This is a genomic window from Pseudomonas sp. DR48, assembly GCF_019823085.1.
Lineage (GTDB): Bacteria > Pseudomonadota > Gammaproteobacteria > Pseudomonadales > Pseudomonadaceae > Aquipseudomonas.
This window is the reverse complement of sequence record NZ_CP081946.1, coordinates 4,156,752-4,214,422: the sequence shown is the minus strand read 5'-3', so window position 1 is coordinate 4,214,422 and position 57,671 is coordinate 4,156,752. Positions and strand designations below refer to the sequence as shown.

47 protein-coding genes, 8 tRNA genes and 2 pseudogenes (1 of these 57 only partly in view) are annotated in these 57,671 nt (G+C 59.8%); 12 read left to right on the top strand and 45 right to left on the bottom strand.

From position 1 onward, the window contains the following. The first annotated feature begins 217 nt into the window (after positions 1 to 217). Complete coding sequence (gene csrA, locus K5K95_RS19085) at positions 218 to 412, top strand: carbon storage regulator CsrA (protein ID WP_007938114.1); 195 nt, start codon at positions 218 to 220, stop codon at positions 410 to 412. Between the two features lie 192 nt (positions 413 to 604). On the opposite strand, the gene K5K95_RS19080 is transcribed toward csrA, so the two are convergent. Both K5K95_RS19080 and K5K95_RS19075 read right to left on the bottom strand, forming a co-directional pair. Next, positions 605 to 1,060, bottom strand: a complete 456-nt coding sequence (locus K5K95_RS19080; RefSeq protein WP_222585575.1) for a DUF2214 family protein — start codon at positions 1,058 to 1,060, stop codon at positions 605 to 607. Between the two features lie 384 nt (positions 1,061 to 1,444). Continuing rightward, the gene (locus K5K95_RS19075) at positions 1,445 to 1,639 is read right to left on the bottom strand and encodes a hypothetical protein (RefSeq protein WP_222585574.1); all 195 of its coding nucleotides are present in this window, start codon (positions 1,637 to 1,639) and stop codon (positions 1,445 to 1,447) included. A 483-nt stretch (positions 1,640 to 2,122) separates the two neighbouring features. On the opposite strand from K5K95_RS19075, the pseudogene K5K95_RS19070 reads away from it, so the two are divergent. From K5K95_RS19070 to K5K95_RS19055, 4 genes and pseudogenes are all read left to right on the top strand, one after another. Next, positions 2,123 to 2,596: pseudogene (locus K5K95_RS19070) on the top strand (helix-turn-helix transcriptional regulator); the annotation flags it as partial. Between the two features lie 40 nt (positions 2,597 to 2,636). Beyond that, positions 2,637 to 2,843, top strand: a complete 207-nt coding sequence (locus K5K95_RS19065; protein ID WP_222585573.1) for a hypothetical protein — start codon at positions 2,637 to 2,639, stop codon at positions 2,841 to 2,843. A gap of 49 nt (positions 2,844 to 2,892) precedes the next feature. Beyond that, a complete protein-coding gene (locus K5K95_RS19060) occupies positions 2,893 to 3,153 on the top strand; it encodes a hypothetical protein (protein ID WP_222585572.1) in 261 nt (86 codons plus the stop codon). Between the two features lie 361 nt (positions 3,154 to 3,514). Beyond that, positions 3,515 to 4,189, top strand: coding sequence for a polysaccharide lyase family 7 protein (locus tag K5K95_RS19055; RefSeq protein WP_222590370.1), 675 nt, complete (start codon positions 3,515 to 3,517; stop codon positions 4,187 to 4,189). 669 nt (positions 4,190 to 4,858) lie between these two features. Here the strand turns inward: K5K95_RS19055 and K5K95_RS19050 are convergent. Next, positions 4,859 to 4,935 (bottom strand) — tRNA-Val (locus K5K95_RS19050). 183 nt (positions 4,936 to 5,118) lie between these two features. Here K5K95_RS19050 and K5K95_RS19045 point away from each other — a divergent pair. Then, on the top strand, positions 5,119 to 6,402 hold the full coding sequence (locus tag K5K95_RS19045; RefSeq protein WP_222585571.1) for an NAD(P)/FAD-dependent oxidoreductase: 1,284 nt from the start codon (positions 5,119 to 5,121) through the stop codon (positions 6,400 to 6,402). A 116-nt stretch (positions 6,403 to 6,518) separates the two neighbouring features. Here the strand turns inward: K5K95_RS19045 and K5K95_RS19040 are convergent, their stop codons facing one another. The 24 genes from K5K95_RS19040 to truA all read right to left on the bottom strand — a co-directional run bounded on the left by K5K95_RS19040 (position 6,519) and on the right by truA (position 30,900). Beyond that, positions 6,519 to 7,490, bottom strand: coding sequence for an XdhC family protein (locus K5K95_RS19040; RefSeq protein ID WP_222585570.1), 972 nt, complete (start codon positions 7,488 to 7,490; stop codon positions 6,519 to 6,521). Position 7,491: 1 nt separating this feature from the next. Next, the gene (locus K5K95_RS19035) at positions 7,492 to 8,727 is read right to left on the bottom strand and encodes a c-type cytochrome (RefSeq protein ID WP_222585569.1); all 1,236 of its coding nucleotides are present in this window, start codon (positions 8,725 to 8,727) and stop codon (positions 7,492 to 7,494) included. A gap of 2 nt (positions 8,728 to 8,729) precedes the next feature. Beyond that, a complete protein-coding gene (locus tag K5K95_RS19030; RefSeq protein WP_222585568.1) occupies positions 8,730 to 9,269 on the bottom strand; it encodes a (2Fe-2S)-binding protein in 540 nt (179 codons plus the stop codon). After that, the gene (locus K5K95_RS19025; protein WP_222585567.1) at positions 9,262 to 12,093 is read right to left on the bottom strand and encodes a xanthine dehydrogenase family protein molybdopterin-binding subunit; all 2,832 of its coding nucleotides are present in this window, start codon (positions 12,091 to 12,093) and stop codon (positions 9,262 to 9,264) included. The genes K5K95_RS19030 and K5K95_RS19025 overlap by 8 nt, the downstream gene beginning before the upstream one ends. Positions 12,094 to 12,412: 319 nt before the next feature. Further along, positions 12,413 to 13,198, bottom strand: coding sequence for an IucA/IucC family C-terminal-domain containing protein (locus K5K95_RS19020; protein ID WP_222585566.1), 786 nt, complete (start codon positions 13,196 to 13,198; stop codon positions 12,413 to 12,415). Further along, positions 13,195 to 13,986, bottom strand: coding sequence for an ABC transporter ATP-binding protein (locus tag K5K95_RS19015; protein ID WP_054615494.1), 792 nt, complete (start codon positions 13,984 to 13,986; stop codon positions 13,195 to 13,197). Before K5K95_RS19015 ends, K5K95_RS19020 begins: the two co-directional genes overlap by 4 nt. A 12-nt stretch (positions 13,987 to 13,998) precedes the next feature. Further along, the gene (locus tag K5K95_RS19010) at positions 13,999 to 15,030 is read right to left on the bottom strand and encodes a FecCD family ABC transporter permease (RefSeq protein ID WP_222585565.1); all 1,032 of its coding nucleotides are present in this window, start codon (positions 15,028 to 15,030) and stop codon (positions 13,999 to 14,001) included. After that, the gene (locus tag K5K95_RS19005) at positions 15,023 to 16,012 is read right to left on the bottom strand and encodes a FecCD family ABC transporter permease (RefSeq protein WP_222585564.1); all 990 of its coding nucleotides are present in this window, start codon (positions 16,010 to 16,012) and stop codon (positions 15,023 to 15,025) included. Before K5K95_RS19005 ends, K5K95_RS19010 begins: the two co-directional genes overlap by 8 nt. Beyond that, entirely contained in the window at positions 16,009 to 16,932 is a 924-nt protein-coding gene (locus tag K5K95_RS19000; protein WP_222585563.1) for an ABC transporter substrate-binding protein, read from the bottom strand. The genes K5K95_RS19005 and K5K95_RS19000 overlap by 4 nt, the downstream gene beginning before the upstream one ends. A gap of 260 nt (positions 16,933 to 17,192) precedes the next feature. Continuing rightward, positions 17,193 to 19,616 (bottom strand): TonB-dependent receptor, encoded by a 2,424-nt coding sequence (locus K5K95_RS18995; RefSeq protein WP_222585562.1) that lies wholly within the window; start codon positions 19,614 to 19,616, stop codon positions 17,193 to 17,195. Positions 19,617 to 19,683: 67 nt separating this feature from the next. Further along, on the bottom strand, positions 19,684 to 20,634 hold the full coding sequence (locus K5K95_RS18990) for a FecR domain-containing protein (RefSeq protein ID WP_222585561.1): 951 nt from the start codon (positions 20,632 to 20,634) through the stop codon (positions 19,684 to 19,686). Further along, entirely contained in the window at positions 20,631 to 21,140 is a 510-nt protein-coding gene (locus K5K95_RS18985) for a sigma-70 family RNA polymerase sigma factor (RefSeq protein WP_222585560.1), read from the bottom strand. Before K5K95_RS18985 ends, K5K95_RS18990 begins: the two co-directional genes overlap by 4 nt. A 382-nt stretch (positions 21,141 to 21,522) precedes the next feature. Further along, a tRNA-Asp gene (locus K5K95_RS18980) sits at positions 21,523 to 21,599 on the bottom strand. 91 nt (positions 21,600 to 21,690) lie between these two features. Continuing rightward, positions 21,691 to 21,767: transfer RNA gene (locus K5K95_RS18975), tRNA-Asp, on the bottom strand. A gap of 56 nt (positions 21,768 to 21,823) precedes the next feature. Further along, positions 21,824 to 21,899: transfer RNA gene (locus K5K95_RS18970), tRNA-Val, on the bottom strand. 183 nt (positions 21,900 to 22,082) lie between these two features. Then, positions 22,083 to 22,847, bottom strand: coding sequence for an SDR family oxidoreductase (locus K5K95_RS18965; protein ID WP_222590369.1), 765 nt, complete (start codon positions 22,845 to 22,847; stop codon positions 22,083 to 22,085). 5 nt (positions 22,848 to 22,852) lie between these two features. After that, positions 22,853 to 24,064 carry an O-succinylhomoserine sulfhydrylase gene (locus K5K95_RS18960; RefSeq protein ID WP_090182294.1) on the bottom strand — a complete coding sequence of 404 codons (1,212 nt, stop codon included), beginning with the start codon at positions 24,062 to 24,064 and terminating at the stop codon, positions 22,853 to 22,855. A 64-nt stretch (positions 24,065 to 24,128) separates the two neighbouring features. Continuing rightward, the gene (purF, locus tag K5K95_RS18955) at positions 24,129 to 25,634 is read right to left on the bottom strand and encodes an amidophosphoribosyltransferase (protein WP_010456022.1); all 1,506 of its coding nucleotides are present in this window, start codon (positions 25,632 to 25,634) and stop codon (positions 24,129 to 24,131) included. Between the two features lie 41 nt (positions 25,635 to 25,675). After that, complete coding sequence (locus K5K95_RS18950) at positions 25,676 to 26,236, bottom strand: CvpA family protein (protein ID WP_222585559.1); 561 nt, start codon at positions 26,234 to 26,236, stop codon at positions 25,676 to 25,678. A gap of 98 nt (positions 26,237 to 26,334) precedes the next feature. Beyond that, on the bottom strand, positions 26,335 to 27,000 hold the full coding sequence (locus tag K5K95_RS18945; protein ID WP_222585558.1) for an SPOR domain-containing protein: 666 nt from the start codon (positions 26,998 to 27,000) through the stop codon (positions 26,335 to 26,337). Next, positions 26,984 to 28,291 carry a bifunctional tetrahydrofolate synthase/dihydrofolate synthase gene (gene folC / locus K5K95_RS18940; RefSeq protein WP_222585557.1) on the bottom strand — a complete coding sequence of 436 codons (1,308 nt, stop codon included), beginning with the start codon at positions 28,289 to 28,291 and terminating at the stop codon, positions 26,984 to 26,986. Before folC ends, K5K95_RS18945 begins: the two co-directional genes overlap by 17 nt. After that, on the bottom strand, positions 28,288 to 29,208 hold the full coding sequence (gene accD / locus K5K95_RS18935) for an acetyl-CoA carboxylase, carboxyltransferase subunit beta (protein ID WP_056744405.1): 921 nt from the start codon (positions 29,206 to 29,208) through the stop codon (positions 28,288 to 28,290). The genes folC and accD overlap by 4 nt, the downstream gene beginning before the upstream one ends. A 177-nt stretch (positions 29,209 to 29,385) precedes the next feature. Further along, positions 29,386 to 30,012 (bottom strand): phosphoribosylanthranilate isomerase, encoded by a 627-nt coding sequence (locus K5K95_RS18930; protein WP_222585556.1) that lies wholly within the window; start codon positions 30,010 to 30,012, stop codon positions 29,386 to 29,388. A 63-nt stretch (positions 30,013 to 30,075) separates the two neighbouring features. Beyond that, positions 30,076 to 30,900 (bottom strand): tRNA pseudouridine(38-40) synthase TruA, encoded by an 825-nt coding sequence (gene truA, locus K5K95_RS18925; protein ID WP_208672265.1) that lies wholly within the window; start codon positions 30,898 to 30,900, stop codon positions 30,076 to 30,078. Positions 30,901 to 31,087: 187 nt separating this feature from the next. Between truA and K5K95_RS18920 the strand changes: the two are divergent. Beyond that, positions 31,088 to 31,746 (top strand): annotated as a pseudogene (locus tag K5K95_RS18920) (M24 family metallopeptidase). 72 nt (positions 31,747 to 31,818) lie between these two features. Here K5K95_RS18920 and K5K95_RS18915 read toward each other — a convergent pair. The 7 genes from K5K95_RS18915 to leuC all read right to left on the bottom strand — a co-directional run bounded on the left by K5K95_RS18915 (position 31,819) and on the right by leuC (position 41,279). Further along, on the bottom strand, positions 31,819 to 34,488 hold the full coding sequence (locus K5K95_RS18915; protein WP_222585555.1) for a FimV/HubP family polar landmark protein: 2,670 nt from the start codon (positions 34,486 to 34,488) through the stop codon (positions 31,819 to 31,821). A 208-nt stretch (positions 34,489 to 34,696) separates the two neighbouring features. Then, a complete protein-coding gene (locus K5K95_RS18910; RefSeq protein WP_222585554.1) occupies positions 34,697 to 35,707 on the bottom strand; it encodes an aspartate-semialdehyde dehydrogenase in 1,011 nt (336 codons plus the stop codon). A gap of 249 nt (positions 35,708 to 35,956) precedes the next feature. Then, positions 35,957 to 37,069: an aspartate-semialdehyde dehydrogenase gene (gene asd / locus K5K95_RS18905; protein ID WP_045057948.1), complete on the bottom strand. Its 1,113-nt coding sequence runs from the start codon at positions 37,067 to 37,069 to the stop codon at positions 35,957 to 35,959. Positions 37,070 to 37,138: 69 nt separating this feature from the next. After that, positions 37,139 to 38,221 carry a 3-isopropylmalate dehydrogenase gene (gene leuB, locus K5K95_RS18900; RefSeq protein WP_222585553.1) on the bottom strand — a complete coding sequence of 361 codons (1,083 nt, stop codon included), beginning with the start codon at positions 38,219 to 38,221 and terminating at the stop codon, positions 37,139 to 37,141. Between the two features lie 66 nt (positions 38,222 to 38,287). Further along, the gene (locus K5K95_RS18895; RefSeq protein ID WP_222585552.1) at positions 38,288 to 39,055 is read right to left on the bottom strand and encodes a class I SAM-dependent methyltransferase; all 768 of its coding nucleotides are present in this window, start codon (positions 39,053 to 39,055) and stop codon (positions 38,288 to 38,290) included. A gap of 149 nt (positions 39,056 to 39,204) precedes the next feature. After that, complete coding sequence (leuD, locus tag K5K95_RS18890; protein WP_222585551.1) at positions 39,205 to 39,849, bottom strand: 3-isopropylmalate dehydratase small subunit; 645 nt, start codon at positions 39,847 to 39,849, stop codon at positions 39,205 to 39,207. An 11-nt stretch (positions 39,850 to 39,860) separates the two neighbouring features. Next, positions 39,861 to 41,279, bottom strand: coding sequence for a 3-isopropylmalate dehydratase large subunit (leuC, locus tag K5K95_RS18885; protein ID WP_222585550.1), 1,419 nt, complete (start codon positions 41,277 to 41,279; stop codon positions 39,861 to 39,863). A 148-nt stretch (positions 41,280 to 41,427) separates the two neighbouring features. On the opposite strand from leuC, the gene K5K95_RS18880 reads away from it, so the two are divergent. Both K5K95_RS18880 and K5K95_RS18875 read left to right on the top strand, forming a co-directional pair. Then, positions 41,428 to 42,318 (top strand): LysR family transcriptional regulator, encoded by an 891-nt coding sequence (locus K5K95_RS18880; protein WP_222585549.1) that lies wholly within the window; start codon positions 41,428 to 41,430, stop codon positions 42,316 to 42,318. Positions 42,319 to 42,387: 69 nt separating this feature from the next. After that, positions 42,388 to 45,666, top strand: a complete 3,279-nt coding sequence (locus K5K95_RS18875; RefSeq protein WP_222585548.1) for a PAS domain S-box protein — start codon at positions 42,388 to 42,390, stop codon at positions 45,664 to 45,666. A gap of 45 nt (positions 45,667 to 45,711) precedes the next feature. Here K5K95_RS18875 and K5K95_RS18870 read toward each other — a convergent pair whose 3' ends face one another. The 10 genes from K5K95_RS18870 to gltX form a co-directional block, all read right to left on the bottom strand. Further along, a complete protein-coding gene (locus tag K5K95_RS18870) occupies positions 45,712 to 46,158 on the bottom strand; it encodes an Hsp20 family protein (protein ID WP_222585547.1) in 447 nt (148 codons plus the stop codon). Between the two features lie 131 nt (positions 46,159 to 46,289). Then, on the bottom strand, positions 46,290 to 47,249 hold the full coding sequence (locus K5K95_RS18865) for a tRNA dihydrouridine synthase (protein WP_090182267.1): 960 nt from the start codon (positions 47,247 to 47,249) through the stop codon (positions 46,290 to 46,292). A gap of 166 nt (positions 47,250 to 47,415) precedes the next feature. Next, complete coding sequence (locus tag K5K95_RS18860; RefSeq protein WP_222585546.1) at positions 47,416 to 47,865, bottom strand: acyl-CoA thioesterase; 450 nt, start codon at positions 47,863 to 47,865, stop codon at positions 47,416 to 47,418. A 48-nt stretch (positions 47,866 to 47,913) separates the two neighbouring features. Beyond that, on the bottom strand, positions 47,914 to 48,747 hold the full coding sequence (locus K5K95_RS18855; RefSeq protein ID WP_222585545.1) for an alpha/beta fold hydrolase: 834 nt from the start codon (positions 48,745 to 48,747) through the stop codon (positions 47,914 to 47,916). Between the two features lie 30 nt (positions 48,748 to 48,777). After that, positions 48,778 to 49,317 carry a TetR/AcrR family transcriptional regulator gene (locus K5K95_RS18850; RefSeq protein WP_208672138.1) on the bottom strand — a complete coding sequence of 180 codons (540 nt, stop codon included), beginning with the start codon at positions 49,315 to 49,317 and terminating at the stop codon, positions 48,778 to 48,780. 184 nt (positions 49,318 to 49,501) lie between these two features. Next, positions 49,502 to 49,577: transfer RNA gene (locus tag K5K95_RS18845), tRNA-Glu, on the bottom strand. A gap of 80 nt (positions 49,578 to 49,657) precedes the next feature. Beyond that, positions 49,658 to 49,733, bottom strand: a tRNA-Ala gene (locus K5K95_RS18840). 53 nt (positions 49,734 to 49,786) lie between these two features. Next, positions 49,787 to 49,862: transfer RNA gene (locus tag K5K95_RS18835), tRNA-Glu, on the bottom strand. Positions 49,863 to 49,941: 79 nt separating this feature from the next. Beyond that, positions 49,942 to 50,017: transfer RNA gene (locus tag K5K95_RS18830), tRNA-Ala, on the bottom strand. A 190-nt stretch (positions 50,018 to 50,207) separates the two neighbouring features. Continuing rightward, on the bottom strand, positions 50,208 to 51,689 hold the full coding sequence (gltX, locus tag K5K95_RS18825) for a glutamate--tRNA ligase (protein WP_222585544.1): 1,482 nt from the start codon (positions 51,687 to 51,689) through the stop codon (positions 50,208 to 50,210). A 220-nt stretch (positions 51,690 to 51,909) separates the two neighbouring features. Between gltX and K5K95_RS18820 the strand changes: the two genes are divergently transcribed. Beyond that, positions 51,910 to 52,959, top strand: coding sequence for an HlyD family secretion protein (locus tag K5K95_RS18820; protein WP_222585543.1), 1,050 nt, complete (start codon positions 51,910 to 51,912; stop codon positions 52,957 to 52,959). Between the two features lie 49 nt (positions 52,960 to 53,008). After that, complete coding sequence (locus tag K5K95_RS18815) at positions 53,009 to 54,499, top strand: MDR family MFS transporter (RefSeq protein WP_222590368.1); 1,491 nt, start codon at positions 53,009 to 53,011, stop codon at positions 54,497 to 54,499. 134 nt (positions 54,500 to 54,633) lie between these two features. Here K5K95_RS18815 and uvrB read toward each other — a convergent pair whose 3' ends face one another. Beyond that, a complete protein-coding gene (gene uvrB / locus K5K95_RS18810) occupies positions 54,634 to 56,649 on the bottom strand; it encodes an excinuclease ABC subunit UvrB (protein ID WP_222585542.1) in 2,016 nt (671 codons plus the stop codon). A 337-nt stretch (positions 56,650 to 56,986) separates the two neighbouring features. On the opposite strand from uvrB, the gene K5K95_RS18805 reads away from it, so the two are divergent. After that, positions 56,987 to 57,671, top strand: partial view of an amino acid aminotransferase gene (locus tag K5K95_RS18805; RefSeq protein WP_222585541.1) — the 5' portion only. Its footprint extends 512 nt past the window's final position; only the first 685 of its 1,197 coding nucleotides appear in the window; the start codon lies at positions 56,987 to 56,989; the stop codon falls past the right edge of the window.

Below are 57,671 nucleotides of genomic sequence, written 5' to 3'. Positions count from 1 at the left end.
TTAACATTCATGAATACTTCCCGAGTGCCGCAAAATGGGCTCAAAACAACGAGAATGATGGTGACGGCCTCTGTATAGTTACGCCTTGGGAATTAATGCAGCATCTGCGCGTCAGAAAGAGGCACCCAAACCGTGAGACTTAGCACTAATCTATACATAACACCGACCTCTGCACTGTTCGAATCAGGTGCCCTACAAAGCAATCAAGGAGAAGACCATGCTGATACTCACCCGCAAAGTCGGTGAAAGCATAAACATCGGTGACGACATCACCATCACCATTCTGGGCGTGAGCGGCCAGCAAGTCCGTATCGGCATCAACGCGCCGAAAGACGTCGCAGTGCATCGCGAAGAAATCTACCAACGCATTCAGGCTGGCCTGACCGCTCCAGACAAGCCACAAACTCCCTGAATCCTGTTGCAGTCAGTAGCCAGCCGTTCACCCCCGAACCACGGCTGGCTAAAGATTCAAGCGTCGCCTCGCTATCCGCCCCTCGTTTGCTCCGCTTCGGTGGAGAACCTGCAGCCGATACTACCGGCAGGACAGTGCCCTGACTGTCAGACGTTTCGGATTAAACCCGAGGAAGAACGTGATCGGACGTGGTCAACCCAGCGTCACGCCGCGTGCCATGCCCGTAGCAGCCACCACCATCAGCAACACCAGCAGCGCTTCAACATGACTGATCCGGGCGAATAATTTCGCACGGCCGGTATCGATCGTCGCGCCCCCACTCAGGGCAATTCTCCATTTGATAAGCGCGATCATCGGCGCGATTTCCAGCAGCAAGATAACGACGAAAAATGTCATCTTGAGATGGAACAGAGGCTGATGGAGATAGTAATCAGTGCCTTTTTCGTACCCGCCGAAGGCGCGCATCCCACCACTGATCAGTAGAACGACGGCAGAGAGGCCCCACAGGTTGTCGGCCATCAAAACACTGCGCGCCTCCCCTACCCCAGCTGCCAGGCGGGTGAATGCAGTCCCCCGCGTGAGCACCGCCCAGAACCCGATGGCAAAAGCCAGCAAGTGAATTGCCGCAAGCGACCAATGAACCAGCATCGAGACCTCCATCAGACAGCATGAGTTTGGCCTGTCAGTAGTAGCCCAGAAACCCGCGGCTCGCCTGATTCTCATGACTGATGATTCGAAGGAGTGAGTTCGATGACAGCGTTTGCCAAATTTCAGGCAAAAAAAAGCCCAAGCAGCTGATGGAAGCTTGGGACTCAAAAATGCATAAACCGTGGTGGTGAACGCAGGGCGATAATACCCGAGCATTTCACTTGTAACAATATATTTTGATCACTATTCAGTTAAAAAAAATCGTAACCTATTAAATATCCACACAATTTTTATGGTTCTAGGGTAATCCCTATTGGTGAGAGCAGCGCGTCTGTCGTTCGCATCCTAAGATGCGCAGAGCCCAGCGCATTGGCTGGGCCCTTATCATCTTCGGTGTTCCATCATCTTGTCGGCGAGCGCTTTTGCCCTTTCAATCAACAGGTTTTGCCTGTCGTCATGAGTTACCGCCCCGACAACCGGTGCCGTCAGATTGCTTTCCGCAATCAACGCAGCGCAGAAGTATTGATCCCAAACCATTCGGTTTTCAGAGGCCTGCTTGTTCATCTGATTGGCGATCATATGCGGCTCCTTTTGATGAGGTAGCACCGCTATCTTACGCCTTCTTCTACCAGGCTGAAGCAGCTGTCCGCGCATGCAGACGTCTTTACGTATTTACCTTGTGGTTCATTTGTATTCGAACCCAGCCTAAATCGTTACCATGCAAAGGTAATTTCCCAAAAGGGAAATAAAGGTTTTAATTGGGAGATGGAAATCAGAGACATACGCAGAGCACGAGTGCGCCAGATCATCGATCGCGATTTCGGCGGGAAAGATGCTGATTTTGCCGCCAAGGTGGGCAAGCAGCCGTCCTATATCTCAAGGCTGTTCACCGATAAGGCAGAGCACCTCAGAAATATCGGGGAGAAGATGGCGCGCGACTTCGAAATCAAGTGCGGGCTTGAGCCTGGATCGCTGGATCGGCCATTGAGTGAAGACGACCTCAAGTCGGCCGCAATTTCAAGCGCAGCGACGCCGCGCATTCCGCCCAGAGTCGCTATGTCAGACATCGAGATATGGGACGACGAAACCCCGCTCGATAATGACGAAGTTTACGTACCCTTCCTTCAGGAAGTGGAACTGGCAGCAGGCTCCGGCCGATTCGCGATCGAAGAAAGCAACACTTCACGCCTTCGCTTCTTCAAGAAAGACCTTCGCCACAACAACGTGCAGTTCAGTAATGCGAAATGCGTGGTTGTCAGGGGAAACAGCATGCTTCCCGTGTTGCGTGAAGGCGCGACCGTGGGTATCGACGTCGGCAAGAACTCGCTCGGCGCCATCATTGACGGCGACATGTATGCGATCAGCCATAATGGCCAGCTTCGCGTGAAGCAGGTCTACCGCCTGCCCATTGGCATCCGTCTGCGCAGCTTCAACCGCGACGAACATCCGGACGAGGATTATTCCTTTGCCCAGATCCAGGAGCAGCAAATTGCGATTCTTGGGCACGTGTTCTGGTGGGCGATGTACTCGCGCTAACCGTTGAAAGCCAGAATAATGCCCTGCAGAGGGTTACTGAATGCCGAAGACAAAGCAGGAAAGCAAAGCAGTGACTGCTGCTGAAATTGAGCGCTCCATCCAGGCCCTGAACAAAATGGCGGAACGCCTTTGGGGAGATGGCCGGGAAGCTGAGGCGAAAGCCCTTCTCGATGCGCTGGATGCGCTTAACCGGGCGCTGGATCGAATCAGGATCGGGGAGAGTCGAAGGGTTGTGACTCTTCATTGAAGACTGCCACGGACCCAGTAAAGACCTAATGCTCGCGGACGGACAATAAATGACAGACCTGATACAAGGGCTCGACGGCCCCAGGACAGCTCAGCAAGAGCTGTTTTACGATCTTGAAGATGCTACCGCCGTCATCGGCTGGGCAGTGGTTGAGCTGACCAACATGGCCAACAGCAACAAATCGCGCGATGAATCCATGGCACTAATGAGAATCTGCGCGCTTTTGGAAGCTCAGAAAGAAAAGATTCGTCTGCACGCGGATGATGTTAAGGCCGGGAGGACTGTGCGGGTAGAACGAGCGCACAAGTGAAGCGCCCTGCCACGTTTACAGATGAAAAGCCCACTCCCCCGTCGACCCCGCATAGCCATTAATGCCTGACCAACGAAGCCCGCCAACCGCGGGCTTTTTTTCGTCTTGAGAAAAACCAATGGCATCAGTTATTTACCAACAACCGTATTTTATTTACCTTTTTATTTACCATTATGCATTGACGCAACATCTTAAAATGGTAAGTTTACCTCAAGCCGACGCAACTCTGGCCCACGCCAGAAGCAGCTCACTGGAAAGCATCACTTCTGCCCATTCGATGAGTGAGCAGTGGGATGTAGGCCTGCATCAAACGAGAGGCTCAACTGAGCAAGGCAATATCAACGGAATGAGGCATAAAACCATGACTGTAGACATCACCAACTTCACCATTGCAACCCCGCTTCCGATCTCCGATACCAACCCGATAGCGCTTGAGATCATTGGCTGGCGTGCACTGATCGAATGCCCGGACGTCGTCTCGATGCAGCCCGATGGCTCGCTGCAGATGACCGCGCCGACGCTCGGCGCATCCAGCAAGAGCACGAAGCGCACCCGTTGCGAATGGAAGGAACCCGGTTACTGGCTGTTCTCCAGCGCTACGGACCACTGGAACCGTCAGGAGATGCGAGTGACCAAGGTCAACTCGCTGCAGAAGGTTGTGATCGCCCAGATTCACGTGAAGGATTCAGAACGACCGCCCGTAAAGGTGTTTTGGAACAAAGGCAAAATCGTCATGGGGTTCCGCTCGAGCTACCTGCAAGACGATCCGGTCAACTCGACAGTGTTGGAGAACGTGCCACTCGGCGCACTTTTCAATATCAGCATTCACGCCAATTCGAGCGGCGCCGTTTCAGTCTCGGCGAACTGTAACGGCGTCCAATCAACTTCCGCAATCATGCGATTGGACAGTACCTGGGACACGAAAACGCTCGCCTTCCACGGCGGCGTATACAACCAGATTGATTACTCCGAAAGCACCGACCCGGAAGACGGCTCGATCTGCGTCATTAGTGACCTGTCCATCACTCATGCCTGACGTCGCCATTGTGCGCGATTGTAATTAACCAACACCACGCGCCTGACATGGAATCAGAGCCGCAGCAAACCCAGGCCGTCGCCACTGGCGGACCTGGGAATTTCACCGATTTAACTTTTGTAGCGAGGCGCAGCGGGAAGCTGACCGAAGGGAACCCCGGAGGAGAAATCAGCGCTGACTAGTCGTCTCTATCATCACGATCGCGACGGTGGTTGCGATCATATCCCTGATCATTATCGCGACGCTCATATCTGCGCTCACGTCCTCGATCATCGTCCTCGTCTCGGTCATACCCACGGTCGTATCCACGACCATGATCATAGCCCCGATCACGACCGTACCTTTCGCCATCATCCCAGTGAGGACCGCAGCCGCTTAATAGAAGAGAGCCAGAGACGGCCAGGAACAATATTACTGCACGCTTCATTTGAACGTCCTAAATGCAAAGGTCGGCGATAGGACCGTGAGTCTGGTCAATGATTCAGTGGTGGGGGACGCGAAACAAAAAGCAGTCCGACGCAGAGTCGCACGTGCGCGCAAATCAGGAGGTGAGCGCCGAATTGGCGTTCCGAGGTGGGGTTTTGCAAAAGCTTTGCAAATCGCAGACAACAAAAAAGGGCCCACCTTTCGGTGAGCCCTTCTAGACCGCCCAGCAGAGCGGATTTTGTTTGGTAGGCGCGATTGGACTCGAACCAACGACCCCCACCATGTCAAGGTGGTGCTCTAACCAACTGAGCTACGTGCCTGCTGTGAGGCGGCATTCTACGGAATTCCGGAGGGGTGTCAACACCTTTTTTCGAGCTAACCCTATGAATATGCAAAATATTTAATTTCGCGGCGGTAAAGAAGATTTTCCGGTGGCTGGCGGTCGATTTTTAACTCGGGTAGGATCGATGCACTCGTAAAATATATTAAACAGAGGCACCAGGATGGCGAACACCCCCTACCCAGAGTCCTATTACGCCGCATCGGCCAATGCGGCTCCGCCGCGTCCGGCCTTGCAGGGCGATGTAGAGACTGATGTCTGTGTGATCGGTGCCGGTTACACCGGCCTGTCCTCTGCCCTGTTTCTGCTGGAGAACGGTTTTAAAGTGACCGTGCTGGAAGCCGCCAAGGTGGGTTTTGGCGCTTCGGGTCGCAACGGTGGGCAGATCGTTAACAGCTACAGCCGTGACATTGATGTGATCGAACGCAGTGTCGGGCCCAAGCAGGCTCAGTTGCTGGGTCAGATGGCGTTCGAAGGCGGGCGGATCATTCGTGAGCGGGTCGCCAAATATAATATCCAGTGCGACCTGAAAGACGGCGGTGTGTTCGCCGCCATCACCGCCAAGCAGATGGGCCATCTGGAGTCGCAGAAACGTCTGTGGGAACGTTTTGGTCATACGCAGCTTGAGTTGCTGGATCAAAAGCGTATTCGTGAAGTCGTGGCCTGCGATCAATACGTCGGCGGCATGCTCGACATGAGCGGCGGGCACATTCATCCGCTTAACCTGGCCCTGGGCGAAGCGGCGGCGGTCGAGTCGCTGGGTGGCACTATTTATGAGCAGTCGCCAGCGATTCGCATCGAGCGTGGCGCGAACCCGGTGGTGCATACGCCGGAGGGCAAGGTCAGGGCCAAGTTCATCATCGTGGCCGGTAACGCTTACCTCGGCAATCTGGTGCCCGAACTCGCGGCCAAGTCGATGCCGTGCGGAACGCAGGTGATCACCACCGAGCCGCTGGGTGACGCATTGGCCAAAAGCCTGCTGCCTCAGGATTACTGCGTCGAAGACTGCAACTATCTGCTCGATTACTACCGCCTGACCGGCGACAAACGTCTGGTCTTCGGCGGCGGTGTCGTCTATGGCGCACGGGATCCGGCGAACATCGAAGCAATTATTCGGCCGAAGATGCTCAAGGCGTTTCCGCAGCTCAAGGATGTGAAGATTGATTACGCCTGGACCGGAAACTTCCTGCTGACCCTGTCGCGTCTTCCTCAGGTCGGACGCCTGGGTGACAACATCTACTATTCCCAGGGCTGCAGCGGCCACGGCGTGACGTACACGCACCTGGCGGGCAAGGTGCTGGCCGAGGCATTGCGCGGTCAGGCTGAGCGTTTTGATGCGTTTGCGGATCTGCCGCACTATCCGTTCCCGGGCGGGCAATTGCTGCGCACACCATTTGCCGCATTGGGCGCGTGGTATTACGGCCTGCGGGACAAATTCGGCTACTGACAGACACCAAAACCCTGTGGGAGCGGGCTTGCTCGCGAAGGCGGTATGTCAGTCAAATTTGATGTCGACTGACACGCCGCCTTCGCGAGCAAGCCCGCTCCCACAGGGGGATGGCGTTAGAGTCGATCCCGCGCGATGCCGCTGCGGATTCGCAGGATATCGGCGAGTACGGCCAAGGCAATTTCGGCCGGAGTCTTGCTGCCAAGGTTCAAGCCGATAGGCGCATGAATCCGAGACAACTCCGCCTCCCCCAAACCACCAATCCTGCGCAGCCGCTCGAAACGCTTTTGCGAGGTTTGCATCGAGCCCATCACGCCGATGTAAAACGCCTCGGTACGCACGGCTTCCATCATCGCCAAATCGTCGATGCGTGGATCGTGCGTCAACGCCACCACCGCGGTGTCGCTGTGGCAGCCGCCGTCCGCAATGAACACAGACGGCAACTGACGGCGAATCTCGACGTTTTCCAGCACCACGCCTTCCAGCACTTCATCGCGCGGATCACAGAGAATCACCTCGAAGCCCAGGCCCACCGCAAACTGCGCACACGCCTGAGCGACGCTGGAATACCCCGCCAACAGCAACCGTTGCGCCGCGCCAATCCGCACACGAACCCGATCGATCTCGCGCTCGATGCGCACGCCCTGCTCGCGGTCATCCAACAGACTGCGCGCCCCACTGGCCAGATCGACTTCACGGATCAGCCGACGCTGGCCCAACAATGCCGACTCCAGTTGCCGCAGATGGGCCTGCACCTCGCAATCAGGCTCAAGCATCTCCACCAGCACATCGAGGACGCCGCCGCAGGGCAGACTCACGCGAGAGCGCGGGTCGTCACCTTCGCCGTAACGGACCACGCTGACGGCGTCAACAAACGCCCCCTCGGCGACGCGCTCGAGGAAGTCTTCCTCGACGCAGCCGCCGGACAGCGAGCCGATCCACTGTCCATCCGTGTTCACCGCCAGCATCGAGCCCGGCGCGCGCGGCGCCGAACCGTAAGTGGCGAGCACCGTGCACAGCCAGGTGCGCTGGCCGGCCATCGACCATTCCAGCGCCCGTCGTACCACCTGCAGATCGAGATGCTGCATGTCAGTGCGCCTTGTGCTCGAGCGGCGGTGCATCGGCCCGCAGCTTCTGCACGTCATTCACCGCCAGATCAGCCGACTGGCCACCCAACCCCTGACGCAGGTAGTTCAGCAGGTCAGTGAGTTGCTCGTGGCTGAGTTTGTTGGCAAACCCCGGCATCGGTTGCATGCGCTCGAACCCGGCAAACTTCTGCTCACCGATCCCGTCGTCGATGACCCGCACCAGGTTGCGCGGATCTTCCAGGCGCAACGTGGTGTTGCCGCGCATGGCCACCGCGATGTGCGGCTTGCCCTCGCCGTCCGGTGCATGACAACCGGCGCAGACATTCAAGTACTCCTGACGACCGCGCTGGGCGCTGGCGCTCAGCTTATCCAGCGGGACATCAGTCAGCGCTTTCGCCGCCGGCGGCTGATCGCCCAACAGAAACGTCGCCATCGCCGCCAGGTCCGGGTCGTTGAGGCCTTGGGTGCTGTTGTGGAACACCGGGAACATCTCGTTGAACATCGTGCCTTGGGCGCTCATGCCGTGCTTGAGGAACGAACTCAGGTCCTGATGATTCCAGCCGCGAGCGGCCAGGTCGTTGGCCAGCAGACTCGGCGCCAGGTAACCGTTGAGCAGGCCGCCGGTCATGCGTTTGTCCTGCTGCATCGCGCCCGGCAAGCCGCGCGGCGTGTGGCATTCGCCGCAGTGACCGAGCACGTCGACCAGGTATTGGCCACGTTTGAAGGCTTCGCTATTGCCTTCGGTGGACGCCAGTTTCACGTCCTTGCCGTAGAGCATGTTCCAGCCTGTCAGGCCCAGACGTACGTTGAACGGAAAGCTCAGGCTTGTGACCGGCGCTGCGCGTTCAATCGGTTCGACAGTTTTCAGGTAGGCGTGAATCGCATCAGAGTCTTCGCGCGGCATCAGGTGATACGAGGTGTAGGGCATTGCCGGATACAGGTTCGCGCCGTCACGACGCTTGCCTTCGGTGAGTGCGGCGAAGAATTCGTCATCGCTGTAGAGGCCGATGCCGTGCTCTTTGCTCGGGGTGATGTTGGTACCGTAGATCGTCCCGAACGGCGAAACGATCGGCAGACCGCCCGCATACGGCGCGCCACCCGGCGCGGTGTGGCAAGCCATGCAGTCGGCGGCGCGGGCGAGGTATTCGCCGCGTTTCACTTGTTCATCCGCGTGCGCCAGCAACACCGGGGCCACCAGGCCCACCGCCAACGCCAGACAGGAAAGTAGAGGCTTCATGCTTAACCCTCCTTGACCAGGCCGAGATCGGTGAGCACGTTGCGCGTCGCGCTGTAGTAACGCACGTAGCCGGTGCAACGGCAGATGTGGTGACCGAGGCTGTCCTCGATGACTTGCTCCAGCTGGCTTTTGACGATCGGTTGACGCTGCAGTTTTTCCACCAGCACGGTCGCGGCGTTGACGAAACCCGGCGCGCAGTAACTGCACTGGAAGGCAAACTCATCGACGAATCGCTGCTGGATCGGATTCAGCTCAGTGACCTTGCCCTGCTCGTCGCGCTTTGCATGGCCTTCGATGGTCCGCACTTTTTTGCCTTCGAAATAATGCGCACCGGTAATGCAGGTGCGCACTTCTTCGCTGGTGCCGTCCGGGTTGTCGACGATCACCACACAGGCGTGGCAGATGCCCTGGCCGCAGCCCAGACGGGAGCCGGTGAGGTTTTTGTATTCGTGCAGGTAATCGATCATCGGCAGGTCATCAGGGATGTCCACCGGGCCGACGGATTGACCGTTGAGGGTCAGTTGAAGCGGACGGTTAGCCATTGAGGGCCTCCTTGATGCGTGCGGAAGTGATAGGCAGGTCGCGGACCCGTTTGCCGATGGCGTGGGCCACGGCGTTACCGATGGCACCGACCACCGGAATCATCACCACTTCGGCAATGCCCTTGGACGGATCGCTTGGCGACAGTGGCGGCAGTATCTCGGCCGTCTGCTTCCAGACTGCGACGTGGCGCGCCATCGGCAGGCGGTAACGGTTGAAATTCCAGTCACCCTCCCCCGGCCCGCCTTCGTACAGCGGCATTTCTTCGAGCAACGCATGGCCGATACCCATGGCGATGCCGCCTTCGATCTGACCTTTCACCAACTCTTCCACCAGCACCCGACCGCACTCGACCCACGAGTGATGGTTGAGCACCTGGACTTCGGCCGAGCCCTTGTTCACTTTCAATTCCACCAGCGTCGCCACCGGGCTGTAGTAAGTCACGGCCGCGTTGTTCAGCTGGGTGTCCGGGTAATGGACGTTCTGCCGATCCAGCAGATGGAAACCGGCGCTGCTCATCTGCGCCTTTTTCACGCTTGGCGCGCCGTCGCCGTACTTGACTGCCAGGCCATCCAGCGGCAGGCGCTCACGCACGCCGTCGATGCTGAACTCGGCCTCGGCCCAGCTCCAGCGGTTGAAACCGTGCACCGTCGCGCCGGTGACCAGGCCTTTCTCATGAGCGAACTTGGCCAACTGCTCAAAGCTCAGCGGCTGCATGCCGTTGGCGGTGAGTTTGCCGTCGACCCAATGCGCGTCTTCGCGACGTACCACATACGGGTTGGCCTGACCGCCATAAGGACCTTGGCCCCAGATCTGCAGCGCTGCCGGCCACAAACCGTGGTTGAACAGCACACGCGCCGCTTCACGGGTGGCGTGGCTGAAGTAGTACGCGGAGTTGGTCGCCGACGAAGCGGAAGCCAACTTGCCGACCCAGCGCGGATTACGCAGGAATCCGTCCTGCTCGGCCTGGCTCATGATGTACGGGTTGCCGCTGGTGATCAGCTGCAACTCTTTCCACTCGGTCTCACCGGTCTTCACTTCATGCGCCGGGCTGCCAAGGAAATCCGCCACCACCATTGCTTGCGACGTGGACATGCCGGTGCCGATTTCAATGCCGATGTGACGCAGGTGGATGCGGCCTTCAGCGCTGAATTCGATGCTCGCCATCGGTGCTTCGGAACCGGTGCCGAAGTCTTTCTGGCAAATGGCAAAACCGATGCCGTACCAGTTGTCCGGGTCCTGGGCTTCTCGCTGTTTCTTGATCGCGTCGCGGTTTTTCCAGACTTCGTGAACGGCGGCCTTGTCGAGAATCTCGTGCAGGCGCAAGGCACCCGCCGGCACCGCGCCCTGGGTGTTTTTCATGCCCGAAACCATGGCGTTTTTCTTGCGCAGATCGATGGCGTCGATGCCAAGGCGATCGGCAATTTCATCGACCATCATCTCGGTGGACGCCATGCTTTGCAGGGTGCCATAACCGCGCATCGAGCCGGCTTCAACGGCGCGAGAGTGATAAGCCGTGACCTGCAGGTCGTTCTGCGGCATGTAGTAAATCGACTGCGCTGCCGTGGCGCCAACCGCCGCCACCGATGGGCTGTAATTGATGCGTCCACCGCCGTCGACGCTCATCTCGGCGCGGAAAATCTTGAAGCTGTGATCGGTCTTGTCGACGGCCAATTGGTAGCGGATGTCGAACGGGTGACGCTTGATGCCGCTCTGGAATTGTTCGTAGCGATCATTGGCCAGCCGCACGGGAACACCGGCGCCGTACAACGCCGCCAATGCCGCGTAATAAACGAAAATGTTGTGGTCTTTGGAACCGTAACCCACGGTGTAGCCGGGGTGCATGTTCAGGTTGGCCAGGCCGAAGCGGGACGGCGCGATCATCTTCGCGGTTTCCGTCGCGGCTTCCAGTGGGCACTGAGTTGCCACCACGAAATGCAGGGTCTTGGTCGCCGGATCGTACCAGCCGTTGCCGTTGTCCGGCTCCATCGCAGCGGGTTCGATCGAAGGGGTTTTGTAGCGCTCGTCGAACACCAGCCAATTGTCTGGCGGGGTGTCGATCTGCTGCTTCATGCGGTCGGCGTAGAACAAACCGCGCTCGGTCAGGTTGCCGTGCAGGTTCGGCTGGGAATTCCACACCCGGCGACGGTTTTTCAGCATCGGGAACAGGATCGAATCCTTGAGGCTGGCGAATTCGTCTTCGTCCGCCGAGGTCGCACCGCCAACCCGCACGTAGCGGAAGCTGCCGTAGGTATCGCCTTCGTAGAACGGCACCTGAGCACCGTAACGAATCGCTTTGTCATTGAATTTGAGTTTGGCCTTGGCCTGGCGGAAGCGCTCGAAATCGTTCCAGATCAGGATCGCCACGGGATGTCCGATGAACATCGGCACCTTGCCTTCCGGCAGCAGCGGATCAGGCGCGTGCTCTTCGGGGAAGACGATGCCGTCCTTGTCCAGGTCCGCGGCGGTAACGATGCGGTCGGGCTGCAATTCGGCACCGAGCCACGCCAGGTCGTACCCGGCATAAATGCGGTCGGCCTTGGTGGTTTTCAGCAGCATGGCGTGGCCTTGCTGCTCGGGCCAGCCCGGCATGTCCTTGGCGCGAATATCGCGGGCAAAAACTTTGCTGCCGCAGACCTTGGACAAGGCATCGTTACGCGAGCGCGCCTTGCCGTTGTTGCCGAGCCATTGCTCGGAAGGCACGGTCACGCTGTTTTCCATCAAGGCCGCCAGCGCCTGACTGCTGAGCGGCGTGAGCGTGACGCTCACGCCCGCCACCAGCCCGCCCTGCAGGAACGAGCGCCGGGATATATCACGGTTGGACATGGATCATCCTCTGGGCGGTTATGGGTCCGCCCTTCTGGTTATGTACGGGGAATCTCGAGTCTTGGCGAAGCCCTTCCTGACGATGCAAAGGGCCGAATAGACAGTGCAAACCTGACCGAAAGGTTAAGTTTATAGGCTTATGCGCTCGCGGCAAATATCCAGACACGAAAAACTGACCAAAGAATCAAAATATTGCGGCGTTGCGCTGCAATACATCGAAGCCGCGGTCGGAAAAATGGCCGATGGTGAACGACGGCTCATTCGCTACTCAGCGATTAAGTCCCGGCCGACGTTAGTTGGCGGAGGTTAATCAGGTAACTCATCGGCATTTTTTCCCCGAACGCAGCAATGGGCAGATCGAGCAGTATTCAGCGGGCTCGGTGGCCAGATAGTAGAAACAGCAGGTTCGGCGAAAGCGGATGCTTCGCTGCCCCTCGTCCACCAGCGTCGGCGGTCGACGAAAATGGCTCAGCGGGTTGTAATCGAGGCCGAACAGCGCCGGTTCGGCTTGGGTCATCAGCCAGTTGAAATCCGCTTCACAGCGTTCGCGCACCGCTGGGTCGTCGATTGTCACCATGTGTTTTTCATACAGTGAATAGACGCGAACGGCCGTGTTTTCCCAAAGGATGCGTCGGGAAACGCCGGTGACCCGATTGAAGGTTTGCCACAGCGGTTTCAGCAGATCGGCAAACAGCGCTTGAACGATGGATTCGCGCCAGGCTTCGCGCTTGCCCGCTTCATACGTCAGTAGACGGGAATGGCTAATCGGCATCGAAGACGTCCATAACCCGTCATCGTGACCGTATTCGACCACCGTGTTGTCCAGGGACATCAGCAAGCCTTTGTCATACATCGACATCGCATACAAACAGGCACCGGTCGCCAGAAACGACAAGCGCTTGCCCAGCAATGAGGCGGTAATCGCCCGAGTCGGCGAGCCGATCACCGGGCCCAACGCGTCCAGCAGTTGCACGCACACCTCTTCCTGCAACAAGTCCCGGGCCAGCAGCGAACGCAGCGAGTCGCGGTCGGCGCTGTCCTTGAGCCGCAACTCACCGGACAATGCCGCCCACTCTGAAGCCGTGAAGTGACCGGCCAGACTCATTGCGGCAGTTCCCGGCCAAACGGAATGCACAGCGGCGTACCGAAGAACGGATCGGGAATGATCCGGCAATTGAGGTCGAACACGGTTTTGACCAACGCCTCGGTCAGTACCTCGTCGGGCCGGCCTTGGGCGAACGCGGTCTGGTTGTGCACCGCCACCATGTGGTCGGCGTAACGGCAGGCCAGGTTGAGGTCGTGGAGCACCATGATGATGGTTTTGTTTTCGAGCCGGTTGAGGTCGCGCAACAGATCCAACACTTCAATCTGATGCGCTAGGTCGAGGAATGTGGTCGGTTCGTCGAGCAACACGATGCCGGTGTCCTGGGCCAGGGTCATGGCGATCCACGCCCGCTGGCGTTGCCCGCCGGACAACGCGTCCACCGGTCGATCCGCCAGGGCCAACAGACTGGTTTGCGCCAGCGCGCGGTTGACCATGGCTTCATCTTCCGCCGACCACTGCTGCATCCAGCTCTGATACGGATAGCGTCCCAGCGCCACCAGTTGCCGCACGGTAATGCCCTCCGGCGCGCTCGGCGTTTGCGGCAAGATCGCCAACTCCCGAGCCACGGCGGCAGTGGATTTCTGCTGAATGTCCACGCCGTTGAGAATCACTGAGCCCTGCTGCGGTTTCAGCAGCCGCGCGAAGGATTTGAGCAAGGTGCTTTTGCCGCAGCCATTGCTGCCGATCAATACCGAAATCTTGCCTTGGGGCAGTTGCATGTCCAGCGCGTCAATAATCACCTGGCGCTGATAACTCAGGGTCAGGCCGCGACTTGCAATCGACGTCATACGTTGAATTCCTTAATGACGTTGTTTAATCAACAGATAGAGAAAAAAGGGTGTGCCGAGCACGGCGACAAAAATCCCGGCGGGCAGGTCCAGCGGTAAAAACAGCGTGCGCCCGGCAACGTCGGCCAGCACCACCAGGTTCGCGCCGACCAGCGCGGCCATCACCGCCTGGCCGCCAAACCCCGGCGCCACCAGACGCTTGGCAATGTGCGGCGCGATCAGCCCGACAAATGCGATCGCCCCGCCCCAGGCAATCGCCGAACCGGCCAACGCCACGCTGACCAGCAACAAACCGGCGCGTAGCCATTGCACGCGCACGCCAATACCCAGTGCGAGGCTGTCATCCAGTTGCTGCACCATCACCTGCCGCGCCAGGAAAACCAGCAGCGGACAAATGCCCAGCAGCCAGGCACCCAACGCCAGCGGCTCGGGCCAACTGGCGCCGTAGACGCTGCCGGTCAGCCAGACATAAGCCGACAGGGTCGTGGTCAACGGACTGAACACCAGAATGAATGTGGTAGCGGCGGTCAACATCGCCGAGATGCCGACGCCGATCAACACCAGCCGCAGCGGTGAGGCGCCCTGTTTCCAGGCCAGCAGATAAATCGCCAGTGCCGCCAGCCCCGCGCCGAGCATTGCCGCCAGCGGCAGATACTGTTGACCCAGCGCCACCGAGAAAAACGATAAATACAACACCGCCGCCGCACTGGCGCCGCTGGTGATGCCGAGCAAGTCAGGCGAGGCCAGTGGATTGCGGATGATGCTTTGCAGAATCAGCCCGGACACCGACAACGCCGCGCCCACCAGCGCCGCCAGCAGGATCCGTGGAAAGCGCAATTGCTCGACGATAAACGTCAGGCTGGCGTCCTGATTCGACAGCAGGATGCGCAGCACTTCCAGCGGCGAGAGCATGACTTTGCCCAGGGACAACGAGCCCAGCATGATCAGCGCCGTCACCATCGACGCCGCCAGCAATCGCCACAACGTCGCAATATTAATCCGCCGGGAAAACCCGCTACGACGCCAGGTCAGGACCTTATCCATAACGACCTCCACGGCGCGCCAACAGAATGAAAAACGGCGCTCCGAACAGCGCGGTCATCACCCCCACCGGCACCTCTTGCGGCAAGATCAGCACCCGCGACAAGGTATCCGCCAGCAGCAAAACAATCGCGCCCAACAGCGCGCACCCTGGCAGCAACCAGCGGTGATCAATCGACAAGCCTTTGCGCACCATGTGCGGCACCAGCAAACCGATAAACCCGATGCTGCCGGCCAACGCCACCGCACTGCCCGCCAGGCACACCACCAGCACGCTCATCAGCAGCCGGATCAATCCGGTTCGCTGGCCGAGGCCAGTGGCGATTTCTTCCCCGGCATTCAGCACGTTAACCTGCCCCGCCAACAGCATCGCGCCGAACACCCCGAGCACACCACACAGCAGCAACGGCGCGGCGACCGACAGGCTGCGTTCGGTCAATGAACCCGCGAGCCAGAACAGCACCGTGTCCAGTCCATCCTGATTGACCACCAGCAACGCCTGGCTGAATGCGGAGAACAACGCCGCCATCGCCGCACCCGCCAGCACAATGCGCAACGGGCTCAGGCTGCCCTGCCCCATGTTGCCGATCAGCCACACCAGACTGCCCGCCACCGCCGCACCGATAAACGCGCACCACAGCCACGCGTCCGGGGACGACAGGGAGAACAACGACGAAAACAGGATGATGAAAAAAGTCGCCCCGGCATTGATCCCGAACAGTCCGGGAGATGCCAGCGGATTGCGCGTCAGCGCTTGCATCAGGGCGCCGGCCACTGCGAGGCTCGCGCCCACCGCCATGGCCATCAAGGTCCGCGACAGGCGCGTGGTGGTGACCAGCACATGGCTGACGCTCAGGGGATCGGGATGCACAAACGCCGCAAAAACCTGCGACAACGGAATCCAGGTGGCCCCGACCGCCAGGCTCAGCACGGCGCTCAGCAACAACACAACGCCCGCACTCCACATCTTCAACGCGTTACTCATGAGGCCGCGTCCGCCGTGACCAGGCGGGCAACGTCATCGAGCATCAGGTTCGCCCCGAGCATGCCGCCGGACAGGCTCCACGCGACGCCGTCGACCCGCCACACCTGGCCCTGTTGCGGTGCGCGCATTTGCTGCCACAGCGGGTGCTGCACCAGGCTTTCATAATTTCGCTGCACTGCCGCTTTCTCCGCGCGCAAGAAGATGAAGAAAATATCGGCATTCACCACCGCCAGGCTTTCCTTGCTGGTGAGTTTGATCGACACCCCGCTCGCCGCCCGACTGGCTTCACTCCAGTCAAAGCCCAATTCAGTGATGACGGAACCCGCAAAGCTCGCCGGCAGATAGCTGCGAATGTGGTCCTCACGCACATCCAGAATCGACACCGTGGGCGGCCAGCGTCCGGCAAACTTGTGCTGCAATTGCAGGCGCAGTTGCGCCACACGCTGCTGCCAGTGGGTCAACACCTCATCGGCCCGCTGTTGCCGGTACAAGGCAACGCCCATCAGCGCCAGGGTCTTTTTGAACTCGAACACTTCCTCCAGCATCACCACCGGAGCGATCTGCTTGAGCAACGGAGCGATGCGTTCATGGCGAAAGCGCGAGGCGATGATCACGTCCGGTTTCAGTAGCGCGATGTCCTCCAGGCTGGGTTGGGTTTCCAGCCCAACATGGGGTACCGGCTCCAGCGCCGAACGCAAATAGCGATAGGTGGGTTTTTCGCTCCAGGAATCAACGATGCCGCACGGTGTAACGCCCAACGCCACGGCGCTGTCGGTGGCGCCCTGAAACAGGGTGATCACCCGCAGCGGCGCGGCGTCGGTTTGGGCCCACACAGGCATGGAAAACCTGACTGCAAGCACGCCAAAAGACAGGCGCAACAGCGTGCGCCTGGAGGGATGAGGTTGAAGGTCAGTCTTCACAATGCAACCAGTGGAAAGGGTTCACCACCTGGCCTTTGCCGAACGGCATGCTGCCGGGGCCGCCCGCCCGTTCGATCATCGGCGTAAGCAGCAACTTCTGTGGCCAGTGCGGTGAAGTTCATCCAATTATTTTCCTTCTACTCAAGCTGATTGAAAAAACCAGTGCATGGTCGACCGCACGCTCACCATGAACGCAAGGGGTAACCGGGGATAGCAGCCCCGGATAACGCGCAGCAATACTTCCTGTATGTGCCCCGTTTTCAGAAGTCGACGGTGGCGGACAGGAGATAGGTTCGTGGGGTCGAGAGCGTCAATCCGGGCTCACTGTCATCCGAGGCTCCGGCGGAACTCCAATAGCGCTTGTCCGCCACGTTCTCGACATTGGCCCGCAGGGTGATGTTCTTCTCGTCGAGCTTGAACGCGTAGCGAGCGCCGACGTCCATGCGCGTCCAGGCGTCGATTTCCTTGACGTTGGACTGGTCCAGGTACTGCGAGCTGGAATAGATGGCGCGGCTGGTCAGGGTCAGGCCTTCCACGGACCGCACGTCATATTCAGCCCCCACATTGACGTTGTATTTCGGTGTGGCCGGTGCGCGGTTGCCGTCGAAGGTGCCGTTGGTGGTGTTGGTCAGCTCGCTGTCGATGTACATGACACCGCCCAGCAGGCGGACACCGTTGAGCGGTTCACCGAACATGCTCACTTCCACACCGGTGTTTTCGCGCTTGCCGTTCGGGCCGAAGACCCGCGTGATGGCGTTGGTTTCATAGGCAGGCTGCTTGATTCGGAATACCGCTGCCGTTACAGCGAACGGACCCGCGTCATATTTGGCGCCGACCTCAACCTGGCGGCTGATAAACGGCGGGAAGATCTCGTCTTCGTTCACCGAGGTCGATGGCGCAATCTTGCCCTGGCTCAGGCCTTCCATGTAGTTGGCATACAGCGACAGCTTGTCGGTGGCCTTGAACAGGATGCCGCCCGATGGCGAAACTTTTTCCTCGTCGTAGGCGGTGTTGCCCTTGATATTGTCCGACCAGTCATCGACCTTCACGCGCTGCCAGCGGGCACCGAGCGTCAGCAGTACGCGGTCATCGAAGAAGCCCAGGGTGTCGGACAACGCCACGCCGCTAAAACGGTTCTCGGTGTAGACCTTGGGATCCTGTCGCGTGGGCCGGACTGGTGTCGGTGTTTCCACGGGGTCGTAGAGGTTACTGGGGGATGCGGCATAACGGGCGCCGCCATTTTCAAAGTCCATGTAGAAGTAGCTGGCCGCCAGGTTGACTTCATGGCTGACAGGACCGGTGTGGAACCAGTTGCGCACACCCACATTCGCCGTGCGGACATTTTCGTCACGGGTGAAGTCGCGGGGCAGAACGCTGAAATCACCGGCGTCGTTGGTAATCGAAACGGCATGCCGGAGGAAGTCATGATTGCTTTTACGCGCTCCGACACCGCCGTACAGCATGACGGAATCACTGACGTCGAATTCGCCGTTCACCATACCGAAGGTGTCCTTGGTCCGCGCCTTGCTCCACGACTGCGCATAGTTGCGGCGAACATCGCTGGCATGAGGAACCTGCGCGTTGGCGCCGACGGTCACACGCTCCTGCGGGGCATCAGTATCGCGCTCGGTGTGCCCGACATCCGTCGAGAGTCGCAGCCGATCACCGCGAAAATCCAGGCCCAGTACCGCCATGTCGCGGTCGACACTCTGGTGGTCCCATTCGGTATCACCGGACTGCTTCACACCGTTGAAACGAATCCCGAATTTGTCATCTTCACCAAAGCGCCGGCCGATATCCACGGCACCGCCGATCTGGTTGTTGGAGGCATAGTTGGCAGTGAGCGAGGTGATCGGCGTGTCGGTGGCGCGCTTGGGCACCACGTTGATCCCGCCACCGACACTGCCCCGCGGCGAGATGCCGTTGATCAGCTCGCTCGGGCCTTTGAGGATGTCGACGTGATCGGCCATCTCCATGTCGATCGTATAGGTCGGCAGGACGCCGTAGAGGCCGTTATAGGAAACATCGCTGTTGAACAGGCTGAGCCCGCGAATGGTGAACTGCTCATAACGTCCGCCCGCCGGATTGGTGACCCGAACCGACGGATCATTGGCAACTAGGTCGCCCAATGTACGCGCCTGCTGGTTCTTGACCACCTCGCTGGTGTAGGTAGTCATGCTGAATGGCGTTTCCATGAAATCTTTCGAGCCCAGTAAGCCTTGCGAGCCTTTGCGCGCGACCTGTCCACCGGCATATACCTCGCCGTCCGTCCCGCCCGTGGCACCGAGAACCGAAGTCGGCGCCAGTTGCAGGCTGCCGACTTCTGGCGCCGGGGTCAGGATGTACGCCTGCTCGCCCACCGGGCGCAATTGCAGACCGGAACCCTGCAACAGTCGAGCAAAGCCCTCCTCGACCGCGAACTCACCGGAAAGACCAGGGCTGTTGCGACTGCTGACGAGCGACGGATCCATTGATAGATTGACCCCGGCCAGTCCGGCGAAACGGGTCAGCGCGGCGCCGAGGCTGCCGGCCGGCACCTGATAACTGCGTCGCGAAGCATCGTCAGCCCAACCAGCAGTGATGAACAACGGACAGGCACTCAGGCTCAACAACAGGCTCAAGTGCAACAACGGGCGCAGCCTGAATGGAGCCAGACGCGTACTGCAAGACATCACTGCGGGCATTGAGAATCTCTCTGATTTCGTTTTACATGCCTTGAATGACAAGCAACACGAAAAAAGGGGACACGCCTCAAACACTATTTTTGCGCGGCAGCAGCGTTACCCAATAACGCGTGCGCGAATGCACTTCCAGCGGCAGGCTGGCCGCCAGCAACGCAAGGATGCGATCAGTGTCTTGCAGACGAAAACTACCGGTGACGCGCAGGGATTCCAGTTCGGGCTCCCAGCGCAATACGCCTGGACGATAGGTACTGAGTTCACGCAGGAAATCCCCCAAGGGTTGGTTTTGCGCCATCAGCACACCGTCGCGCCAGCCTGGGGCGAACACATCGAAGGGTTCCACAGCGCCGGCGCCCGCCGCTTGAAGGCTGACTTGCTGGCCGCCGCGCAATGAAAAGACTGGCCCGCGCAGAGGCTGCAACTGCACCGTGCCTTTAAGCACCGATACCTTGCACCCCGACGGCCCCTGACGAACGCACACGTCGCTCTGACTGACGATGACTTGCCCAAAGTGCGTCTGGATCGTCAGCGGTGCGGTGCCGGGCTCATTCAGCGCTATTTCGCCTTCTACGAGTTTCAGAAGCCGATTATTCATATCGAGATCGACGGCGCTCGCGGTGTTCAATTGCAGCGTACTGCCATCGATCAACCGGACTTTCTTGCCCTCCCCGGTCGCGGTGCGCAGGTCGGCTCCCCAGACATCCAGCGGCAATTGTCGACTGATCAGCCAGGCTGTCGGCACCAGCGCCACCGCGCCGACAGCGCGTTTGAGGACGGCGCGCCGACTCGCTTGCGGGCGGTCCAGACTGGCCATCGCCAGCGCGGGCGGAAGGTCGGCAAAGCGTTGGCGCAAGAGTTGCGCCCTTTGCCAGGCCTGTTCGTGACTGGAATGACTGTCGCGCCAACTCTGCAACTCGGCATGATCGCGCTCATTGGCGGAACCGGACTCCATGAGCGCCAGCCACTGCGCGGCGGCCCGTACGACTTGTCGGGCTTCAGCCGAAGGTGCTGAACCGATCACAGTTCCACCAGCAGACAATGTTCATAGGCTTGCGCCATATAGCGCTTGATAGTGCGCTCCGAGACTTGCAGGCGCTCGGCGATCTCTTGATAACCCAGGCCTTCGAGCTGGCTCCAGAGAAATGCCCGTCGCACGGGCCTCGGCAAGCCATCAAGCAATTCGTCGAGCGCTTGCAGGGCTTCCAGCAGAATCCAGCGCTGCTCGGGGGATGGCGCACAGTCTTCAGGCAACAGCGCCAATGCATTGAGGTAGGCCTGCTCCAGACTGCGACGCTTGTAGAAGTTGGTGAGCAGGCGCTTACCGACGGTCGCCAAGTAGGCGCGGGGTTCTTCCAGGTCAGCGATGCGTTGGGAGCTGGCGAGTAAACGCACGAACGTGTCCTGGCTGAGGTCCGCCGCATCGCTGCCATTGCTCATGCGTCGTCTCAACCAGCTTTCCAGCCAGCCCCGGTGGTCGCGGTACAGGTCGTGGAACGTTTGCCCCGTCGGCGTCGCCGCATCACTCATCTATAGAAACCCTGCGCGAAGAAATATTTTAAATGCGACTCATTCTAATTAGTGTTGAGGCGTCAGATAAAGCGCTTTGTTCGCTTTGCACCCAGTGAACACTTGAATGAATGAGTAACGGATGGGAGATTTCGGCGTGCAGGCACCGGCTAATCATGGCTGCGGGTGATTGAGGGGAATTATCAAGAAAGGGCAAAATTCATTGCAGATCTGCACCGGCGTGACCGATGCGAATCCCTGATGACCAGGGGAAAGGAGGGAAAAGCCAAATCGCAGACACAAAAAACCCCGGTCTTTCGACCAGGGTCTTTGCTATCGACTCAAAGATAGCCAGCGGCTTTCTTTGTAGCTTCAAGGCGTTCAGTGGGCCTTGAAGCAGATATGGCGCAGCGGACGGGACTCGAACCCGCGACCCCCGGCGTGACAGGCCGGTATTCTAACCGACTGAACTACCGCTGCGTATCGCTTTGGACTTACGTCCAAGTAACTCGTCTGACTGGAAGCTTCGAGGCTTTCAATCTCGAACCAGGCGAACCTGACTCGGAAAATATGGCGCAGCGGACGGGACTCGAACCCGCGACCCCCGGCGTGACAGGCCGGTATTCTAACCGACTGAACTACCGCTGCGCGTCGGTGGAGGCTTTTAAAAGCTTCCATCTTGCTTTCGCAAGACTCTCAAGAAGTGGTGGGTGATGACGGGATCGAACCGCCGACCCTCTGCTTGTAAGGCAGATGCTCTCCCAGCTGAGCTAATCACCCTTTGCTTCGTTGAGGCCGCGAAATTTACGCAGGTAGCGAACCTAAGTCAATAGCAGGATTGAAGTTTTTTTCAAAACAGCTTCAAGTCTCAAGCTTCAAGCGGCCAGTAAAAGCCGGATTGCGGATTGAGGGCCTGCACGGGCTCGCCTTTAATTGCCGCTTGTAGCTTGAGACCTGCAGCTTCTACGCGTAGACCATCTTCTTGGTCATGCCGCCATCGACCACAAACTCCTGGCCCGTGACGAAACCGGCGTTCTTCGACAGCAGCCAGGCCACCATCGCCGCGACGTCTTCGACCGTCCCTACCCTGCCCGCCGGATGCTGGGCATGATCGGCATCGGTCAGCGGCTCGGCACGTCGTACCGCCGGATCCCGGGTATCGATCCAGCCCGGGCTCACCGCGTTGACCCGAATCTCCGGCCCGAGACTGATGGCCAATGCGTGAGTCAGGGCCAACAGACCGCCCTTGCTCGCCGCATAGGCCTCTGTGTCCGGCTCCGACTGTGCGGCGCGGGTCGAGGCCAGGTTGACGATCGCACCGCTGTGAGCGCGCAGATAAGGCGCACAGTGCTTCGCCAACAGCATCGGCCCACTGAGATTGACCGCCAACACACGGTTCCAGTACGCCAGATCAAGACTTTCCAGGGTGATGTTGTGCGGATCGGCCACCGCCGCGTTACACACCAGCGCATCCAGACGCCCGAATTGCCCCAACACTTCGGCGACACCCAACGCCACTTGACCCTCGTTCGAAACGTCCATGGCGATGAACCAGGCGTTTTCGCCCAGCACCTTCGCCACCTTCGAACCCCGCGCTCGATCCAGATCGGTCAGCACCACCTGCCAGCCTTCGCAGATCAGCCATGCCGCGATCCCCAGACCAATGCCGCGCGCGGCCCCCGTGACCAGTGCAACGCGGCCATGGGTGCCAGTGCCCGGTGTGGACATCTCGATCACAAGGCAGCCAACCCGCGCGCCAGATCGGCTTGCAGGTCAGCCACGTCTTCCAGACCGACCGCGATGCGGATCAGGCTGTCACGGATACCCGCCGCTTCACGCTCTTGCGGCGCCAGACGGCCGTGGGAGGTGGTGCTCGGGTGCGTGATGGTGGTTTTAGTGTCACCAAGGTTGGCGGTGATCGAAATCAGGCGCGTCGCGTCGATAAAGCGCCAGGCGCCATCTTTGCCGCCCTTGACCTCGAAACTCACCACGGCGCCGAAACCTTTTTGCTGACGCAAGGCGAGTTCGTGCTGCGGATGGCTCTTGAGGCCGGCGTAATGGACTTTCTCGATGCCATCCTGCTGCTCCAGCCACTCGGCCAGTTGCTGCGCGTTGGCGCAATGCGCCTTCATGCGCAGGCCAAGGGTTTCGAGGCCCTTGAGGAAGATCCAGGCGTTGAACGGGCTCAGCGTCGGCCCGGCGGTACGCAGGAAGCCGACAACTTCTTTCATTTGTTCGCTGCGACCGGCCACAACACCGCCCATGCAACGGCCCTGGCCATCGATGAACTTGGTCGCCGAATGCACGACGATGTCCGCGCCCATCTTCAGCGGCTGTTGCAGCGCAGGAGTGCAGAAGCAGTTGTCGACCACCAGCATCGCGCCTTTGGCGTGAGCGATTTTCGACAACTCGGCGATGTCCACCAGCTCGGCCAATGGGTTGGACGGCGATTCGACGAACAGCAATTTGGTGTTGGCCTTGATCGCCGCATCCCAGCCGGACAAGTCCGCCAGGGGCACGTAATCGACTTCAATGCCGAAGCGCTTGAAATACTTCTCGAACAGGCTGATGGTCGAGCCGAATACGCTGCGCGACACCAGCACATGGTCGCCGGCGCTGCACAGGCTCATGACCACGGCCATGATCGCGGCCATGCCGGTGGCGGTGGCCACGGCTTGCTCGGCGCTTTCCAGAGCAGCAATGCGCTCTTCGAACGCACGCACGGTCGGGTTGGTGTAGCGCGAGTAAACGTTGCCCGGCACTTCCCCGGCAAAGCGAGCCGCCGCGTCAGCAGCGGTGCGGAACACATAGCTGGAAGTGAAGAACATCGGATCACCGTGTTCGGCTTCCGGCGTACGGTGCTGACCGGCGCGTACGGCCAGGGTATCGAACGCTACGCCTTCGAGGTCGCTGTCCAGCCGACCGGCATCCCAATCCTGACTCATGCTGTCACTCCTTGCCTTGCTCATCTAGTAGATACAAAACCGGCCCCTCAGGGCCGGTTGTCACTCAGTTGTTATACAGATCAATGATCGCGCTGACTGCCTGCGTCTTGACCTTGGAGGCATCGTTACGAGCCTGCTCGATCTTGTTCAGGTAAGCCTCGTCGACGTCGCCGGTGACGTACTGGCCGTCGAACACCGCGCAATCGAACTTTTCGATCTTGATCTTGCCGCCACCGACCGCTTCGATCAAGTCAGGCAGGTCCTGATAGATCAGCCAGTCGGCACCGATCAGGTCAGCCACGTCCTGGGTCGAACGGTTGTGGGCGATCAGCTCATGAGCGCTCGGCATGTCGATGCCATAGACGTTCGGGTAGCGAACGGCCGGGGCAGCGGAGCAGAAGTAGACGTTTTTCGCGCCGGCTTCACGGGCCATCTGGATGATCTGCTTGCACGTGGTGCCGCGAACGATCGAGTCGTCCACCAGCATCACGTTCTTGCCGCGGAATTCCAGCTCAATGGCGTTGAGCTTCTGGCGTACGGATTTTTTCCGCGCTGCCTGGCCCGGCATGATGAAGGTCCGGCCGATGTAGCGGTTCTTCACGAAGCCTTCGCGGAACTTGACGCCCAAGTGGTTCGCCAGTTCCAGGGCCGCGGTGCGGCTGGTGTCCGGAATCGGGATGACCACGTCGATGTCGTGCTCCGGACGCTCGCGCAGGATCTTCTCGGCGAGCTTCTCACCCATGCGCAGACGGGCCTTGTAGACCGACACGCCGTCGATGATCGAATCCGGACGCGCCAGGTAGACGTGTTCGAAGATGCACGGGGTCAGGGACGGGTTGGTCGCGCACTGACGGGTGTGCAGCTTGCCGTCTTCAGTGATGTAGACCGCTTCGCCCGGTGCCAGGTCGCGAATCAGGGTGAAACCGAGCACGTCCAGGGACACGCTTTCGGAGGCGATCATGTATTCGACGCCTTCGTCGGTGTGACGCTGACCGAACACGATCGGGCGGATGCCGTGCGGGTCGCGGAAACCGACGATGCCGTAACCGGTCACCATCGCCACGACTGCATAACCGCCGACGCAACGGTTGTGCACGTCGGTGACCGCCGCAAACACGTCTTCTTCGGTTGGCTGCAACTTGCCACGCTGGGCCAGTTCGTGCGCAAACACGTTCAGCAGCACTTCCGAATCGGAATTGGTGTTGACGTGGCGCAGGTCAGATTCGTAAATCTCCTTGGCCAGCTGTTCAACGTTGGTCAGGTTACCGTTGTGCGCCAACGTGATGCCGTAAGGCGAGTTGACGTAAAACGGTTGAGCTTCGGCCGAGGTCGAGCTGCCTGCGGTCGGGTAACGCACATGGCCAATGCCCATGTGGCCGACGAGGCGCTGCATGTGACGCTGATGGAACACGTCACGCACCAGGCCATTGTCCTTGCGCAGGAATAACCGGCCATCATGGCTGGTCACGATACCGGCAGCGTCCTGGCCGCGGTGCTGGAGGACGGTTAGCGCGTCATACAGCGCCTGATTGACGTTCGACTTACCGACGATACCGACGATGCCACACATGCGACGCAACCCCTACTTAATGGATCTGAACTGAACACAACTCACAGAGGCGTTTTGGCCATCGGCAAGAGGTGCTCCTTGAACGGTATCTCAGCGGGTACGCTGATACCGCTGGCAAGCCACTGACTGCTCCACCCGAGGATCAGGTTTTTGGACCAGTCTGCGACCAATAGAAATTTTGGCACGAGCTGGGACTGCTGCCACCACCCGTCCTGCTGTACCGGCCCCAGGCTCAACAGCCCGACCGCCACGACCACCAGCAACACGCCACGCGCAGCGCCGAAGGCCATGCCGAGGAATCGATCGGTCCCGGACAACCCGGTGACGCGAACCAACTCGCCGATAAGATAATTGATCATTGCGCCTACGATTAACGTGGCGACAAACATGATGGCACAGCCCGTGATCACACGAGCCGATGGAGTTTGGATGTATCCGGCGAGGTACTCGGACAATGAACCACCGAACATCCAGGCGACGACTCCTGCGATGATCCAGGTCACCAGCGATAGTGCTTCTTTTACGAAGCCGCGGCTCAGACTGATCAATGCGGAGATGGCGACGATTGCAACGATCGCCCAGTCAACCCAGGTAAATGGCACAGTGCAGCCTACAGACGGATAAGGCGGCGCATTTTAGCAGAGCGCATGACTATCGGTAAGCTGCGATTTTCAGTGCATTTCAAATCGGGTCGATAGTTTTAATTGCGTTCAGGCTGGAAACGCACCACGAACCCCTTGAGATTCTTCTGGCGGCCCAGCAAGTCACGCAGACGATCGGCCTCGGCACGCTCGATCAGCGGTCCGACAAATACCCGGTTCTTGCCGTCGGCTGTACGGATGTAGGCGTTGTAGCCCTGACTGCGCAGGTCTTTTTGCAGACTTTCCGCGCTTTCACGGCTCGACAGGCTGGCCAGTTGCACCGACCAGCTGACCGACAGACCATTGGCGTCGACGCGGCTCTGAGTGGTGTCAGGCTTGCCCGGGGCTGCCGAAATCGGCTGAGACGGCGCGGCCGAAGGCTTGGCAGCCAAAGCAGGCACCGGAGCTGGCGCTGGTGCAACCGGCTTGGCGGCAGGCGCGACGGGTGCGGCAGGCGCGATCGGCTTCGCTGGCACGACCGGCTGAGCGACCTCGTCATCACTCGGCACAGGTTCCTCAGGCAACGCCTGTGGTTCTGGCACCACCACAGGATCGACCTGCACTTGTGGCACTGATGGTGCTTGCGGCGCAGACGGCGCTTCGACGGTTACCTGACGCTGTTCGTCCTGACGGGAAAACAGCATCGGCAGGAAAATCACCGCCAGCGCCACCAGAACCAGGGCGCCAACCATGCGTTGTTTGTATGCCTTATCCAGCAATGCCATTTGCCGCTTCCTCCGTGGAGCGCCGGGCCAGCCATTCAAGGGCCTCGGCGACACAATAAAATGATCCGAACAACAGAATCTCGTCGTCGCTTGTCGCCAGCGCGCACTGCCCTTCCAGGGCCGCAGCCACGCTGTCGTAGGACGTTACCGCGGCGCCAAGGTTCTGCAACGCGGCCTGCAAATCGGCAACCGGACGCGCCCGCGGTGAATTCAGCGGCGCAACCGCCCATTGCTGGACACTAGCATTCAATTCGCCGATGACACCATCCAGATCCTTGTCCGCCAACAATCCGAACACCGCCAGACGCTTGCCGACCGGCGGACGGCTGGCCAGACGGCGAGCCAGATACTCGGCGGCATGCGGGTTATGCCCCACATCCAGCAACAGGTTCAGGCGCTTGCCCTGCCAGTCGAACTGACGGCGATCAAGGCGACCGACCACCCGCGTCGCTTTCAGCGCCTCGACAATCTGCGCATCCACCCACGGCAACCCGAGCAACAGGTACGCCTGCAATGCCAGTGCGGCGTTTTCCATCGGCAGGTCGAGCAACGGCAGGTCGTGCAATTCGACCACACGCCCTTGAGCGTCCAGACCGCGCCATTGCCAATTGTGATCGGTCACACCGAGATCAAAGTCGCGGCCACGCAGGAAAAACGGGCAAGCCAGCTCGCGCGCCTTGTCCAGCAGAGGTTGCGGAGGATTCAGATCGCCACAGAGCGCAGGCGCACCCTGACGGAAGATGCCAGCCTTCTCAAAGGCCACGGACTCACGGGTATTGCCCAGATAGTCTGCATGATCGACGCCGATGCTGGTGACCAGCGCCATATCGGCGTCGACCACGTTGACCGTGTCCAGACGCCCGCCCAGACCGACTTCCAGCACCACGGCATCGAGCCCAGCCTGTTGAAACAGCCAGAACGCCGCCAGGGTGCCCATTTCGAAATACGTCAGGGACGTATCGCCACGGCCCGCCTCCACCGCAGCAAAGGCTTCGCACAGCTCGGCATCAGTGGCTTCGACGCCATTGACCTGCACCCGCTCGTTGTAACGCAGCAGGTGCGGAGAATTGTAGACACCCACCTTCAGGCCCTGCGCTCGCAGCAATGAAGCCACGAATGCGCAGGTTGAACCCTTGCCGTTGGTGCCGGTGACCGTGATCACCCGAGGCGCCGGCTTGCCCAGCCCCATGCGGGACGCTACCTGTTGCGAACGCTCCAGGCCCATGTCGATGGCCGAAGGGTGCAACTGCTCAAGGTAGGCGAGCCATTCGCCAAGGGTACGTTCGGTCATATGTTCGCAGGTACCGGCGGAACCACGATCGGCTCGATTGGCGCGGCGACGAATTTCGGCGTCGGCAAGCCCATCATTTGTGCCAGCAGGTTGCCCAGGCGCGGACGCAGTTCCTGACGGTGAATGATCATGTCGATCGCGCCGTGTTCCAGCAGGAACTCACTGCGCTGGAAACCTTCCGGCAGTTTTTCACGCACGGTTTGCTCGATTACGCGCGGACCGGCGAAACCGATCAGGGCCTTGGGCTCACCGACGATCACGTCGCCAAGCATTGCCAGGCTGGCGGAAACGCCGCCGTAGACCGGATCGGTCAGCACGGAGATGAACGGAATGCCTTCTTCACGCAGACGCGCCAGCACCGCAGAGGTCTTGGCCATTTGCATCAGGGAGATCAGGGCTTCCTGCATCCGCGCACCACCAGAGGCGGCGAAGCAGATCATCGGGCAACGGTTTTCCAGGGCGTAGTTGGCGGCGCGGACAAATCGCTCGCCGACGATGGCACCCATCGAACCACCCATGAAGGAGAATTCGAAGGCCGAGACCACTACCGGCATGCCCAACAGGGTACCGCTCATGGAAATCAGTGCGTCTTTTTCGCCGGTCTGCTTCTGGGCAGCGGTCAGGCGATCCTTGTACTTCTTGCCGTCGCGGAATTTCAGACGGTCAACCGGCTCCAGGTCCGCGCCCAGTTCGGCACGGCCTTCAGCGTCGAGGAAGATGTCGATGCGCGCGCGCGCGCCGATACGCATGTGATGGTTGCACTTGGGGCAAACGTCCAGGGTCTTTTCCAGCTCTGGACGATACAACACAGCCTCGCAAGACGGGCATTTGTGCCACAGACCTTCAGGCACCGAGCTCTTCTTGACCTCGGAACGCATGATCGAAGGGATCAGTTTGTCTACTAACCAGTTGCTCATGCTTTCTTTCTCCAGTACCGGCGGCCCGAACGCTCTGGTTCGCAGCCCCGCGTATGCCCTTGAGCTAAATTCATATGTGTGGCGATGATCAGTGGATGGCCGGGTCAGTGAAGCGTGACCTGCGTACAACCCAAAAATCCTCAGCCATGCGTGTGGACGGCGGCAGTGTGCCAGCCGTCACATCGACGTACCGCGTACCGTTTTGATGAATGCCTGAATCTTTGCGTGATCCTTGATGCCCTTGCTCGCTTCTACCCCACCGCTGACGTCCACCGCGTAAGGCCGCACCCGGGTGATGGCTTCGGCCACGTTTTCCGGGGTCAGGCCACCCGCGAGGATGATCGGTTTGCTCAAGCCTTGTGGTATCAATGACCAGTCGAACGCCTCACCGGTTCCGCCCGGCACTCCTTCCACGTAAGCGTCCAGCAAGATCCCGCTGGCACTTGGAAACGCATCGCATGCGGCGGCGATGTCGTCGCCGGCCTTGACCCGCAACGCCTTGATGTACGGACGGTGCCAGCCTTCACACTCTGCAGCTGTTTCGTCGCCATGGAATTGCAGCAAGTCCAGCGGCACGGCGTCGAGCAATTCGCCCAACTCGCAGCGGCTGGCGTTGACGAACAATCCCACGGTGGTCACGAACGGCGGCAATGCGCTGATGATCGAGCGAGCCTGCTGGAACGTGACTGCCCGGGGGCTTTTGGCGTAGAACACGAACCCGATGGCATCCGCCCCGGCCTCGACCGCCGCCAACGCATCTTCTATGCGGGTAATCCCACAAATCTTGCTGCGAACGGCTGACATGTCGATAGAACCTCAGGGCAAATCCGAGAAAGTCCCGGATGGTAACAAATGCATTCGAGGGCGTCAGCCGTCAAGTTCCGTGAAACCGGTCAGGAAGTGTGGGCCGATGTAACGCTCGGGCAGTTCGAACTCGTCGCGATACTCGACTTGCACCAGATACAGACCGTACGGATGCGCCGTCACCCCGCCAGAACGGCGAATCCGGCTCTCCAGCACTTCCTTCATCCACTCAACCGGGCGCTCGCCGGCACCGATGGTCATCAGCACGCCAGCAATGTTGCGCACCATGTGGTGCAAAAAGGCGCTGGCGCGGATATCCAGGACGATCATCTTGCCGTGACGCGTGACGCGCAGGTGATGCAATTCCTTGATCGGCGACTTTGCCTGGCACTGGCCGGCGCGGAAGGCGCTGAAATCATGAGTGCCGACCAGATACTGCGCCGCTTCGGCCATGCGCTCGACGTCCAGCGGACGGTGATTCCAGGTGATTTCTTCATTCAGGTGCGCAGGGCGGATCTGATCGTTGTAGATCACATAGCGATAGCGCCGGGCGATGGCCTTGAAGCGCGCATGAAAATGCGCCGGCATGACCTTGGCCCAACTGACGCTGACATCGTGGGGCAAGTTGATATTGGCACCCATGACCCAGGCTTTCATTGAACGCTCGACCTGGGTGTCGAAATGCACCACTTGGCCACAGGCATGCACGCCGGCATCTGTACGCCCGGCGCAGAGCAGCGACACCGGCGAATCGGCGACTTTGGACAAGGCTTTTTCGAGGGTTTCCTGCACCGTGAGCACGCCGGAGGCCTGACGTTGCCAGCCGCGGTAACGCGAGCCTTTGTATTCGACGCCCAATGCGATCCGGAAAAAGCCCTCGGCTGCCATTTCGGCGGCCGGGTTATCTAAATTTGCCAAGGAGTAACAGCCTGCTGATATGCGCAAAGGCGGGCATTATAAGGCCGTCGCACCGGGACGCCAGAGGCGTGTGGATTTTGTGTCATTGCATCGCCCGGGCCGACTTCGCTATATAGATGACTACACAACGAAAAACAGACACCACCGAGACCTGATGATGACCGCCACCCTCAAAGAAGCCGTCGGACTGGCCTACAGCCTGGACGGCATGCTCCATGCGAAACGCAAAACCTGGGAAGCCATCGACGAAATGGCCCGCCGCGTAAACCCGGCATGCGCGAATCCGAAGCCCTGGCGATGAGCCTCGAGGTCCTGAACGAACTGGGGATGGACCGTATCTGGCACCCCTCCAAGATCCGCTTCGGCGAGAACACCCTGAAAACCTTCAAGCAACCCTCCGATGGCGATCCGGTACTGGCTGACAACGATATTTTCTTCATCGACCTCGGCGTGGTCTGGGATCGTCATGAGGGCGACTCGGGCGCGACGTTTGTCGTCGGCGATGATCCTGAAATGACGGCCTGCGCGGCGGCAGCAAAGACGCTGTTTGATCAGGTCCACGATTACTGGCGAACCCATCAGGTCGCCGGCCCTGAGCTGTACCGCTATGCCGACGAACAGGCGACGGCAATGGGCTGGAGGTTGAACCTGGAGATCAAGGGGCACCGGGTCAGCGACTTCCCCCATGCGATTTATCGGGCCGGTGACCTGGGGAGTTTCGAGGCATGCCCGAATGTCGGGTTATGGATTCTGGAAATCCAGATCGCCCACCCTACCCGGCCGTTTGGTGCGTTTTATGAGGATCTGCTGGCCTAATCCGAAGAGCATCGCACAAACAAAAACGGCAGCCTCAATGGGCTGCCGTTTTGTTTATTGCCGACCGATCATTCAAGCCAGACGCGAAAGCATTTCCTTGGCTTCGCTCTTCTGACCGGCATCACCTTCGGTCACCACTTCATTGAGGATGTCCCGGGCGCCGTCGTTGTCGCCCATATCGATATAGGCCTGGGCCAGATCGAGCTTGGTGGCCACTTCATCGGTGCCGGAGAGGAAGTCGAAGTCCGGCTCATCAGCCATCGACGCCGCCGCGTCTTCGGCGGTGAAAGTCGGCTCGCTGATGCTCTGGGACAAACGATCCAGCTCAGCGTTGACGTCATTCAGTTCGGCAGCGAAGGCATCTGGCTCAGCCGGGGTGGCATCCATTTCATCGGACAACGACAGATCGAAATCGGCCGGCAACTCCAGATCGTCCTGTGGAACCTCAGATTTAGCAGGAGCAACAGGCTCGACCGGCAGGTCCTTCACGCCCTCGTCCAGATCCAGCAGGAAGTCGTCTTCGGCGAGGATCGCCGGCGAAGGATCGCCGCCCAAATCCATGTCGAGGTCGAAGTCCGACAGGTCGTCGAGGTTTTCCTTGATTTCAGTCTGCTGCTGCAACACCGATTCAAAGCTCAGGTCGTCGTCCAGCGGGAATTCGTCCAGTTCGGCCGCAGGTTCCGGCTCTGGCGCAACCACCGCCGGAGAAGCGGCTTCCAGATCATCCAGGCTCAAGTCGAAAGCGCTGTCGAAGTCATCATCCGCCGCTGCCGGTGCTTGCGGCTCGTCCAGCAGCAGGTCCTTGACGTATTGCGCGTCGAGTTCGGCGGCGAGGGCCGCAGCAGCCAGCCCACCGGCAACCGCGATGGCCATTGCCGGGAAGCGGGTTTTAAGCTTTTCGACCTGGGCGAAGTTGTCGCCGTTGGCCACCAATTGGCGCTCCTGGGCAACGAACGCATCACGATCGCCCTGCTGACCGTAGACTTCCATCAGCTTGAGGCGCAGGTCGCTGCGCTGTGGCTCCTGCTTGATGCCGTCTTCAAGCATGGCGGCAGCCTGATTCAGACGACCGGCATTGATATGCGACTGAGCCTTGCTCAGCACGTCGTCATCACGCTCGGCCGCCGGCGAAATCAGTGGCGCAGCAATGGGCTGCGTGACTACAACCGGCTCAATGACTGGCGCCGGAGCCGGAGCCGGAGCGGGAGTTGGCACAGGTGCAGGCGCAAATGCAGGTGCGAATGCCGGCGCGGTCGCGAGTTTCACGTTCGGCGGTGGCACTTCCAGACCTTCGAAGCTGCTTTCGGGCAACTCCTGCTCGGTGGAGAACTCCTTCTCGTCCTCCAGGGCACGGGCCATGCGCAGGTGCTTCTCGGCCTCTTGCTGTGCTTTACGTCGACGCGCCAGCAACAACAGCAAGAGCAGCAGAACCACTGCACCGCCACCGACCAGACCCAGCAGAATCGGATTGGTCAGCAGTTCGTTGAATTTTTGATCGTCAGAGGTCGCGGGCGTCGACTCGATAGGCTTCTCGACGGGTGCCGGAGCGACTTCAGCGACGGGTGTTTCAGGCTTGGGCGCTGCAGGCACCACGCCCGCTGGTGTTGCCGCAGGGCTTGGCGCCAGCTCGGCGGTAATCGCCGGCGTGTTAGCGGGAGCCGCAGCAGCAGCAGCGGGTGCACCGGCTGCGCCTTCGGCCTGCAGTTTGGCCAATTGATTGTTTTTCAGCTCGATCAGCCGTTGCAGCTTATCCAACTGGCTTTGCAGATCGGTCATGCGGCTCTTCAGTTCGGCGTTGTCACGACGAGTCGTGTCGAGGCTTTCCTGGGTGACCGCCAATTTATTGCTCAGCGCCTTGGCATCGCCTCCTTTGCCACGACCTTTAGCGGTCTCGGCCGACACCAGGCTCAGTTTGTCCTTGGCCGCTTGTGAAGAGCCTGCATCAGCCTGCCCGCGTTTGGTCGCATCGAGCTGCTGTTGCCCGGTCCCGGGCTTGGCCACATAACGCCGCCCCTGACGCCATGCAGTGTTCTGCGCAGCGACTTCGGCGATGGCTTTAGGCTGTGGCAGGTTTGTGCTTTGGGTCTGATCCGGCATGCGCAGCACCTGGCCGGTTTTCAACCGGTTGATGTTGCCGTCGATAAAGGCATCCGGGTTCAACGCCTGGATGGCCAGCATGGTTTGCTGGACCGATCCGCCATTACGCGCCTTCGCGGCAATCTCCCACAGGGTATCGCGCGGCGTGGTGGTGTATTGGGCAGGCTTGCCAGCACCGGTGACAGGTGACGTCACTGCTGGAGTCGGTGCAGGCTGCGCAGCCGCTTCAGCGGTCTGCGGCGAGAATTTGGATGGATCGAGCAGCACGCTGTAATCACGCATCAGTCGACCGCTTGGCCACATGACCTGAACCAGGAATTTCACCATCGGTTCGGACAGCGGTTTGCTGGAGGTCACGCGCAGAACACTTTTACCGCTGGGGTTGAGCACCGGGGTAAAGGTCAGATCGTTGAGGAATGCCCGGCGGTCGACGCCAGCCTTGGCGAAATCTTCGGGCGAGGCCAAGCTCGGCACCACTTCGGCAGCGGTGAGGTCCTTGACGTCGAGCAGCTCGATTTCCGCCACCAAAGGTTGGTTCAGCGTCGACTTCAGGGTCAATTCCCCGAGCCCGAGTGCCTGCGCCATACCGGAGGACAGCGCCGAGGCGGCCGCTATTGCTAACACCAGTTTGCGAACTTGAACCATAGCCTCATCCTTTGTTTGAACATTCCTCGGCCAGCGAGAAGGTATTGATAGTCGCTGCCGTAAGGCATTGCGCGCAGCGCCGAAGTGTCGTCGCGCGCGATCATTTCTTTACATGCCCGGAAAGTCCCGGAGGGTGACTCGCCATCAGCAATCCACCCAAGCATAACGCTCGACCGGACTCATTCGAAAAATTGTTGCCAAGTATCTTTTACAGCAGGTCTTTTATCAACAATTCAGCCACCTGCACAGCATTGAGCGCGGCGCCTTTGCGTACGTTATCTGACGTCAGCCACAGATTTAGTTCCGACAGGTCGTCGACACCATGGCGAACCCGACCGACGTACACCACGTCCTGCCCTACCGCGTCGCCGACTGGCGTCGGGTAATCGCCGGCTTCCACCAGCTCGATACCGGGTGCATCTTCCAGCGCCGCGTTGACTTTCGCCAGGTCCACAGCGCTCGCAGACTGCAAGGTCACGCTAAAGCTATCGCCAAAAAACACCGGGGCTTGAATGCAAGTGACGGAAATCTTTAATAAAGGCAGCGCCATGACCTGACGCAGCTCACGAACAAGGCGTTTTTCCAGCAGGGTGTGTCCTTGATCGTCAGGTTTGCCGACCTGAGCCAACAGGTTGAACGCCATCTGCCGATCGAAGAACGTCGGCTCCAGCGGACGCACGTTCAGCAGCTCGGCGGTCTGCCGGGCCAGCTCGGTCACGGCTTCGCGGCCTTGCGCGGAGACTGCCAGGCACGCGGTTACGTGGATGCGTTGCAGGTCGAGCAGACCGAGCAGCGGCGCGAGCACCACCGCCAGGGTGGTGGCCGACGGGCTTGGGCTGCTGACCTGGAACGGTTTTTTCAGGCTGGCCAGGATGTCGGCGTTGGCTTCCGGCACCACTTGCGGCGCCTGATCGGCCGGCAAGGCGCCGGACAGGTCGATCACCGAGCAACCGGCGGCGACAGCGCGGGAAGCGAAACTCAGGGTCACCGCCGGACCTGCAGCGAAAAACACCAACTGGACTTTGCTGAAATCAAATTCGTCGACTTCGCGCACCCGCACGTTCTTGCCGCGAAACGGCACCGAATGGCCGGCGGACTCGCTGCTGGCCAGCAAGTGCAGGTTGTCCACCGGAAAATCGCGCTCTTCGAGAATCTGCACGAGCGTTTCGCCGACAGTTCCGGTGGCGCCGATCACGGCAATATCAAAGGACTGGCTCATGGTTCTACCTCTGGCGAAACGGGGGGAGCGGCACTTTACCGGGTGGTTGGCGTACAGGCAATTCACCCCCCACCCCGATCGTTCCCACGCTCTGCGTGGGAACGCCGCCAAGGACGCTCCGCGTTCTGCTTGCGCAAGTGACGCGAAGCGTCACGGGATGCATTCCCACGCGGAGCGTGGGAAAGATCGACAGGGATAAAAAAACCCGCGCCTTCTTCAAGGCGCGGGTTCTTTCATTGCTTCAATCAATCAACGCTCAAGCAGGATCCGCAGCATGCGACGCAGCGGTTCGGCCGCGCCCCACAGCAGCTGGTCGCCGACGGTGAACGCGCCGACGAACTGCGAACCCATGTTCAGTTTGCGCAGGCGGCCAACCGGGACGTTCAGGGTGCCGGTGACTTTCGTCGGGCTCAGTTCCTGAATGCTGGCTTCACGGTTGTTCGGCACCAGCTTGACCCAAGGGTTGTGCTGGCTGATCAGCCCTTCGATGTCGGCGATCGGCACGTCTTTGTTCAGCTTGATGGTCAGCGCCTGGCTGTGGCAACGCATGGCGCCGATGCGCACGCAGATACCGTCGACCGGGATCGGGCTCTTGAAGCGGCCGAGAATCTTGTTGGTCTCGGCCTGGGCCTTCCACTCTTCGCGGCTCTGACCGTTCGGCAGTTCCTTGTCGATCCACGGGATCAGGCTGCCGGCCAGCGGAACGCCGAAGTTTTCGGTCGGGTACGCGTCGCTGCGCATGGCTTCGGCCACACGACGGTCGATGTCGAGGATCGCGCTGGCCGGGTCGGCCAGTTGATCGGCAACAGCGGCGTGGGTCGCGCCCATTTGCTTGATCAGTTCACGCATGTTCTGCGCGCCGGCACCGGAGGCCGCCTGATAGGTCATGGCGCTCATCCACTCGACCAGACCGGCTTCGAACAGACCGCCCAGGCCCATCAGCATCAGGCTGACGGTGCAGTTGCCGCCGATGTAGTTCTTGGTGCCCGCGTCGAGCTGCTGGTCGATGACCTTGCGGTTCACCGGGTCCAGCACGATTACCGCGTCATCCTGCATGCGCAGGCTGGAAGCGGCGTCGATCCAGTAACCCTGCCAGCCGGCTTCGCGCAGCTTGGGGAAGACTTCGCTGGTGTAGTCGCCACCCTGGCAGGTCAAAATCACGTCGAGGGTTTTCAGCTCTTCAATGCTGTAAGCGTCCTTGAGCGGAGCAATGTCCTTGCCCACGGACGGGCCTTGGCCACCGACATTCGAAGTGGTGAAAAACACCGGCTCGATGAGATCGAAATCCTGCTCTTCCAGCATCCGCTGCATGAGCACGGAACCGACCATACCGCGCCAACCGATCAGACCTACACGTTTCATCGCAACTACACCTTCTTTAAAAAGTGGGCCGCTGCTTTCGAAGTTGAAAGTGGCAGCGGGCCCGAGAGATTACAGATTCCGCAGCGCGGCGACTACTGCGTCACCCATTTCCTGCGTACCGACTTTAGTGCAACCGGCCGACCAGATGTCACCTGTGCGCAGGCCCTGGTCTAATACCAGACTAACGGCCTTCTCGATCGCATCTGCCGCATCCTGCAGATTGAAGCTGTAACGCAACATCATGGAGACCGACAAAATGGTCGCCAACGGGTTGGCAATGCCTTTGCCTGCGATGTCCGGCGCCGAACCGTGGCACGGCTCGTACATGCCTTTGTTGTTGGTATCCAGGGATGCCGACGGCAGCATGCCGATGGAACCGGTGAGCATCGACGCCTGGTCGGACAGGATGTCGCCGAACATGTTGTCGGTGACGATCACGTCGAACTGCTTGGGTACGCGCACCAGTTGCATGGCGGCGTTGTCGACGTACATGTGGCTCAGTTCGACCTCAGGGTAATCCTTGGCCACTTCTTCAACGATTTCACGCCACAGCTGGCTGGACGCCAATACGTTGGCCTTGTCCACCGAGCAGAGCTTCTTGCCACGCACCATCGCCATGTCGAAACCGACGCGGGCAATACGGCGGATTTCGCTTTCGCTGTATGGCAGCGTGTCGTAGGACTGGCGCTCGCCGTTTTCCAGGGTGCGGGTGCCGCGTGGCGTGCCAAAGTAGATGCCGCCGGTCAGCTCACGGACGATCAGGATGTCCAGGCCGGCAACGATTTCCGGCTTCAGGCTCGATGCTTCAGCCAGTTGCGGGTAGAGGATCGCCGGACGCAGGTTGCCGAACAGGCCCAATTGCGCACGAATTTTCAGCAGGCCGCGCTCAGGGCGGATGTCACGTTCGATGGCGTCCCATTTCGGACCGCCAACAGCGCCCAGCAGAACCGCATCGGCCGCGCGGGCACGGTCCAGGGTTTCGTCGGCCAGTGGCACGCCGTGCTTGTCGATGGCCGCGCCGCCGATCACGTCATGGCTGAGTTCGAAGCCCAGGCTGTACTTGTCGTTGGCAAGTGTAAGTACCTTGACCGCTTCGGCCATGATTTCCGGACCAATACCGTCACCCGGGAGAATCAGAATCTGCTTGCTCATGCTTTCCTCATGTCATCAGTCGGCGCGCCCGCGGGCACGCCGTGGAAAAAGTCTATTGTCAGGCGCTTATCGTTCAGCCATCAGCACCAATACATCGGTACTGAATGAACCATCGGCCTCAATCTCAAAATATTCGCGCACTTCACTGCCCATCGACTGCTGCAATTCGCGGATTGCCGCGCGCATCACCTCTGGCGTGCGCATGCGCTCGACCCACGACGTGTATTCCAGACGCAGCCGCTGGCGCGTGGTGCTGCGGGTATGCAACCCCGCTTCGCTCACCTGGCGCAACCACTCACCGGCGGAATAATCGCGCACATGGCTGGTGTCGCGCAGCACTTCGACGCTTTGCAGGTAAGTGTCGAACAACGGGCTGCCCGGAGACAACACATCGATGAACACCGCCACGCCACCCGGTTTCAGCACCCGACGGACTTCCCGCAGGGCCAGGCCGAGATCGCTCCAATGGTGCGCCGAATAACGGCTGAACACGAAATCGAACTCGCCATCGGCGAACGGCAGGCGCTCGGCGGCACCGTTGACGGTGATTACGTTGCTCAAACCACGATCCTGAGCGGCGGCACTCACCACGTCGAGCATTTGCCGGGACAGGTCGTAAGCCACGACTTCCTTGACCAGCGATGCCACGTGAAAACTCACGTGACCGGCGCCGCACCCCAAGTCCAGCACCCGCGCATCGCCCTGCCCGGCCAGCTCGGCCTGTAGCAGCGCGAATTCAGTGCCTTGAGCGTGAACGGCGCTGCTCAAATAGGCCGAAGCCTGTTCACCGAATTGCTTTTGGACTACCTGGCTGTGCTGGGCGGTGCTGGTCATGGGGACTTCCTTTTGGGGTTTATTAGCCTTGTGTTGCCGGGACTGCCGCCTTCGCGAGCAAGCCCGCTCCCACAGGGGAATGCATTTCAAATGTGGGAGCGGGCTTGCTCGCGAAGAGGCCGGCCCTGTCTACATAAATTTCAGCTCAATCAAGCGTCGCGAAACAACCACGGCTGGCTCGCACGATGCTTGGCTTCAAACGTCGCAATCGCCTCGTGATCCTGCAAAGTCAGGCCGATATCGTCCAGACCATTCAACAGGCAGTGCTTGCGGAACGCATCAATCTCAAAGCGCAGCACCTTGCCATCCGGGCGGGTCACGGTCTGGGCTTGCAGATCAACCTGCAACTGATAACCCGGGGTCGCTTCCACCTGCTGGAACAGCTCATCGACTTCAGCGTCGCTCAGGATGATCGGCAGCAAGCCGTTCTTGAAGCTGTTGTTGAAGAAGATGTCGGCGTAGCTCGGCGCGATGATGCTGCGAAAACCGTATTCTTCGAGGGCCCAAGGCGCGTGCTCGCGGCTGGAACCGCAACCGAAGTTCTCACGGGCCAGCAACACGCTGGCACCTTGATAACGTTCGGCGTTGAGGACGAAGTCCTTGTTCAATGGGCGCTTGGAGTTGTCCTGATACGGTTGCCCGACATCCAGGTAGCGCCACTCATCGAACAGGTTCGGGCCGAAACCCGTGCGCTTGATCGACTTCAAGAACTGCTTCGGAATGATCTGGTCGGTGTCGACGTTGGCACGATCCAAAGGCGCGACAAGACCAGTGTGCTGGGTAAAAGCTTTCATGCTGCGCTCCTTTAGATCAATTCACGGACGTCGACGAAACGACCGTTTACCGCGGCGGCGGCGGCCATGGCCGGGCTCACGAGGTGGGTACGGCCACCGGCGCCCTGACGGCCTTCGAAGTTGCGGTTGGAGGTCGATGCGCAATGCTCGCCCGACTCCAAACGGTCCGGGTTCATCGCCAGGCACATCGAGCAGCCCGGCTCACGCCATTCGAAACCGGCTTCGAGGAAAATCTTGTCCAGGCCTTCCGATTCGGCCTGAGCTTTCACCAGGCCCGAGCCCGGTACCACGATGGCTTGCTTGATGGTCGACGCCACTTTACGGCCCTTGGCAATCACCGCCGCAGCACGCAAATCTTCGATCCGCGAGTTGGTGCAGGAACCGATGAACACGCGGTCCAACTGAATGTCGGTGATCGCCTGATTGGCGGTCAAACCCATGTATTTCAAAGCGCGTTCGATGGAGCCGCGTTTGACCAAGTCCATTTCCTTGGCCGGGTCCGGCACGTTCTGGTCCACAGCCAAGACCATTTCAGGCGAGGTGCCCCAGCTGACTTGCGGCTTGATCTGGGTCGCGTCGAGCTCGACAACGGTGTCAAACACCGCATCTGCGTCAGACACCAGGTCTTTCCAGGCTTCGACGGCCAAATCCCATTCCGCGCCTTTCGGAGCGAATGGACGGCCCTTGACGTAGGCCACGGTTTTTTCGTCAGCGGCCACCAGACCTACGCGAGCGCCGGCCTCGATGGACATGTTGCAGATGGTCATGCGGCCTTCGACCGACAGATCGCGGATCGCACTACCGGCGAATTCGATGGCATGGCCGTTACCGCCGGCGGTGCCGATCTTGCCGATGACGGCAAGAACGATGTCTTTGGCGGTCACGCCGAACGGCAGTTTTCCTTCGACCGACACCAACATATTCTTCATTTTTTTGGCGACCAGGCACTGAGTGGCGAGCACGTGCTCGACCTCGGACGTGCCGATACCGTGAGCCAAGGCACCGAACGCACCATGAGTCGAGGTGTGGGAGTCGCCGCAGACCACGGTCATGCCCGGCAAGGTGGCGCCCTGCTCCGGACCGATGACGTGGACGATGCCTTGACGCACATCATTCATCTTGAATTCGACGATGCCGTATTCATCGCAGTTGTCGTCGAGGGTCTGAACCTGCAAACGCGAGACCTCGTCGGCAATGGCTTCGATACCGCCCTTGCGCTCCGGGGTGGTCGGTACGTTGTGGTCCGGGGTCGCGATGTTGGCATCGATGCGCCAAGGCTTGCGCCCGGCCAGACGCAGACCTTCAAAGGCTTGCGGCGACGTCACTTCGTGGATGATGTGACGATCGATGTAGATCAGCGCAGAGCCATCGTCGCGCTGCTTGACCAAATGCGAATCCCAGAGCTTGTCGTAGAGCGTTTTGCCGGCCATCAGACGGTTTCCTCATCAGCTTGTTTCTATGCCCCGGGTCTTGAACATTTCAATAACCCCTTGGCTTGTGAGGTCGATCCTAGGGGGTTACATTAAATAACTCAAATTCATATTTTTCATGCTTTGGATAACCAACTGGAATACAGCAATGGACCTCGCCAACCTCAATGCCTTTATCGCGATTGCCGAGACCGGGAGCTTCTCAGGCGCCGGCGAACGCCTGCACCTGACGCAACCGGCGATCAGCAAACGGATTGCCGGGCTGGAGCAGCAATTGAAGGTACGGCTGTTCGACCGGCTGGGCCGTGAAGTCAGCCTGACCGAGGCCGGACGCGCCCTGCTGCCGCGGGCTTACCAGATTCTCAATGTGCTTGATGACACTCGCCGCGCGCTGACGAACCTGACGGGCGAAGTCACCGGCCGCCTGACACTGGCCACCAGTCACCACATCGGCCTGCACCGTTTGCCGCCCTTATTAAGGGAGTTCACCCGCCGCTACCCGCAGGTGGCGCTGGATATTCAGTTCCTCGATTCGGAAGTGGCCTACGAAGAAATCCTCCATGGGCGCGCGGAACTGGCGGTCATCACCCTGGCGCCCGAGCCTCATTCCCTGGTCAAAGCCACGCCGGTTTGGGACGACCCGCTGGATTTCGTGGCAGCCCCGGAGCATTCGCTGATCAGCAATGGCGCCGTCAGCCTGGCGGATATCGCCCGGCACCCGGCGGTTTTTCCCGGTGGAAACACCTTTACTCATCACATCGTCCAGCGCCTGTTCGAGGCCCAGGGATTGACACCGAACATCGCCATGAGCACGAATTACCTCGAAACCATCAAAATGATGGTCTCGATCGGCTTGGCGTGGAGCGTTTTGCCGCGCACCATGCTCGACGATCAGGTTGCGCGAATACCTTTACCGGGCATACAACTGACTCGCCAGCTAGGCTATATCCTGCACACCGAACGGACGCTATCGAATGCGGCACGGGCTTTCATGGCCCTGCTGGATGCACAAATCGATCTGCCAGGGACTCAAGGCTAACGTGTGTAACTGCCATACAGCCGCGAATTCCTGTGCCTAACGCCCAATTCAGCCCAAGGCTTGTTGCCAATGCCCAAATCTGTTGACCGTATTCCGCCGATGCCGCGTATCCAGGCGCTTGACCCAAAACGATCCGAGCAGAGCTGGGAAAGTGCGCCGCAACTGCTGGCCGCCCTTAATGGCGCACGCCTGGGTGCCTGGTATTGGGACATCGAGCGCGGGCAGATCAGCTGGTCACGAGGCACTCAGGCGTTGTTCGGCTTCGATCCGCGCCAACCGTTGCCGGCCGATCTGGAATACCTCGATTTGCTGCCGCCGGAGGATCGGGCGAAAACCATCCGCGCCTTCCATGCGGTGATCGCCGGCGCCCCGCTGGAGCAGGCGATGCATCACCGCATCCGCTGGCCCGATGGCAGCCTGCACTGGCTGGAAATCAATGGCAGTTTGCTGCCGGATAAACACGGACGGCCGCGAATGATCGGCGTGATCCGCGAAATCACCCACCAACGCCAACGCGAACAGGCACTGAGCAGCTCGGAAAAACGCTTCGCCACGCTGTTCCACCTGTGCCCGAACATGGTGCTGCTGACCCGCCAGGAAGACGGCCTGATTACCGAGGCCAACCAGTATTTCGAAAGCCTGTTCGGCTGGCCGGTGCAAGATGCCATTGGCCGCACCACCGTCGAGCTGGGCCTGTGGGTACACCCGGAGCAAAGGGCCGCGCTGGTCACGGCGACCAAGGCCAAGGGCGAACTGACCAGCATGGAGGTGCAGTTTCGCGCCAGCAATGGCCAGATCCACGACGGCATCCTCAGCGCACAAAAGGTCGAACTCGAAGGCCAGCCGTATCTGCTGAGCACCTTTCTCGATACCACCGAACGCAAAGCCGCCGAGCACGCCCTCAAGGACAGCCAGGAACGCCTCGACCTGGCCCTGGACTCGGCGCAACTCGGCACCTGGGACTGGCACATTCCCAGCGGCATGCTCTACGGCTCGGCTCGAGCCGCCCAGCTGCACGGGCTGGACCCCATACCTTTTCATGAATCCTTCGAGGCGTTTTTCGAAGGCGTGCCCGGCGAAGAACGCGACAGCATGCGTGACGCCTACCGCAGCCTGCGTGAAGGGCCGGCGGGCAATTATCAACTGACCTACCGCGTGCAACTGGATGATGGCAGCTCGCGCTATCTGGAAAGCCGCGCCCGGCTTTACCGTGATGAAAACGGCGCTCCGCTGCGCATGGCCGGCACCTTGCTGGACATCACCGATCAAGTGGAGCGCGAGCAACGGCTGGTGGCCTCCGAAGAGAAATTCGCCACGCTGTTCCAGGTCAGCCCGGACCCGATTTGCGTGACACGCCAGGACACCGGCCAGTTCATCGAGATCAACTCCAGCTTTACCCAGACCTTCGGCTGGAGCGCCGCGGAAGTGATCGGTCGCAGCGCCGACGAATTCGGCTTGTGGGACGCATCGGCAAAAAGCCTGCAACGGATCGAACAGGTCATCCGCGAACAGAGCCTGAACAACGTAGCCATCGTCGCTCAGCACAAGGACGGGCAATCCCTGACCTGCGTGATTTCCAGCCGGCAGATCAGCGTCGGCGACCAGCCATGCATCGTTACGACACTGCGCGACATCACCCAGCAGCAACGCTCCGAAGCGGCATTGAAGGCCAGCGAGGAGAAGTTTGCCAAGGCGTTCCATTCAAGCCCCGACGCCATCACCATCACCGAACGTGACACCGGGCGCTATCTGGAGGTCAACGACGGCTTCTGTCGCTTGACCGGGTATCGCGCCGATGAGGTGCTGGGCCGCACGGTGTATCAGGTCGGCATCTGGGCACAAGAGAAGCAACGCTCGGCGCTGCTGGCCGAGTTGCAGATCAAGGGCCGCGTGCACCACCAGGAAATGATCGGCCGCAACAAGCGCGGAGAACTGCTGACCGTCGAAGTCTCCGTGGAGCCCATCACCCTCAACGAAACCGCGTGCCTGTTGCTGACCGCCCGGGACGTCAGCCTGCTGAAAAATGCCGAAGCGCAAATCCGTCACCTGGCGTACCACGACCCGCTGACTAACCTGCCGAACCGCGCGCTGTTGATGGACCGCTTGAGCCAGCAAATCGCCCTGCTCAAACGGCATAACCTGCGTGGCGCGCTGCTCTTCCTTGATCTCGATCACTTCAAGCACATCAACGACTCACTCGGCCACCCGGTGGGCGATACGGTGCTGAAGATCATCACCGCGCGCCTGGAAGCCAGCGTACGCATGGAAGACACCGTGGCTCGCCTGGGCGGCGATGAGTTCGTGGTGCTGCTCAGCGGCCTGGAAGGCTCGCGCAACGAGGTCAGCGCACAGGTCCGGGACTTGGCGGATACCCTGCGCGAATTGCTGTCGGAGCCGATGTTCCTCGACGGCCAACGCCTGCAGGTGACACCGAGCATTGGCATCGCGCTGATTCCCGACCATGGCTCGACACCGACCGACCTGCTTAAACGCGCCGACATCGCGCTTTACCGCGCCAAGGACTCGGGCCGCAATACCACACAGATGTATCACAACACCATGCAGAAGGCCGCCAGCGAACGCCTGCGCATGGAAACCGACCTGCGCCAGGCCCTTTCCCGCGGCGAGTTTGACGTGCATTACCAACCCCAGGTCGACGCCCGGGGCAACCGCATTGTCGGTGCCGAAGCACTGGTGCGCTGGAACCACCCGGAACTCGGGCCGCAATCGCCCGCCGAGTTCATCAAGGTGCTGGAAGACAGCGGACTGATTCTGGAAGTCGGCACCTGGATCCTTGAAGAGGCCTGTGCCGCGTTCAAGCACCTGGTTGCCAAAGGCCTGGTCAACCCGCTCAGCTTCAGCCTGTGCGTCAACATCAGCCCGAGGCAGTTCCGCCAGAACGATTTTGTCGAGCGCATCGAGCACAGCCTCGGCAGCCACGGCCTGCCCTGCTCGCTGCTGAAACTGGAAATCACCGAAGGCATCGTCATCCAGAACCTGGAAGACACCATCAACAAAATGCGCCGCCTGAAAAAACTCGGCGTGAGCTTTGCGATGGACGACTTCGGCACCGGTTACTCCTCGTTGACCTACCTCAAGCGGCTGCCGGTCGACACACTGAAAATCGATCAGTCGTTCATCCGTGACGCCACCACCGACCCCAACGACGCCGAAATCATCCGCGCCATTGTCGCGATGGCGCGCAGCCTGGAATTGAAGGTGATCGCCGAAGGCGTGGAAACAGCGGAGCAGCTGGAGTTTCTACAAGGGTTGGGCTGCCATTTTTACCAAGGGTATTTGCACAGCCGGCCGTTGCCGGTGGAGGAGTTTCAGAAGTTGTTGAAATGAAGACACAAAAAAGGGCGCCAATGGCGCCCTTTTCGTAGCTCCGACTCAGTGCTGCAGAGCCGGTTTTTCTGCCCCGTTGATCGGGATTCGTTTGGCTTTCGCCTCTTCCGGAATCACCCGCAACAGGTCGATGCTCAACAAACCGTTGCTCAGGCCGGCAGCCTTGATTTCGATATGGTCCGCCAGACGGAAGGACAGTTTGAAGGCGCGCTGTGCGATGCCCTGGTACAGATAGGTGACGTCTTCGTTTGCGTCACGTTTGCCACCACTGATGGTCAGCACACCTTTTTCCACTTGCAGGTCCAGGTCTTCTTCCTGAAACCCCGCGGCTGCTACGACGATACGGTATTGGTCTTCGCCGTGTTTTTCCACGTTGTAGGGTGGGTAGGTGCTACCTGGCTCGTTGCGCAGGGCGGTTTCGAACAAGTCATTAAAACGGTCGAAGCCCACCGAGGAACGGAACAGAGGTGCCATCGAAAATGCAGTACTCATGATTCAAATCTCCTGAAAACAGATCAGCAAGTTTTTTTGTCTCCGCGACCCGAATTCGGCATCGCGTAATCCTTAAATAAGGATCGCCGATTGCTTTTCAAGAGATTTTTTTCTGTTTTTTTAAAAAAAATTTACGCCGCTTCGGACACCTGTAGCCCCAGTAAACGCGAGACCTGGTCCAGTTCGGTTTCACGACGCAGGACGGTAAACAGCTCGACCGCTTCAGGGTAATTGCGGGTCAGCATCGCCAGCCATTGCTTCAAGCGACCCGGCGATTGGCGTGGTGTCATCTGTGCCTTGGCTTGCAGCCAGAAGTCCTGGATCAGCGGCAGCAACTCGTTCCAGGTCATCTCAATGACCTCCTCGCCAGCCCGCGCTGCGGCTATTTGCCGGGCCAGGTCAGGGCGTGAGACCAGGCCGCGACCGAGCATGATGTCTTCGACGCCGCTGATTTCGCGGCAACGGCGCCAGTCTTCGACGCTCCAGATGTCGCCGTTGGCGAAAACCGGCACCTTGACCACGTCCTGCACCCGGGGAATCCATTCCCAATGCGCGGGCGGCTTGTAGCCATCGGTTTTGGTTCGCGCATGAACCACGATGTGCGCCGCCCCGCCTTCGGCCAGGGCCGTGGCGCAGACCAGCGAGCCGTCCGGGCTGTCGAAGCCCAGGCGCATCTTGGCGGTGACCGGAATGTGCGCCGGCACCGCGCGACGCACGTGTTCGACGATCTGGTTGAGCAGTTCAGGCTCTTTGAGCAACACGGCGCCGCCACGCGACTTGTTGACGGTCTTGGCCGGGCAGCCGAAGTTCAGATCGATGACCTCGGATCCCAACTCACACGCCAGCGCAGCGTTTTCCGCCAGACACACCGGGTCGGAGCCGAGCAATTGCACCCGCAACGGGACACCGGACGCGGTGCGCGCACCGGTCAGCAGTTCCGGGCCGAACTTGTGGTAATAGGCAGGCGTAAGCAGTTGATCGTTGATCCGGATGAACTCGGTCACGCACCAATCGATACCCCCCACACGGGTCAGCACGTCCCGCAGGATGTTGTCGACCAACCCCTCCATGGGCGCCAAAGCAATTTGCATGAAAAACACACTCGACGAAAAACGTGCGGCAGTTTACTGGATTGCGCGGGAAATCTGCAGAACATCGCAGATTCCCTGTGGGAGCGGGCTTGCTCGCGATAGCTATTTAACATTCAACGAAGATGTTGGCTGTCCGCCCGCCTTCGCGAGCAAGCCCGCTCCCACATTAGATTTTCACTGAGTCCAAGACCTGCAACGCCGGGCCGTAGCCTTCTATGAACTCGGCCGGCATGCGCTTGGGCTTGCCGGTGGACAATTCGATGCAGACAAAAGTGGTTTGCGCCCGCAGCAGCGTGGTGTTGTCGCTGGGCCGCTTCAACTGGAAGTGGCGGGTCATTTTCAGGCGCTGGTCCCAGTCGACGATCCAGGTCGCCAATTGCAACTCGTCACCTTCATAGGCCGCAGCCAGGTAATCGATCTCATGCCGCACCACCGCCATCGCCCGGTCCAGCCGACGATATTCGACCAGGTCCAGGCCCAGCCGCTGCGAGTGGCGCCAGGCGCAGCGTTCGAGCCAGGTCACGTACACCGCGTTATTGGCGTGCCCCAGCCCGTCGATGTCTTCGGCGCCGACTTCCAGATCAATGATAAATGGCGTTGCCCGATCCCAGCCCATGCCCCACTCCCGGTCAGATAATGTTGACCGGGGCAGTGTAACGGATGCTTACGCCGATTGGCGCGATTGCAGCCGGCGACCGGCCAGCAGTGACAGCACGCCGTCAATCACGCGGGGATCCGCCAGCACGCGCTGATGGCCACCCTCCTCCAGGCGTAACAGTCGGCTGTCGAACCATGCCTCACTGATCAACTGGGCTTCCTTGACCGGGACAAAGTTGTCATCTTCGGCATGGACGATAAGACCCGGCATGTCGAGCTGATAATGGGCGACATCCAGCGCTGCAGCGCGCATACCGACATCTATCTCGACCTGACGAATGAACGCAGAGCGCGCCTTGGGTGGCAGTCGCACATGGCGGGCGAAACCGCGCAGGACCCCGAGAATTCGCGCTGGCGCGGCAATCGTCACCAGGGTTTCGGTACGCAAGCCCAACTGAACGGCGAGCATGGCACTCGCCCCGCCCATGGAATGACCAATGACCGCTTGCAGGGGCGGCAGTTCGGCAGCCGCTTCAAGCATGGCCCTGGCAAACAGCACTACATTGGCCTCGCGACCGGGGGAACGACCGTGCGCCGGGCCGTCCAGCGCAACCACGGAGTAACCGGCATCGACCAGCGCGGTAATAAGGCTCGCAAACTGCGTCGGCCGGCCTTCCCAGCCATGCATCAGCAATACCGCCGGCCCTTGCCCCCAACGCAACGCCGAGAGGCCGAAGCGCAGAGTGATTCGTTCGGATCTTGCCAGCAGCGGCAGCTCCCAATCACGTGGTGGCAGTTCTCGCGGCGTCATGAACGCCAGTCGCATCTTGCTCGCGACCAATTTTGGAGCAAACCAGCCCAAGGTGCCATTAACGCCACGAACCCACTTCAACGTGTTCATCGCTCTCACTCCCAAGGCCTTGCCTTCAGGTCATAGCACCGCTGATTTGGCGGCGCGCAGCAATCGATCGGACAACTCTCCTGGCCCCAGCGCCCGTGCCAGAGCCAGACCACCGACCATCAAGGCCATGTCGGCCAAGGCTTTGTCGGTGTCTTCCGGGCTGGCCGCCAACTGCGCGACCATCATTTCAACGTGTTCATTCAACGCCACACGAAACTCGTCCGGCAGACGCCCCAACTCGCCAACAGATGCCGGGATCGGGCAGGCTGACTCAGAGGAATCACGGTGCTTACGCGACAGATAGAACGCAGCCACCAACGCGCGGCGCTCTTCGCCGGTCAGTTGCGAGTCCATCTCTGCGATCAAGCTACGGCGATGACCGAGCAGTTGCTTGAACGCTTCCAGCATCATCGCGTCCTTGCTTTCGAAGTGCGCATAGAAGCCGCCAACCGTCAGGCCGGCTGCGCCCATCACTTCGCCCACGCTCGGTTCGGCCGGGCCGCGCTGAATCAGCGCTGCACTGGCGGCCTTGAGGATGCGTTCGCGGGTTTGAGCTTTTTTATCGTTCATCGTTGCCTCCGAATATTACGACTAGAATATTATTCTCATAATAATTTTCCGCAAGTCGTGGATGTGACCGCTGGTCTGAAGCACAGTTTGAGAGAAACGGGGGGATTTGGCCAAACGCCAGACAAACAAAAGGGCCATTCAATAATTGAATGACCCTTATAAAATCCCGCAGAGCGGGTAATCGTGGCGTCCCCTAGGGGACTCGAACCCCTGTTACCGCCGTGAAAGGGCGGTGTCCTAGGCCACTAGACGAAGGGGACGCAAAACCTTCTATACAACTGATCAGTGCTGAGTGCTGATCGATTCAAGGCCAGTGTGGCCAGACCTTGAACTGTAAAATTGGTGGAGCTAAGCGGGATCGAACCGCTGACCTCCTGCATGCCATGCAGGCGCTCTCCCAGCTGAGCTATAGCCCCGGATTTTTCGCCTCGCGGCGGAGCGACATCTTGCAACATCGCTTCTGTAAAACTGGCGTCCCCTAGGGGACTCGAACCCCTGTTACCGCCGTGAAAGGGCGGTGTCCTAGGCCACTAGACGAAGGGGACGCAAACCCTTCTATACAACAGATCAACGCTGAGTGTTGATCGCTTCAAGGCCGGTGTGGCCAGACCTTGAAGTGTAAATTGGTGGAGCTAGACGGGATCGAACCGTCGACCTCTTGCATGCCATGCAAGCGCTCTCCCAGCTGAGCTATAGCCCCTCATCGCTGAGGACGGGGCGAATCTTAATGGCGCATCGGAAACGTGTCAAATTTATTTTTAACAATTTCCAAAGTTTTTTGCCGACATAACAATCACTTACCGCCCTCCCCCCGAAAAACCGGGGGTGTCGCCGAAGGCAGGATCAAAAGATCACGGCCTCCGGCAGCTCCTGCACGGGATCAAATGCTCTCAGGCGATGTTGCCCAAGAGTTTTTCCCACTCCTTGTTTTCCTTTTTCGACACGCCGCCCAGCAGGTCGATCGCCTGGCGCAGACGGAAACGGGTCAGGTCCGGACCGAGGATTTCCATCGCATCGAGCACCGACACCGAGCTGGCCTGGCCGGTGATCGCGGCGAACATCAGCGGCATGGCGTCACGCAGCTTGAGCTCCAGGGATTCGACCACCGCCTGAATCGTCGCGGTGATGCTGTCCTTCTCCCACTGACGCAGGCTTTCCAGCTTCCACAGGATCAACTGCATCAACTGACGCACTTGATCGCCCGACAGCTTCTTGGACTCGAACAGCTTGGCATCCGGGTTCACGCCACCGGCGAAGAAGAAACCGGCCAGCGGTGCAACCTGACTGAAGGTTTCGACCCGGCCCTGCACGTGCGGTGCGATTTTCATCATGTATTCGGGGTTCAGCGCCCAGGTCTTCAGGCGTGAAGCGAACTCTTCCACCGGCAAGTCACGCAGCCACTGGCCGTTGAGCCACGACAGTTTCTCGATGTCGAAAATCGGCCCGCCGAGGGACACGCGGCTCAGGTCGAAGTGGTCGACCATTTCCTGCAGCGAGAACTTCTCGCGCTCGTCCGGCATCGACCAGCCCATGCGACCCAGGTAATTGAGCATCGCTTCGGGCATGAAGCCCATGCGCTCGTAGAACGTCACCGACGTCGGATTCTTGCGCTTGGACAGCTTGCTCTTGTCCGGGTTACGCAGCAGCGGCATGTAGCACAGCTGCGGTTGCTCCCAGCCGAAGTATTCGTAAAGCAGGATCAGTTTCGGCGCAGACGGCAACCATTCTTCGCCGCGCAGGACGTGAGTGATGCCCATCAGGTGGTCGTCGACCACGTTGGCCAGGAAGTACGTCGGCAGGCCGTCGGTCTTCATCAACACTTGCATGTCCATGCGATCCCACGGGATCTCGACGTCTCCACGCAACATGTCCGGGACCACGCAAACGCCTTCGCTTGGGACCTTCATGCGGATCACGTGCGGCTCGCCAGCGGCCAGGCGGCGCGCGACTTCTTCCTTGGACAGCAACAGCGCACGGCCGTCGTAGCGCGGGGTTTCGCCGCGCGCCATTTGCTCGGCACGCATCTGGTCCAGCTCTTCGGCGGTGCAGAAGCACGGGAAGGCATGGCCCATGTCGACCAATTGCTGGCAATACTTCTGATAGATGTCGCCGCGCTCGCTCTGACGATACGGACCGTGCGGACCGCCGACATCCGGGCCTTCGCTCCAGTCGATGCCCAACCAGCGCAGGGCGTCGAAAATCTGTTGTTCGGACTCGCGGGTCGAACGCAATTGGTCGGTGTCTTCGATCCGCAGGATGAACTCACCGCCATGCTGCTTGGCAAAGCAGTAGTTGAACAAAGCGATGTAAGCGGTACCTACGTGGGGGTCCCCGGTAGGCGATGGCGCGATGCGAGTGCGGACGGTGGTCATGGCAAGTCTCGAAATGAAGATAAAACAAAGGGCGAATGGTAACAGGCGATACCCGCCCGGCTCCAGTCAGCAGGGCATTTAAGCCAACGTTGCGTCTACAACGGGCCTGAGCCGCGATGAATGATCGATTATCAGCCGATGGCATTTACCCACTATCGCCTGTATGCCAAATTCGCCTGCTGATAACTTCCCTTACAATTTCTCGACTACAGTCTGCCCCATGCCTGCCCAACTCAAGCGTCGCCTGTTTATTTTCCTGTTGATCGTCCTGCTGATTGCCGGGGGCTTTTTCGCCCAGTGGTTCTTCAAGGGACGGTTTTACGAAAGCACCGACAACGCCTATGTCCAGGGCGAGATCACCCGCGTCTCGAGCCAACTGGGCGCGCGCATCGAGCAGGTGTTGGTGCAGGACAACCAGCATGTCGAGAAAGGCCAACTGCTGATCAAGCTCGAAGGCGATGACTTCCACCTCGCCGTCGACCGCGCCAACGCGACCCTCGCCACCCGTCAGGCAGAACGCCTGCAAGCCCAGAGCAAACTGACCCAGCAAGCCAGCCTGATCGCCGCCAGCGAAGCGCAAGTGGCGTCCAGCCAGGCGAGCCTGGGCCGTTCGCAGATCGACTTGTCCCGGGCGCAAACCTTGCGCAAACCCGGCTACGTGTCGGAAGAACGGGTCACCACCCTCTCCGCCGACAATCACATCGCCCGCTCGCAAGTGACCAAGGCCCAGGCGGATGCACAAAGTCAGCGCCAACAAGTCAACTCCTTGAACGCCGAGATCAAGCGCCTCGACGCCATGATCGCCAACGCCAGGACCGACCTCGCCCAGGCCGAACTGAACCTGACCCGCAGCGAAATCCACGCGCCCATCAGCGGCCTGATCGGCCAGCGCGCGGCTCGCGAAGGCCAGTACGTGCAGGCTGGCGCGTATCTGATGTCGATCGTCCCGGATCAGGACATCTGGATTCAGGCCAATTTCAAGGAAACCCAGATTGGCCACATGCAGCCCGGGCAGAAAGCCAGGCTGACCTTCGACGCCTACAGCGACACGCCGATCGAGGCGCGAGTCGACAGCCTGTTCGCCGCCTCGGGCGCGCAGTTCAGCCTGTTGCCGCCCGACAATGCCACGGGCAACTTCACCAAAGTCGTACAACGGATTCCGGTCAAACTGACGTTCGCCGCGGACAATCCGCTGCGCGGCAAGATTCGCCCGGGCATGTCGGTCACCGCCAAAGTGAACATCAAAGACGCCCCTGACGATGGCCGGTGATCAACTGATCCGTCCGGTCGGCGAACCGACCCGGCGGGACTGGATCGCGGTGATGAGCGTGATGCTCGGCGCCTTCATGGCCGTTCTCGACATCCAGATCACCAACTCGTCGCTCAAGGACATTCAAGGGGCGTTGTCGGCGACGCTGGAAGAAGGCTCGTGGATTTCCACTTCGTACCTCGTCGCGGAAATCATCATGATCCCGCTGACCGCGTGGCTGGTGCAGTTGCTCTCGGCACGACGCCTGGCGGTCTGGGTCTCGCTCGGATTTCTTGCCGCGTCCCTGCTCTGCTCCATGGCCTGGAGCCTGGAGAGCATGATCATTTTCCGCGCCTTGCAGGGGTTCACCGGTGGCGCACTGATTCCGCTGGCGTTCACCCTCACACTGATCAAACTCCCGGAACACCACCGCGCCAAAGGCATGGCGATGTTCGCCATGACCGCGACGTTCGCGCCCTCCATCGGCCCGACACTGGGTGGCTGGCTGACCGAGAACTGGGGCTGGGAATACATCTTCTACATCAACATTCCGCCGGGCCTGATCATGATTGCGGGCCTGATGTATGGCCTGGAGAAGAAAGAAGCGCATTGGGAACTGCTCAAAAGCACCGACTACATGGGCATCCTTACGCTCGGCGTCGGCCTCGGCTGTTTGCAAGTGTTTCTGGAGGAAGGCCATCGCAAGGACTGGCTGGAGTCGAACCTGATCGTGACCCTTGGCAGCATTGCGCTGGTCAGCTTGATCACGTTTGTGATCGTACAATTTTCCAAACCCAATCCGCTGATCAACCTCGGCATCCTGGGCAATCGCAACTTTGGTTTGTCGAGTATTTCCAGTGTCGGCATGGGCGTCGGGTTGTACGGTTCGATCTATTTGTTGCCGCTGTACCTGGCGCAGATCCAGAACTACAACGCCCTGCAAATCGGCGAAGTGATCATGTGGATGGGCGTGCCGCAGCTGTTTCTGATTCCGCTGGTGCCGAAGCTGATGAAGGTCATATCGCCGAAATGGCTGTGCACCCTGGGCTTCGGACTATTCGGGCTGGCGAGTTTTTCATCGGGGGTGTTGAACCCGGACTTTGCCGGGCCGCAGTTCAATCAGATCCAGCTCGTTCGCGCGCTGGGTCAGCCGCTGATCATGGTGACCATCTCGCTGATCGCCACGGCGTACATCCTGCCGCAGGACGCGGGGTCGGCCTCGAGCCTGTTCAACATCCTGCGCAACCTGGGCGGCGCCATCGGCATCGCCCTCCTTGCGACCTTGCTGGACGCGCGGACCAAGACCTATTTTGATTATCTGCGTGAATCGATCGTCCCGAGCAACCCGCAAGTGGCCGAGCGGATGGCATCGATGACGGACCGGTTTGGCAGTGAGACGGCAGCGTTGGGCAAATTGAGTGAGATCGCCCATCAGCAGGCGTCGATCATGGCGTACAACGATGCGTTTCATTTTGTCGGGATTGCGCTGGGGATCAGCATGATTGCGGTGTTGTTGACCAAGAAGTTGCCGGCGGGATTGAAGGCTGGCGAGGCGCATTAACGGTTTTTTCGGTGACTGATCTACCGCCATCGCGAGCAAGCTCGCTCCCACAGTTGACCGGGTTGTCCAAGTGGACGCGGTCCAATGTGGGAGCGAGCTTGCTCGCGATGGCGGCCTGAAAGGCACTACACATCTCAAACCTCGATCAATCGCTCCCGCAACTTGCCAATCTCATCACGCATCTGCGCCGCGGCTTCGAATTCCAGATCCCGCGCCAAGGCGTACATCTTCTCTTCCAAACCTTTAATGCGCTTGGCGATTTCCCCCGGTGAACGCAATTCGGCTTCGTACTTGGCGCTCTCCTCCGCGGCCTTGGCCATGCCTTTGCGCTTCTTGCTACGCGAACCCGGCACGGTGGCGCCTTCCATGATGTCGGCAACGTCCTTGAACACGCCTTTGGGGGTGATGCCGTTGGCCAGGTTAAAGGCGATCTGTTTGTCGCGACGACGCTCGGTTTCGCCAATCGCCCGCTCCATGGAACCGGTAATGCGATCCGCATAGAGAATCGCCCGTCCATTAAGGTTGCGCGCCGCACGGCCAATGGTCTGGATCAACGAACGCTCGGAACGCAGGAAGCCTTCCTTGTCCGCATCGAGAATGGCCACCAGCGACACTTCCGGCATGTCCAGGCCTTCACGCAACAGGTTGATCCCCACCAGTACGTCGAAGGTACCCAGGCGCAGATCGCGGATGATTTCGACCCGCTCCACGGTGTCGATGTCCGAGTGCAGGTAACGCACGCGCACGCCGTGGTCGGCCAGGTAATCGGTCAAGTCTTCGGACATGCGCTTGGTCAGCGTGGTGACCAGCACCCGCTCTTCCAGCGCCACCCGCTTGCCAATCTCGGAAAGTAGATCGTCGACCTGGGTCAGTGCCGGGCGGATTTCGATTTGCGGGTCCACCAGACCGGTCGGACGGACCAGTTGCTCGACCACGCGACCGGCATGTTCCGCCTCGTAGTTGCCCGGCGTTGCCGATACAAAAATGGTCTGCGGGCTGATGCTTTCGAACTCGTCGAAACGCATTGGCCGGTTATCCAGCGCGGATGGCAGGCGGAAACCGTATTCCACCAGGGTTTCCTTACGCGAGCGGTCGCCTTTATACATGGCGCCGACCTGCGGCACGCTGACGTGGGATTCGTCGATCACCAGCAAGGCGTCGGCCGGCAGGTAGTCGAACAAGGTCGGTGGCGCCTGACCGGATTCACGGCCCGACAGGTAGCGCGAATAGTTTTCGATGCCATTGCAATAACCCAGCTCGAGGATCATTTCCAGGTCAAAACGGGTGCGCTGTTCCAGACGTTGGGCTTCCACCAGTTTGTTGTTGGAACGCAGATAGTCCAGACGCTCCTGCAGCTCGACCTTGATCCCTTCGACAGCGCCGAGCAGGGTTTCTCGCGGCGTCACGTAGTGGCTTTTCGGGTAGAACGTGAATCGTGGCAGCTTGCGGATGACCTCGCCGGTCAGCGGATCGAAAGCAGACAAGCTCTCGACTTCGTCATCGAACAGCTCGATGCGGATCGCTTCAAAATCGGATTCGGCCGGATGAATGTCGATTACATCGCCGCGCACCCGGAAGGTCGCCCGGGCAAATTCCATGTCGTTGCGGGTGTATTGCAGGTCCGCCAGGCGTCGCAGCAAGGCGCGCTGATCGAGCTTGTCGCCGCGATCCACGTGCAAAACCATTTTCAAATAGGTTTCCGGGCTGCCCAAGCCGTAGATGCACGACACCGTGGTGACGATGATCGCGTCTTTGCGCTCCAGCAAGGCTTTGGTCGCCGACAACCGCATCTGCTCGATGTGGTCGTTGATCGACGCATCTTTCTCGATAAAGGTGTCCGACGACGGCACGTACGCTTCAGGCTGGTAGTAGTCGTAATAGGAAACGAAATACTCGACGGCGTTGTTCGGGAAGAACGCCTTGAACTCGCCGTACAACTGCGCGGCCAGGGTCTTGTTCGGCGCCAGCACCAGGGTCGGACGCTGAACTTGCGCGATCACATTGGCGATGCTGAACGTCTTGCCTGAGCCGGTCACACCGAGCAAGGTCTGGTGCGCCAGCCCGGCTTCAATGCCCTCGACCATCAGGCGAATGGCTTCCGGCTGGTCGCCGGCGGGCTCGAAGCGGGTGACTAGCTGGAATTCAGACATGAAATACCTCTGATATCGCGCTAGCGCGGTTAAACCGGCAGCAACGAGAAAGGCCGCAAACGACTGACGTCGCCCGAGGAAAAAACTGGATTGTGCTCAATGTGGAGTCGAATGCCTTCGCTTTCAAGGCAAACGTCCTACATCGCGTAAAGACTTAGACGATGCCAATCGACTAACGGTCGAAAAATAATCGGAAAAACTTAACTTAAAAGCCCAATCGTCTGTCGCCTTCAATCGTGGATGGCCTCTATACTAGCTCCCCGTTTGTGCACCGCTCTAGTGCATTCGGCTGGAGCGCGACACGTCCCTCCACTCTCCATTCAGAGCCGCCGCAAAAATGAGCCTGTTCTCCGCTGTCGAAATGGCACCACGCGATCCAATCCTGGGCCTCAACGAAGCATTCAACGCCGATACACGCACCACCAAGGTCAACCTGGGGGTCGGTGTTTACTGCAACGAGGAGGGGCGAATTCCACTCCTGCGCGCCGTTGTCGAAGCCGAGACGATTCGCGTCGCTCAGCACGCTTCCCGTGGCTACTTGCCAATCGACGGCATTGCCGCCTATGACCAGGCGGTTCAAAAACTGCTGTTTGGCAATGACTCGCCGCTGATCGCTGCTGGTCGCGTCATCACCACCCAGGCCGTTGGCGGTACCGGCGCCCTGAAAATCGGTGCCGATTTCCTCAAGCAACTGCTGCCGAACGCTGTCGTGGCCATCAGCGACCCAAGCTGGGAAAACCACCGCGCCCTGTTCGAAACCGCCGGTTTCCCGGTGCAGAACTATCGCTACTACGACGCCGCGACCCATGACGTTAACCGCACCGGCCTGCTCGAAGACCTGAACGCCCTGCCGTCCGGTTCGATCGTTGTGCTGCACGCGTGCTGCCACAACCCGACTGGCGTGGACTTGAGCCCGGCGGACTGGAACAACGTTCTGGAAGTGGTGAAAGCCAAAGGTCACGTGCCATTCCTCGACATGGCCTACCAGGGCTTTGGCGATGGCATCGACGAAGACGCGGCGG

Excerpts from the sequence above, each read along its gene's own strand:
- K5K95_RS19065 (WP_222585573.1), top strand. The coding sequence starts at position 2,637 with ATGCCGAAGACAAAGCAGGAAAGCAAAGCAGTGACTGCTGCTGAAATT.
- K5K95_RS19035 (WP_222585569.1), bottom strand. The coding sequence starts at position 8,727 with ATGAAGCCTCTACTTTCCTGTCTGGCGTTGGCGGTGGGCCTGGTGGCC.
- K5K95_RS19020 (WP_222585566.1), bottom strand. The coding sequence starts at position 13,198 with ATGAGTCTGGCCGGTCACTTCACGGCTTCAGAGTGGGCGGCATTGTCC.
- K5K95_RS19060 (WP_222585572.1), top strand. The coding sequence starts at position 2,893 with ATGACAGACCTGATACAAGGGCTCGACGGCCCCAGGACAGCTCAGCAA.
- K5K95_RS18820 (WP_222585543.1), top strand. The coding sequence starts at position 51,910 with ATGCCTGCCCAACTCAAGCGTCGCCTGTTTATTTTCCTGTTGATCGTC.
- accD (WP_056744405.1), bottom strand. The coding sequence starts at position 29,208 with ATGAGCAACTGGTTAGTAGACAAACTGATCCCTTCGATCATGCGTTCC.
- leuC (WP_222585550.1), bottom strand. The coding sequence starts at position 41,279 with ATGGCCGGCAAAACGCTCTACGACAAGCTCTGGGATTCGCATTTGGTC.
- K5K95_RS18855 (WP_222585545.1), bottom strand. The coding sequence starts at position 48,747 with ATGAACACGTTGAAGTGGGTTCGTGGCGTTAATGGCACCTTGGGCTGG.
- K5K95_RS19075 (WP_222585574.1), bottom strand. The coding sequence starts at position 1,639 with ATGATCGCCAATCAGATGAACAAGCAGGCCTCTGAAAACCGAATGGTT.
- K5K95_RS19045 (WP_222585571.1), top strand. The coding sequence starts at position 5,119 with ATGGCGAACACCCCCTACCCAGAGTCCTATTACGCCGCATCGGCCAAT.
- K5K95_RS18960 (WP_090182294.1), bottom strand. The coding sequence starts at position 24,064 with ATGAGTCAGGATTGGGATGCCGGTCGGCTGGACAGCGACCTCGAAGGC.
- K5K95_RS18985 (WP_222585560.1), bottom strand. The coding sequence starts at position 21,140 with ATGAGTGATGCGGCGACGCCGACGGGGCAAACGTTCCACGACCTGTAC.
- K5K95_RS19005 (WP_222585564.1), bottom strand. The coding sequence starts at position 16,012 with ATGAGTAACGCGTTGAAGATGTGGAGTGCGGGCGTTGTGTTGTTGCTG.
- K5K95_RS19080 (WP_222585575.1), bottom strand. The coding sequence starts at position 1,060 with ATGCTGGTTCATTGGTCGCTTGCGGCAATTCACTTGCTGGCTTTTGCC.
- K5K95_RS19055 (WP_222590370.1), top strand. The coding sequence starts at position 3,515 with ATGACTGTAGACATCACCAACTTCACCATTGCAACCCCGCTTCCGATC.
- K5K95_RS18875 (WP_222585548.1), top strand. The coding sequence starts at position 42,388 with ATGCCCAAATCTGTTGACCGTATTCCGCCGATGCCGCGTATCCAGGCG.
- purF (WP_010456022.1), bottom strand. The coding sequence starts at position 25,634 with ATGTGTGGCATCGTCGGTATCGTCGGTAAGTCGAACGTCAATCAGGCG.
- K5K95_RS19040 (WP_222585570.1), bottom strand. The coding sequence starts at position 7,490 with ATGCAGCATCTCGATCTGCAGGTGGTACGACGGGCGCTGGAATGGTCG.
- K5K95_RS18965 (WP_222590369.1), bottom strand. The coding sequence starts at position 22,847 with ATGTCCACACCGGGCACTGGCACCCATGGCCGCGTTGCACTGGTCACG.
- K5K95_RS18895 (WP_222585552.1), bottom strand. The coding sequence starts at position 39,055 with ATGACCAGCACCGCCCAGCACAGCCAGGTAGTCCAAAAGCAATTCGGT.
- K5K95_RS18995 (WP_222585562.1), bottom strand. The coding sequence starts at position 19,616 with ATGCCCGCAGTGATGTCTTGCAGTACGCGTCTGGCTCCATTCAGGCTG.
- K5K95_RS19015 (WP_054615494.1), bottom strand. The coding sequence starts at position 13,986 with ATGACGTCGATTGCAAGTCGCGGCCTGACCCTGAGTTATCAGCGCCAG.
- truA (WP_208672265.1), bottom strand. The coding sequence starts at position 30,900 with ATGGCAGCCGAGGGCTTTTTCCGGATCGCATTGGGCGTCGAATACAAA.
- K5K95_RS18880 (WP_222585549.1), top strand. The coding sequence starts at position 41,428 with ATGGACCTCGCCAACCTCAATGCCTTTATCGCGATTGCCGAGACCGGG.
- folC (WP_222585557.1), bottom strand. The coding sequence starts at position 28,291 with ATGACCGAACGTACCCTTGGCGAATGGCTCGCCTACCTTGAGCAGTTG.
- K5K95_RS18910 (WP_222585554.1), bottom strand. The coding sequence starts at position 35,707 with ATGAGCCAGTCCTTTGATATTGCCGTGATCGGCGCCACCGGAACTGTC.
- uvrB (WP_222585542.1), bottom strand. The coding sequence starts at position 56,649 with ATGTCTGAATTCCAGCTAGTCACCCGCTTCGAGCCCGCCGGCGACCAG.
- csrA (WP_007938114.1), top strand. The coding sequence starts at position 218 with ATGCTGATACTCACCCGCAAAGTCGGTGAAAGCATAAACATCGGTGAC.
- K5K95_RS18870 (WP_222585547.1), bottom strand. The coding sequence starts at position 46,158 with ATGAGTACTGCATTTTCGATGGCACCTCTGTTCCGTTCCTCGGTGGGC.
- K5K95_RS19010 (WP_222585565.1), bottom strand. The coding sequence starts at position 15,030 with ATGGATAAGGTCCTGACCTGGCGTCGTAGCGGGTTTTCCCGGCGGATT.
- leuB (WP_222585553.1), bottom strand. The coding sequence starts at position 38,221 with ATGAGCAAGCAGATTCTGATTCTCCCGGGTGACGGTATTGGTCCGGAA.
- K5K95_RS19030 (WP_222585568.1), bottom strand. The coding sequence starts at position 9,269 with ATGGCTAACCGTCCGCTTCAACTGACCCTCAACGGTCAATCCGTCGGC.
- K5K95_RS18865 (WP_090182267.1), bottom strand. The coding sequence starts at position 47,249 with ATGCAAATTGCTTTGGCGCCCATGGAGGGGTTGGTCGACAACATCCTG.
- K5K95_RS18930 (WP_222585556.1), bottom strand. The coding sequence starts at position 30,012 with ATGTCAGCCGTTCGCAGCAAGATTTGTGGGATTACCCGCATAGAAGAT.
- K5K95_RS18850 (WP_208672138.1), bottom strand. The coding sequence starts at position 49,317 with ATGAACGATAAAAAAGCTCAAACCCGCGAACGCATCCTCAAGGCCGCC.
- K5K95_RS18915 (WP_222585555.1), bottom strand. The coding sequence starts at position 34,488 with ATGGTTCAAGTTCGCAAACTGGTGTTAGCAATAGCGGCCGCCTCGGCG.
- K5K95_RS18945 (WP_222585558.1), bottom strand. The coding sequence starts at position 27,000 with ATGGCATTGCTGGATAAGGCATACAAACAACGCATGGTTGGCGCCCTG.
- asd (WP_045057948.1), bottom strand. The coding sequence starts at position 37,069 with ATGAAACGTGTAGGTCTGATCGGTTGGCGCGGTATGGTCGGTTCCGTG.
- K5K95_RS19025 (WP_222585567.1), bottom strand. The coding sequence starts at position 12,093 with ATGTCCAACCGTGATATATCCCGGCGCTCGTTCCTGCAGGGCGGGCTG.
- leuD (WP_222585551.1), bottom strand. The coding sequence starts at position 39,849 with ATGAAAGCTTTTACCCAGCACACTGGTCTTGTCGCGCCTTTGGATCGT.
- K5K95_RS18860 (WP_222585546.1), bottom strand. The coding sequence starts at position 47,865 with ATGGGCTGGGATCGGGCAACGCCATTTATCATTGATCTGGAAGTCGGC.
- gltX (WP_222585544.1), bottom strand. The coding sequence starts at position 51,689 with ATGACCACCGTCCGCACTCGCATCGCGCCATCGCCTACCGGGGACCCC.